Raw genomic sequence first — 57,671 nt, 5'->3', positions numbered from 1 at the left:
ATCTTACATTTTTTAGTGATCACCCCAAGCATAGGCACGCCAGCACTCATGCCGGTAATCGCTTCATCGGTCAGCGGCTTATTCACGGTAACTACGTATTCTTTTTCGTGCTTGTTACCAGCACGCAAAATTTTATTGACCAAATCACCGTTACTGGTCAAGAAAATCAAACCTTGCGAATCCTTATCTAAGCGGCCGATAGGGAAAATACGCTCACTGTGATTCACAAAATCAACGATATTATTCTTTTCACTGCCTTCAGTGGTACTCACAATGCCGACCGGCTTATTGAGCGCAATAAATACAAAGTCATCAGCATCACGCGGCTCAATTAACTGACCATTGACTTTGACCACATCGCCAAACTCGACCTGATCGCCCACAGTCGCGCGCTTGCCATTAATAAACACATTGCCCTGCTCGATATATCTATCTGCATCACGGCGTGAACAAATGCCACTTTCACTTATGTATTTATTTAATCGGGTGGATTGATTGCTTAACATACTCAGGATTCTAACTAACTAAAGAAGATGCGACAGATTAACTGTTTTTGGTGAAAATCGGAACTGCTGACACGGCAAATCTCAGCAGTTTTAGCCTTATGCTTTATAAGTGGCCTCACTCTATGGCTAAGTGACTTATCTCATCGCGTAAATCTATGACCTTACACACTTTCATTGGCGGCGCAGTCAAAGCCACTGCGCCCCATGACCAACCTACCCCAAAACCTGAGAGTAATAACTTAGTCGCACCCGAGGTAAGCTGCTGACTTAGGCTTAAGCATAAGGCCAATGGGATGGAGGCGGAGCTGGTGTTACCCACCTCCCCCATGGAGATAATTAACTGCTGTGGCTGTAAGCCTAACTTATCCCCTAAGCGCTTTAGCATCATTTCATTAGCTTGGTGCATCACGCAGTAATCTACATCCTTAATCTGCCAGTCCTTTGCCGCCAAGCATGCATGGATAGAGGCTGGCACTTCGCGCAAGGTAAATACAAAAACCTGCATGCCATCCATAAATAATTCAGGCGCGTTGCCTGGGCTGCGCGCGCCGCCATGGGGCTGAATTAAATACGGCGCGCCCGCGCCATCACTGCCAAGAGCAAACACCATGCCATCACAATCGTCAGACTTTTCTATGGCAATGGCGCTAACGGCATCGCCAAATAAGGTGGCCACGGCGCGATTAGTCTCGCTATATTGATGACTAGTAGTATCGCCAACCACCAGCAAGGCCATGCCTTTAGTTAATCCGCTCAGTAACTGCGACACTTGCCACAAGCCATGGACAAAGCCAGAGCAGCCCAAATTTACATCAAAGGCGATAGTCGCTTTAGATAAGCCTAATTTGTGCTGCAACTGAATGGCATTGCCTGGCAGCGGGAAATCAGGGGTTTGAGTGACAAACACTAATAAGGCAATGTCATCCACATGCCATTGCAACTCATCCACTAATGATTGGCATGCTTTAAGGCCAAGATCTAATGCCGTTTGCTGAGGCGCGGCAACGCGGCGCGCATGTATGCCAGTGGACGCGACTATGCGTGCCATTTCTTGCGCTGCACTCTCAGAGGATGAGTCAATATTTATGCACGAAAGTGGGGGTAAGACTGAGACAATCCCTGAGATAGCTATGTTATTAATTCTAGTAGTGGCCATTTCTATCCCTGAATTTTTCACTATATAGCAAAAGGTTAGTGCACTTTTGCCGAAAGCATGAGACTTTCAAGCTATATTATTCACTGTTATAGTTAAAACCAACTTTATTCGATTATTCAGTAGGGTTATTTATGGAAGCTGTCATTCGTTCAGTCAAAATTGCAGGGATGCAAGCCGCGGTTCCTCCTCATAGACACTCATTTGTGGAGACGCCAGGGCTATTTACCCAAGAAGAAGCGGATAAGATTTATGCCAGTACCGGCATACATAGTCGGCGCATTCTCCCCAAACATTTATGCGCATCAGATATGTGCATAGCCGCAGCCCAAACCTTACTGAAACGCTTAGACTGGGATCCAAGCTCAGTTGACGTATTAATTTATGTCTCCCAAGATGCTGACTACGCCCTGCCCGCCACCGCTTGCTTAATGCAGCACAGATTAGGCTTACCCCAAAGCGCAGCGTGTTTAGACGTGAGTTTAGGCTGCTCTGGCTTTGTCTATGCCACTTGGATAGCCAGCCAATTATTAAATAGCTCCAGCGGACAGCGCGCCTTAGTGTTATGTGGTGATACTTCTAGTCGTCATTTATTGCCCGATGATAGAGGCACCTTGCCACTGTTTGGTGATGCTGGTGTCGCCACCGCCTTGCAATATGATGAAAACTGGCCAAATTCCTATGCCGTATTTGGCACAGATGGCACAGGTGGACAGCATATCGCAGTGAAAGCAGGCGGACGCCGAGTACCCAATATGCCAGAGCTTGAGCCGCGCTCGAAAGAAGAAGAGCAGCAACTCTATCAAGACTCAAGATTATCTTTAAATGGCGCGGCCGTGTTCTCTTTCACCCTCAAGGTAGTGCCTAAATTAATTAAAGACACTTTAGCCTTAGCCAAGATTGAAGCCGATAGCTTAGATATGGTGGTCATGCATCAAGCGAATCAATTTATTCTTGAGCACTTACGTAAAAAAGCTCAAGTGCCAGCAGACAAATACCTGATAGATATGAAGGATTTTGGTAACACTTCAAGTGCATCTGTGCCGCTGGCTATCTGTCATAAATTAACTGACTTTTTCAGCCATGACACTCATAAAGTCATGCTCGGCGGTTTTGGGGTCGGTTGGTCATGGGGCGCTATCATCACAGATATCGGCCCCATAATTGCGCCTGAAATCATTGAAATTCAGGATGATTTTGAACCGTTAGCCCTAATACAGCAGTAAATAATAAATGTTAAATATTAGAACAGCAGTAAGTAGCAGTTCCGCTGCCAATATGGATGTGCAGTAAACATTAATGCAGCGGTGAACAGGAGTTCCACCATCATCATGGATTTGAGTAATAAATGCTATCTAGTGACAGGGGCTGCTATAGATTCAGATATTGGGCTCGCCATCTGTCAAAAGCTCGATGCTTGCGGCGCCCGCTTAATTTTAGTGGGGCGGCGTGAGCAAGCCTTGATTGATACCGCCGCAACGCTTAATGGTCAACATGTTATTGCCCCGTTTGATTTAACTAAGCTTGATGATATTGCGCCTTGGGCCAAAAACTTAGTCTCTGAATATGGCGCCATCGATGGTCTAGTTCATAGCGCAAGCTTTCAAGGTTACAGCCCGCTAAGAGGAATTTGCGCGACACAAATCCATCAATACTTTGATGTCAATTTCTCAGCGGCTGTCCTACTTACCGCCGCTTTTTCTAAAGCTAAACATTTTAATGCGGATGCCAGCTTTGTATTTATCGGCTCAGCGGCAGGTCAGCGCGGCTTAAAGGCGCGCACCTTATATGCAGCCTCAAAAGCGGCGTTAGCCTCTATGGTGCAATCCGCCGCATTGGAGCTTGCCAGTAAACATATAAGAGTCAACTGCGTAGCGCCCGCCATCGTCAGTGGCGCCAAGGCTGAACTGCAATTTGCAACCTTAGGCGAGCAGCGAAGTCAGCTCCTTAAAAACGCGCATCCCTTAGGACTCAGCACACCGTTAGATGTGGCCAATAGCGTGTACTTTTTACTCAGTGATTTAAGTCGCAATACCACAGGTATTACTTTGGCGGTGGATGGGGGCTTTCTTGCTGGCTAAAGCGCACATTGCATTTTACGCCAATAATTCTCATCTTATTGGCGCAGGCCATATAATGCGTTTATATGCCCTTGCTGAAGTGGCAGCCATTGATTTTGATGTCACCTTCCTTTATAAAACTTGCTCAGAAGCCCTACTTAACAAACTCAAGCAAGCCAATTTCACCACAGTGCAAATTGATGCCCCCATCAATCATCAGCAACTCGAGCGCTTAGGTTTTAGTGCTCTCTTTATCGATGATTACGCTTTAACCTTGGCTGAATGGCAGCAATTGCGCTTATTAGACACTTACTTAGTTAAACTTGATGATGCCCTTGATAACGCGCCGATCCTGGCCGATTTAATCATTAACCCCGCGCCTAACTGCAGCGCCGCCTATTATCAAGCGTTAGCGCCCAAGGCACAGCTTTGCCTTGGGCCAACATTCACTTATCTCAGGCAAGAGTTTGCACAAACTCACTATCAGATGATTGCGCAGCGCCCGAATATATTGATTAGCTTAGGCGGCACCGACACTAAATCTCTGGCACTGCCTTTAGTGACTGCCTTAATGGCGGCCTTACCTGACGTGCAGATGCAGCTTTTATTAGGCAAGACCCATCAAGACCAAGCGGCGCTCACGACACTGGCCAAACATAAGCCTAATCTAAGCCTAATATGCGACCCGCCATCAGTCGCTGCCATCATGATGCAATCTGGTTTAGCGATTTCAGCCGCAGGTGGCACCTTAGGTGAATTAGCCAGCCAAGGTGTGCCCACCTTGGCGTTAGTCACTGTGGATAATCAAGTGGCCGCCATGACCTCCCCGCTTAATAACACTTGGTATCGCGCCCTTGATGTCCGTACTTTTGTGTCTAGTGCCTTTGATGCCAATGGCTTTAATACGAGTGGCTTCCATTCCCCAGCCACTCAAGTCACACCCCCTGGTTCAATCAGCCAATCGGCCATTAATCACGATTTATTGAATGTTATCAACGCCGAAGCACTTAGTCTTTGGCATAAAAAATGCTTGAGACAAACTATGAGTGATATTGCACGTCAATTGATTGACAGCCAAGGTTGTCAGCGGGTCATCAATCAATTATGTGTTGACTTACAGCAGAGACGGAACCTACATGATAGCAATCCAAGGCCTTCATCCAACACACTACTATGACGACGCATACTATCGTCTTGAATTGACTCAAGTGTTTGAGAATAACTGGATATTTGTCGGTTTTAGCGATGAGTTAGCCAAGCATAATGACTTTATCACCGTAAAAATCGGCAATACCCCAGTGGTAGTGCAAAACTTTAACGGCCAAATCAGCGCATTACTCAATGTTTGCAGCCACCGCCGCGCGAGCTTGCAAACTGGTCGCGGCAACCGCCCATTAGTTTGCCCCTATCATTGCTGGAGCTATAAAAGTGATGGTGCGTTAGCTGGCGTGCCGCAAAACCGCACTGATTTTGGCTTAGATGACGCCGCCAAAAAACAGTTAGCCTTAAGGCAGTTTGATGTCGAGTATTGTGGCGCCATGGTGTTTGTACGCGTGGCGAAAACGGGCCCGAGCTTGTCAGAATATTTAGGCCCCTATCACTACATTCTTAGCCGCATTTCAGCGGATTTTAGTGATCCTGTCCATACCGGTAATTATCACTGGCGCACCAACTGGAAGATTGCCTGCGAAACGGTATTAGAGGTGTATCACGTTGCAGGCACTCATCCCGATACCTTTGCCAAATTTGCTAAAGCAGAATGTGACATTGAATATTTTAATGGCCACACCACAGGCAATACACCGCTGCAAGACAAACCTAAAAAATGGTGGGCTGGCGCACGCAAACATTTAAAACTGGCGCAAAGTGAAGAATTTACTGAATACAACCACTTCTTTATTTACCCCAATTTAGCCATAGGACTCACCAACGGCTCATTAATGTCAGTGCAAACTTACGATCCTCTATCCCCTGTCGAGTCACAGCTCAATTTTGAGCTGCGCATGATGAAACGACTCGATGGCAGTGAGACCAGTCAAGCCGTAAAAGTGGCGATAAATGCCAACTTTACCAGCTTCAATCACACCATTTTAGAAGAAGACAGATTGGTGGCTGAATCATGTCAAGCCAATATGCCAAGCATCACCACCCCTGGGGTATTGGGTCAATGTGAAGACAGAATTCGCCACTTTCACAATGCGTGGCGCCTTAATATGACAGCCTGCGCTAACGGTAGGATTAACTATGTTTAGCCAAACCATCACTATTAATGGCCGCGCTATCGGCCGCCAATGCCCTCCTTATGTGATTGCTGAGCTTTCTGGTAATCATAAAGGCAGCTTATCCCAAGCATTGGCCATGATAGATGCCGCCGCCGCAACGGGGGTGGATGCCATCAAGATTCAAACCTATAGCGCTGATACTATAACCCTTAATCACGATAGCGCGGATTTTCAGTTAACTGGCGGGCTTTGGGCGGGACGCACCCTGTATGATTTATATCAAGAGGCGCACACCCCTTGGGAGTGGCACGAGGCCTTATTTCAGCGCGCCAAAATGCATAATATCACCCTGTTTTCATCGCCATTTGATGCCAGCGCCATCGCCTTGCTTGAATCCCTTGATTGCCCAGCCTATAAAATTGCCTCTTTTGAAATCAATGATATTGGCTTAATTACTGCGGCGGCCAAAACGGGTAAGCCCATCATAATGTCAACCGGCCTTGCGACCTTGGCAGAAATTGAGGAAGCCGTGAATGCCGTGACAGACGCTGGCGGCACCCAATTAGCCTTATTGCATTGCATTAGCGGTTACCCAACCCCAATTGCAGATTGTAATTTACGCACCATTGCTGATTTATGCCAACGTTTTGACTTTCCAATAGGTTTAAGCGATCACACCATTGAAAGCACAGTGGCTATTACTGCGATCGCCCTTGGCGCTTGCCTCATTGAAAAGCATTTCACCTTAGATAAGAGTGATGGTTCAGTGGATGCCGCCTTTTCATTAGAGCCGACAGCTTTCATTGAATTAACCCGTGACACCAATAAAGCCTTTAAGGCCTTGGGCCAAGCAGGCTATGACATTAAGCCGAGTGAAATCGGCGGCCGCGATTTTAGGCGCTCGCTGTACATCAGCCAAACGATTAGCAAAGGCCAAGTGTTTACCCCAGATAATGTACGTTCAGTAAGACCCGCTCACGGCCTGCACACCCGCTATTTGCCGCAAGTTCTTGGCCAAATTGCCAGCCAAGATATCGCCTTTGGTGAGCCGCTGCGTGAAGAGCATTTATCCATACCACTCATAAGGAAGGCATAAATGCGAGTTATCTGCATCACACAAGCGCGCATGGGTTCAAGTCGTTTGCCGGGCAAGGTGCTTATGCCCATTGAACATATGCTCGCTGAACATAGGCTCGCTGAATCAAAGCAAGCGCCAGCCCTAACACAGGCGCTACCCATGCTTGAATACCATATTCGCAGGGTCAAAGAGGCGCGCACGGTTGATTGCCATATTATTGCCACCAGCACGGCAGACATTGACAAGGCGATTGTGAACTATTGCCAAGCGCAGCAGCAGGCCTATTTTTGCGGTGATGAGCACAATGTATTAAGTCGTTTTTATGAGGCGGCATTACAAGCCAACGCCCAGCCAAGTGACATTATTATTCGCTTGACCGCGGACTGCCCGCTGATTTGCCCAGGTTTAATTGATGAAGCGGTTATCAAGCATCAGCAAGGCTCGCCTCATCAATATACCCATGTCAGCCTCAATTATTTTCCCCGTGGCTTTGATGTCGAAGTGTTTAGCATGGCGAGTTTAACCCGCGCTTATAAAGAGGCTACAAGCTGCGCCGAGCGCGAGCATGTGACCTTATTTTTATACTCTGAGCCCAATGCGCTTATCGCCAGCATTGAAACCGGTAACCGCCAATGGCAAGAATTTAGGCTATGCGTGGATGAACTTGCCGATTTTCATTTGGTAGAGCAAGTGATTAAGGCGTTAGGGCCAAATTGGCTCAGCGCCACCCCAGCTGAAATTTGCCAAGTGCTGATAGATAAGCCTGAGCTTGCCAAACTCAATGCCCAAGTGGTGCAGCGCACGGCGCATTAGCTCTACATTAGGTTAAACAATAACGCGCCTTGGTCGATAGAGTCTTATCGGCAGCTAGGTAAATACGAACAACTTAGACGCTAAACCCTGACCCACACTAACGAAAAGGTGAATCCTATGAACAAACAAGAATTCTTAAACAATCTAGAAGAAATCCTCGAACTTAATCCAGGCGAGCTTAAAGGCAATGAAGTGTTAATGGATATCGAACAATGGGATTCCTTGGCCTTTTTAAGCGTGATTGCCATGGCCGATGAGCATTTTGACATCATTATTCAAGGCGATAAATTAGAAAGCATTACCACAGTGGCAGATTTACTGGCGCTAGTGGATGAACATTTGGCCGCCTAATGGAGCGCAGGTAGCAATACTATGAGCATTCAGCCGATGGACTTTAGCGGTAAGCGCGTGCTGGTTACTGGCGCATCCTCTGGCATAGGCCGGGCGTGCGCCGTGTTATTAGCCGAGCTTGGCGCTAAGGTCATACTCAATGGCCGCAACATCCAAGCTTTGCAACATACTGCCGAAAGCTTAGTGGGCGGCGGCCATGTGTGCGCCCCCTTTGATATGGCAGATACCGATAAATTATGTGACTGGGTTAAGACCTTAACCGCTGAACATGGTTATCTCGATGGCTTTGTGCATTGTGCAGGTGTGCAAGTCACCAAGCCCATACGCCTGTTTGATCAAGCATTTTTTGATGACACTATGCACGTCAATTTAGCCAGTGCCATGGCCATCACTCAAGGCTTTAGGCTCAAACGCGATCGCACTAAACAAGGCGCCATCGTCTTTGTTGCCTCCATTGCTGGCCTCATAGGTCAAACCGGCAATACAGTGTATGGCGCGAGTAAAGCGGGATTAATGTCATTAACTCGCGGCCTATCGATGGAATTACTGCGAGACAATATTCGCGTTAATTGCGTTGCCCCCGCACTGGTGGCCACCGACATGGCCGAGCGCACTAAGGCCAGTATGACCGAGGCGCAGTTTCAACATATGGTCAATCAGCACCCGATGGGATTAGGTCAACCCGAAGACGTGGCCAATGCCGTGGCGTTTTTACTGAGTGACGCCGCCAAATGGATCAATGCCGTGACGTTACCAGTTGAAGGTGGCTATTTAGCCAACTAAGAGGCCAAACATGCCCTTACATTTTAAACGAGTGGATATTGACGATGCCGAGCTACTGCTTAAATGGCGCACGTCACCTGAGATCAGTAAGCACATGTTTACCGACCTTGAGCAGCCATCGTTAGCTAAGCAGCAAGCTTGGATTGCATCGCTAGCCGGGCGCAAGGATTATCGCGGTTATATGATCCAAGATGATGATATTCCTATTGGTTTCTTATGCTTTAGCGATATTGATGTTACTCATCAGCATTGTAGTACTGGCTCTTACATTTATGAGCGCGAGCCTAGGCTCAAGTTCGGCGCGACTATGCACACTTATATCTGTAACTATGTTTTTCATCAGCTAAAACTGAATAAGATTGTTAACTATGTGCTTGATGCTAATGACAAAGTGGTAAAGCTCCAAACTTTACATAAAACGCGACTGGTTGGGCATCTTCAGCAGCACATAGTTAAAAATGGTCAGTTTTTGGATGTCCATGTGTTTGAGCAACTAAAACAAGATTGGCTGACGCAAAAACAGCACTTTAATCTAGATAAAATAGCCGCCGCTTTTAATGATTGGGATAATGCATGAGTAACTTTGAAGCCATCATCTTGAATGAAACTAAGCAGATAATTGAAAGCAAAGGCGAAACCTGCCCGGAACTGCAACTGCACTTGTCATTTTTAGCCGATTTACCTATGGATTCACTGGATCTTGCCACCTTAATTGTGAGTGTCGAACTTGCCACCGGCGTTGACCCATTTAGAGACGGTTTTAAGTCGTTTCATAGCCTATCTGACTTAATTGCGCTCTATCAAGGCGCTGCTGCCTAATGTTCGCTATGACGACCAGCATACAAAGAAGCATGGCAAGCCTGCTTAGTAGCGACAGTCAATTTGCCTTGATTGAAAATGGCCAGCGTTTTTATGCTCATGATTTCAATCCTGATAATTTGCAACTGCATAGCGTTAGTGCTGATGATCTTGATGCTGACGAGCACTGTCTATGCCATGTGGATATAACTACGGCCTATATAGCGCTGGCACCTAGTGGCACTGGCGTTGGCTCATTAGCAAAACCAAGATGTTCAACACCAGCAAGCTCAACTGCAAGCACAACACCAATAGTGGCGCTGATGATCCAAGCGATGCACTACGCTGAATCTAACAATATTCCGCTGATTTTAAATCGAACTCAGCAAGCACTCGATATTCATTCTGTGCCTAAGCATTTTGCTATTGGTCTGCTAACGTCCGGCACCACAGGCCAGCCCAAGTTAGTGTTTCACGCCTTAGCAAAATTGCTACCTAGCGAGCGCCATCATCCCCAAAATGACAGTCAAAACCACAACGCGGCTAGCTTAATACACTCGAAGTTCATACAAGCGAAGTTAATACAAGCTAAGCCAATAGCGCCAAAGCCAGCAACTACTTGGCTACTGTGTTATCACCCTATGAGTTACGCGGGCTTACAAGTAATTTTGCAAGCCATAGTGAGTGAAGACACCTTAGTTGCCGCCCTTGATGCTAGCCTGCAAGCGAAAGCGATGCTCGCGCATGTACATAAAATCAATGCGATTAGCGCCACCCCATCTATGCTGCGCGCCCTACTATTAAGCTGGCAATCAAGCCTACCGCCGTTAACTATCATTACCTTAGGCGGTGAAATTGCCGATCAGCGCACCTTAGATGCTATCAATAACGTCTATCCCAACGCACAAATTCGCCATATTTACGCCACGACTGAAGCCGGAGTGGTTTTTACCGTAAAGGATAGGCGCGCAGGTTTTCCGCGCGCTTGGCTGGAAAACGCGGCTAATATCAGTACGGCTTGTAATAACAGTGATGCCAGTACTGCTTGTGATAACAGCAATGGCGCCACTCGTCGCCATATCACTCATGGCTGGCAATTAATCGCAGGCTCAACCTTAAGATTAACTAAGGGTCAAGTTGAGATAGATACAGGTGACTGTATCGACATCACCCAAGACAGAGTTTTGTTTACTGGCCGCATAGATAATCTTGTGAATGTCGGCGGCGTCAAAGTCAATCTTGAAGCGCTCGAGCGCCAAATCATGCAGCTGCCTGAGATTAGCGATGCCAGAGTCTACGCCAAAGCTAACCCCATCACAGGCGCATTAGTGTGTGTGGAATTATGCGCATTTAACCAAACCCTTGCCGCTAAGGCGCTTAACGAGCTCTGCTTACAACTTGAACCTGCCGCAAGACCGAGAATCATCACCTTTAGCGATAACATCAGCTTATCAAGCGCAGGTAAAAAACAGAGGTTTTTGCAATGAAACATATTATTGTCACCGGTGGCAGTCGCGGCCTTGGGCTTGGCATAATCACCCATTTGCTCTATCAAGGTTATAAAGTCTCTTGTTGCAGCCGCACCAAAACCGCAGCCATAACCAGTGTAGAGCTAGTACACCCAGATTTTAAATGGTTTGAATGTGACGTTGGCAATGCCGAGCAAACCACAGCTTTTGTGAATAATGCTTGTCAGTGGGCGGGCGATGCGCCCTTGTGGGCCTTAATTAATAATGCCGGAATCGCCAAAGAAGGCGTACTGGCTACTTTCCCCAATATCGACACCGACGCCTTACTGCAAGTTAACTTAAATGGCGCTATCTATTTTGCCAGAGAAGCGCTGCGGGTATTTTTGCGGCAAAACAGTGGCGGCAGGATAATTAATATCAGCTCGATTATCGGTAGCCGAGGTTACACCGGCCTTGCGGCTTATTCAGCCTCAAAAGCTGGCCTTGATGGCCTAACGCGGGCGCTGGCACGAGAAAATGGGCGGCGCAAGATCACGGTTAATTCCATTGCCCCTGGCTATTTAGATACTGAAATGTCATCCCTCTTATCGGATAGCAAGCGCGAGCAAATAGTGCGGCGCACGCCGCTGCAACGCCTTGGCACAGTGCAAGATATTACGCCTGCCATTAGCTTTTTATTGTCTGATGGCGCGGCCTTTATTACCGGCCAAACCTTGACCATAGATGGCGGCATTACTAATTAAGGGAATATATGGCCACAGCTTCATGTCAACTGTGTAGTAAAGAGCGCTGGCAGACATTTTCCCACATAGCCTTTGGGTTATGGGATACCACTGAGCTTGAGCTCAAGCGCCAACACTCGCTATACCCTTTATCTCAATGCCAGCATTGTGGTCATGTGCAAGTGAGCGTTCAATATACTAACGACTTGTTTGCCAAGCTCTATTTTCATTCCGCCCAAGAAGCTGTGATGTGGGATGAATCCCTGATAGCAAGCCATGCCCCCTATCAAGAGATGATTAGCTTTGCCTTATCAGGCTTAAATGACATAAATAACCCACTAGGTTTAACTCACCAATCGCCTAAAACCGTGGTTGATTTTGGCTGCGGTGAAGGCAAATTGTTAGCGGCGACGCAAGCTGCACTGCCAGATAGTGAGTTAGTGGGCATAGATTTTAACGATAGATTTTCGCAAACCAATATTCGCTACCTTGCCTTTGATTTAAATAACCTTGAGCAGCTAACTTCAGATGCTTGGCCACAAGGCATAGATTTAGCCATGGCATCGCACGTGTTAGAGCATGTGATTAATCCCGTGGAGTTTTTGCGCGGTATCAAGCAGCAACTTAGCCCCAAAGGCGCAATTTTTATAGAAGTGCCGGATTTTTCAGCGCCGCATCCGCTGCCATCCATAGGCATGAGCAATTTAGTTAACTTGCAGCATATTCATTACTTTAGTTTGGAATCTCTGCAATTTGCCGCCAAGCAAGCAGGCTTGCGCCTCATTAAACAGGCAAGAGTGATCACAGGTTATATTCCAAGGCTGCAAGTATTACTGCAAGCAGCCAACGACCTCGCCTTGAATCATGACTCTACTCAACCTGAAAGCCATACAGTTAGCACAGTGAATGCTGTTCGTCATTATCAGCACCAATGCCAGCAATTGCGGGCACAATTGGCTGCCAAAGTGCGCGCGGCCATAACCCGTCATGGCAAGGCTGGATTATGGGGCATAGGTGCGGATTTTTATCTATTAATCAGTGAACACACGGATTTGCTTGAACTCATTGCTAGCGGCCAACTTGCCTTGTTTGATTACTCATTAGCAGGTAAGCACTATCAAGGGCAAACCATAGCTTGTAGCAGTGAGTTAGCTAACGCCATTAACCCAACATTTCTGTGCCCGCAACTTGCTGAAACCCGAATAAAAATGCGAGCCATCAGCCAAGAGTGGCAACAAGTGGTCGACCCATTTTTCAAAGGAATGTAATCAATGAATAGTTTGCTGACGACCACGCCGTGCCAATTATGTGGCCACCACGACTGGCAAATAATCGACACTTTACTCTCCGGAGTGTGGGACAAAAGTGGCACCGAACTCACGCGCCAAGCCATGGAGTTTCCAATTGGCGAATGCCAGCATTGCTGCCATGTACAAATAGTCATTGCTTATAGCGATGACATTTTTAATATGCTCTATTTTTCCAGCACGCTAGAGCCTGATATGTGGTGTGATACGTCCCAAGGCGCTAAATCCCCCTATGAAGATATGGCGGAATTCTTTACGCCATATCTTAGCCAGTGCGCCCATATTGTCGATTTTGGTGCGGGGGCTGGCGCTACCTTACTTTATTTAGAAAAGCACTTTGCAGATAAGCAGCTGCAACTAGCCAGTATTGATTTCCACCATCATATTAAGTCAAGCAGCATTGCCCATATCAGTGCCGACTTAAATCAGCTAGATGAAATTAAACCCCATTTTGACCACCTGCCAATAACACTTGCCATTAGTACCCATGTGTTAGAACACATAATCAATCCAGTGGCTTATTTACGGCACATTAGTGACTGCTTAGCTCCCGAGGGCCATATATTTATTGAAGTGCCAGATTGTAGCCCGGATGCTGATATTGCTGCGCTCGCTTATACCAATTTAGTGCACGCCCAGCATATTCATTACTACACCAAAGATTCGCTGCAAATAATGGCTGCTAGCGCAGGTTTAATGATAATTAAACAGCAACAAGTCACCACAGGTAATATTCCACGAATAATGCTGCTGCTTAAAAAATGTGACCATGGGCAGACAAACCAAATTAACCGCGTGAATCACAATGCCAGACTTGCCGTAGAACAGCGCTTTATGGGATATCAAGCATGCCAACAAGCGCTCATTAACCAAGTTAAAGACCAGTTAGCGCAACAGCAGATAATAGGTATATGGGGCATAGGGGGAGATTTTTACTTATGGCTTAAGCGCTATCCAGAAATGATTGAGGCGATTAAGCAGCAACAGATTTGTCTATTTGATTATGAATTAGCAGGCCACACCTTGCTTGATCAAGTCATTTCATCCAGCGCTGAATTAAAGCATTTCCAACACCCGGTATACATAGCGCCCATTTACGCACCCACCCGAGAGAAAATGCACAATCTGGCGACGCAGTGGCAACTCAGTAATATTCATCTGATTTAGGCAAACGCCTAGAGCTCATACCACAACCCTATGTATTAAGACGTTAAGACATAGGGCTATGGTGATTTGTTTAAGGGCATTGATTATGCCCTTAAGCTAACTCCACCTGATGAGTTAGCATAAAAGCTTCACATTGGGCTAAATCATAGGCTGAGTCGATTTCAAACCAAAAATCAGCAATGGCCATCACATGAATGTTAATGCCTTGGATCAGTAATAAACTTAATAATGCCGTCATATCGAGTTTATTAATCTCAGTTGTAGTCAGCTTGGCAAGGCTAGCGTTAATTAATGCAAAACCTGCCACAGTTAGCTTAAATAAGCCCATAAACTGCCCTTGGACTTGCTCAATCGCACTCGCCTTTTGGCCAATATCCTGCAACAAGCCATCTGGGTTGAGCGAGAAACTTTCTGCATCATCAAGAGGATTATCAAAGCGTAATTGCCATTGCTGCAACCAATTAGGATCGTAGGCCACTACTATATCCCCGTCCGCTTGCGCTAACTGACGGATAACCCGCGAAGGATAAATGATATCTGAATAACTCACTATGCTGGTATCGGCTTGTAAAAATTCACGGCAGCCTAATAAGGACGTCACCATATTCGATGTTTGCCAGTGCGGGTTATGAAATAACTGCGGAATATAGCGCGCTATCATGTCACTCTTATAACCAGAGGCGGCGGCAATCTCATGCAAGCCCGCAGCTTTCATGGCCTGCAGTTGGCGCTCAAGCATACTGACGCCTAATACATGGGTTAATCCTTTAGGTTGTGATAATGTGAGTTCCCCCAGGCGCGAGCCCCGTCCTGCCGCGAGTATTAATCCTTGCATACTGCACCTTGTGTCAAAAATTGATTGAATAATTGCAGATCTTGCTTGCGTTGCGGCATTAATCTTTCTGGGTGCCACATAATTGCCAACCAAGATAATTGCTTACCTTTTACCGCTTTTACCATGCCATTATCATCTGTACCTATCACCTCAAATTCAGCAGGGATATTGATGCACTCAAATTGATGGTAACTATTTACCTTGATAACTTGTTGGCAGAATAATATTTGTTGCTGAGCAGAGACTTGGCCTAGACATGGACGTAATTGCGCGCCTTTATAAAGCACAATAGCCTGCATCCCTCGGCACACACCGATAAGTGGATAGCCATGTTGCTCACTCCAATCCATCACTAAACGTTCAAGCTCACTGCGCGTATCGCTAGCATCTAGACTATATTCCCCGCCGCCAGTCAATATGGCCCCGCGGGCAATATCACTGCTTAGCATGGCGGTGGCAACATCTAAGTTATTCGGCAAATAAATAGGTAAAATGCCTGCTTGAATAAAAAATTCTGCCCATCTGTTATCTAAGGTGTCATGCATTTCGCCATACGCCTGAAGATTTGCCTGCATGACCACAAATACTGGCATCATTGAATCATTCTCACGCTGTTTGCAGCGCAATCTAGCTCGAGGAAATTAGCTTGTTTCCACAGGTTAAATTTATATTCGCCAGCACCAATGACAGCCGGAATATTTAACTCAGCGGCACGAATCGCCATATGGGAATTACATCCCCCAAACGCAGTGACAAATCCTTTCAGTTGATGAGTAAATATCCAATCGTAACCAGGGTCTGCGCTGGCAATTAATACTATTTTACCATTCAAATCCACGCCATCTTGGCAGGTCACTTGAGGAGCAGTGACTTTTTGGCGGGTAATAAAACTCGGCTCACATTTAGACGCCATAAATTCATAGGCATTATGGGGAGAATCTATTAACGGTGGCAATTTCACCAATTCGGCATTGGCATAAAGTTGCTTACCAAGTTCAATGCTGTTTTTAATCACCTCATATTGCGAGTGACTGCCAGTCATCAATTGATTAATAATATTGGCATTGGCAAATGCCATATCGTCGCGATTAAACCCATGAGATTGCCCGAGCAATGCTAAGCCCTCAATAGCATCGCTTAAACTGCGGGTGAAGACGAATTTGGCATATTCTCGGCCTTCAATTGCACACTTAATAAAGTGCAATAAGGAGTCGGCACTATGATTAATCCCATGGTCAATTAATATGGTATTGATTTTTTCATAAGTGCGCGCATCAAGTATTAAGCCGTGTTCTGTGGTGGCATTCGGCTGAGATTGTTGACTCGAGACAAAATACTTATCAAACGCCATATCATAACGCGGCGAGGTAATATCATAAGTGCCAGGCCGTAAATGGCCATATTCTTGTAAAAAATGAGGTTTAGATAAACGCGACAAATCTGACTGCATAGTGCCGCTGACGGTAGTGAGCGATGCTAGAAACTTATCATATTCATCATTAGTCAGAATCGCTTCATCCCGCAAAGATTGTAGTAATTGCACCGCAATAAAGGCCGCACGCGCTAAGCCTGCAAAAGGTAAGGTGCCATAACGCTTACAATTTTCCAGCAGCCAATAAATTCTAGACACGGGATCGGTAAAGCCTTCAATGGTGGTTTTATGTAAAGATTTTAGCTTTTCAATGCGATGTAAATCTTGGATCCACAAACCGGTGCGAGGATCGATAATGCGATTAGTTAAACTGAGTAAGTGCGATGATAATTCCCCACATTCTGCCTCTGAAAACCCAGCAGCAATCAGGGTTTGCATTTTTGCTTGAATCGATGGCGTATAACAAGAAAGCACTATATCGAATTCAACACTGTCATGGGCCTTAGGGTTATCTTTTAAACATTGTAAATAGTAATCAACCAATTTATGCCCAAGCTTGGGACTTAAATCTTTCGGTAAAAATGAATTAAAACTCACCCTAACATCTATATAAGGCAAGCCTAAAAAATCTATCATCAGTGGGAAACTGCGTAAATTTTTATAGCCGTAATTATTGCGCTGATAAGCCCAAGTGCTGTCGGTAACTAAATCTTTATATAAACTTAAGGCTAAAGGTTTAGGGTACAAACCTATAATTTCAGCAGGATTCCAATCAGGCATAACCCCAAATACCGTGGTGCTGCCAAATAAAAATGGATGCGGTTTCATTAACATGGTTAATTTATTCGCAATACTATCCACCCGTGCCAGTGAATTATCGGTATCCACAGTGACAGGCATGCACAGTGGCCTGATTTGAAATAACCACACTTGGCCAGTATCATTAATTCCATATTCAATATCTAACCTGTCATGATCAAATACTGTTATTAGTTCTTCAACCAAAGGCATCAGGGTTTTTAACAGTGGGATACTTGGGGGCACAGCATATTTTATAAAATAAGTATCCACCTCAGCCTTAGCGCCAGAGGTGACATTATCGGTTTTACCTGAGGCATCATCGGCAATGACGACATAAGATGCACCAGTGGTTGGCTCCCTTGTAAAAATGACGCCACTATGCACTATGCCTGTAGCCATAGGCTGAATCAAGACTTCTTCACTTGCCGCAAAACCTTGGGGGTAACTGGCAAAAACATCGACTATAGCTTGCTGCAACTGCTCGGGATTATCTATGTTTAATACGCTACTAAACATACCAGCCATTGAACCATGGTAACCATCTTCTTGACTGTAACTACTGCGAACCACTAACTTCTCAGCACCTAATATGCTAAATAACTGCTTAAAATACTCAGTGGAACTGGCAGCAAATTGCTGATAGGAAATGATGATTAATGGCAATACTTCACCCTGGATCAAATGACCCTGCAACTGCGCTAACGTGCGTCCTTTACTCAAAAATGTCCATGATTTCACAATGCGATTCCTTGCAGAAAGATGAAATTAATAACTTAAAAAACGCTGCACAATGGCATCCACCACAGATGCTAACTCAGCGATATCAATATTATCGACCACGAGATCGGGCGAGCGCGGAAACTCAGCATCTATGCCGCGGCCAACAATATGCTGGCTATCATTTTGGCTGTGATCATAGAGATTCTTTTGATTGCGTTGCTGCAAAATATCATCACCTGGGTTTACAAAAATTTCGACATAACCAGGTAAGTGTGCACGATTCCAGTTTTGTACTGCATGAAATAACGAGACAGTTGATACCACGACAATTAAGCCCTGCTTTGCCAGTAATTCAGCCATTCTTGCGTATTTCATCGCAAGTTCGAGGCGAGCAACACGCTTAAAGTCATAGTTATTAAATACGGCGCGTAAATCATCACCATCTAAATGAACAATATTGCTCTGCTCAAGCTTAAGACGCTTAATTAACGCCTTAGCTAAGGTCGTTTTACCTGCGCCAGGCAATCCAGTCACCCAAAATACCCTTTGCTTATCCATGTCTAATGAACCTCGATATGATCGCGTAAATACCACCAATCAGGGTGGCGCTTATCTTGCAGAATATAATCAAAGTGCTGATATAAATAATCTTCAGAATGGCCTAAATTAAATATGCTGCTTTTACAGAAATCTGTATGTGCAAGCGACTTATCAGTGCTAAGTAGCAACTCAGTGATAGTTTGATATAAATCTTTCTCATTATTTACTAAGTGAGCAAATTTAGGTTTATCAAGAATAAACTGACATTGGTTATAGTCTTGAATCAAAGAGTGATGATCGCTAGAAAATAAAATAACAGGCCTTGCCGTCAACAGTGCGAATGAAAAAGCCACAGATGAAGTATCTGAGATAATTAAGGCTGAGCGTGCAAAGCTTTCAAGATAACTTTGCTGACTCACATCAATTTCACATCGTGGGTGCTGCTCGCACCAAGCCAATAGCTCGGCAAAAGCCTGAGCTCGCGGATGACTCAAAGAATATTTAACTAATGCTAAATCTTCAGGATGGGGTCTAAATATTAATTTTTTATGAGAAAATCGCGCCAAGATTTCAGGTATGAACTGCAAAGCCGAAATAATGGAATAACAAGCATCGGTTTCATTACCAGCTGGCAATGATGATAAGGTGGGTGCATATAAGATGCTATCTGCTGGCAATTGAGTTGCACAGACGTCATGGTATTGACGCATATTATTATCGTGCCTTGGGTAGCCCCCTGGAATTAACACAATATTATTTTCAAACTTATTCTGTATACAAATGTCTTGATGCATTTTCATGCTAGCGCTGGAAGGCAAAAATACATAATGAGTTTGCGCTTGCTGTAAATGCTCGTAGGTTTGCTGATTAAACAGCAAAAAGTCATAAATCATATGACAAAAACTTAGTTTTTTAGTCTGCCTGGGGCTGCAAGGAAAGACATGGGCGGTAATGACGAGATCGAGTGAAGTCTCAGCATTCATGGCACTCTGGCCCATTAAAAACGTTGGCATCTTGCCCTGCAGATCAAGCTCTGAGTCACTTAACGTCACAGTATTATGATGCCCCGCTAACCAAGTTGGAATATGACCCAAGTGACCTAAGTACCCTCCCCCTCGTCCTAAACAGCAAATGCCTATTAGATGTTTTTTTTGGGCGCTTGAGCTTTCAAAAAATTGGCTACGTTCTACATAAAAATAGGATTCAAGTTCCTTGATGCTTGATAACGGCTGAGCGAGTAGCGCAAGTAATTTATGGCGATTATGGGTAAACATATGCCCCAGCATAATACTATCTGAGTCATATTTAAGAGGCAGGCATTGCTCATTTTTTACCCCTTGCTGCGCTAGCCTTGATATAGCTGCCAGTGCATATTCATCTATCGAAATCGCAATAAAAAATATCCCTAGAGGGCTTGGGATTGAGTGAGCTTTATAGACATTGCGTTCAAGTAAAGGCGATGGCGCAAACTCGTCAATAAATTCAAATTCGAGCTGATTGTCAATCAAGACATTAGCAAGCTTAATCGCAAATGAGCCGCCACCAACAATATATATAGGCGTATTTAGACCATAATTAACCTCATTGGCGAGGCTAGTAATATTTGTCAGTAGACTCATTTGCCTATCACCTATTATTTAAGTTGGGCCATCCAAATATTGGTTGAATAGGGAATAGAGATAGATTCTTTCTTTAGCCCAAGTAAGAATTTTGAAATGGCATCAATAACCACTGGGAATTTTGCCGCGGCTTGACGCTCTAAGGTTGCATGGGAACGCCAAGCTTCAATGCATTTTTCTACGGATTGTTGATGCACGACTTTGGCATCTAAGTGCACAACGGCGCCGAACAGTTTACTGGCTTCAATTATTTGGCTTTGATCTTCGCGGCGCGTGCCATAGCCGTATGAAGGAATAATGCCTGTAATAATTGATTCTATTTCAGCCTGAATAGGCTCCTTTAAATCCCTATGATTCCACATACAGGCAAACCAACCACCAGGCGTCAATAAACGAGCGGTTTCAGCTAATGCCTTAGGTCTGTCACACACGTTAAAAGAGCTACCAAAAGTCACCAAGGAAAACTGGGCAGATGCTTGGCCGGTATTTTCGCCAGTGCCTTCATGCCATTGAATATTACTTAATGATTCAGTGCGCTTGATACCGTTCGCGCGCATGGCATCATTAGGTTCGACGGCTGTCACTTGTAACTGCTTGGCTCCCAACATAAGTGTCAAATGTGCGACACCTGCCCCCACATCACAAACGCTATCATTGGTTTGTACTTGGCTAACGGCTAGCATGGCATCAATCGCGGCTGGTGAATAATCAGGGCGCTCTAAATATGCATTAGCCAAACTCGAATAATCCCATTCAGTTTTCATGATTTCTATCCTTTGTTGTGACAGTTATATTTTATTTAGCAATTATCAAGCCAATACCACCAATCAGGATGTTTCTTCCCTGATAACAGGTAATCAAGATTATCGAGGAGATATTGCATAGAAGTTCCGCGGTGATAAACCACTTGATCACAGAACTTGACCCGCTCAATATCATCAGTTACCTCAAAGCACTGAGTTAACGCGTGAATTAAATCACTGACTGAATCAACGCAGTAACCGATTTTTTCTCTGTCATTTATGTAAGCAACATCTGGCATTAAGCGTTTTACTTGCGCTTGATCCGCTGAATAAAACACCACAGGTTGCTTAGTCGTTAATGCAAAAGAATAAGCAATCGCTGATGTATCTGTAATTAATACAGCAGCTTTAGCAAAGGTTTCTATATAATTAGATTGATTAGCATCGAGATGGCATCTAGGTTCGGTTTCGCATAATGCCAGCAGTTGTCTAAAAGCATTTGTCCGCTGAGTCTGAACGCCTTGTTTGATTATCGAGAGATCATCGGGATGTGGCCTGAAAATAATATGCTTATCGGGAAATTCCGCTAAAATTGCTGGGATAAAATCGAGGGCATCAAAAATTGAATAAGTATATTTAGTTTCAGCGGATGTCATTAGCGCCGATAACGTTGGGGCGTATATAATCGCTTGTGAAGTGTTAGCCGTTAATTGTTCAGTCGTTGTCGCCTTTAATTGTTCTAACTGATCAATGCTATTATCTAATCTAGGGTATCCGCCGGGAATCAATACCAGATTATTAGTTAAGCCATAATCACGACATATTTTTTGATGCAACTCCATACTAGGTTTAGAAGGTATAAATAAATAATGGGTCTGGGGCTGCGCCATGACACGGGCGACTAAATCTTTATACACTAAAAAATCATATGCCATATGCATCATGGTGAGTTTAGGAATATGAGCTGGCGAACACTCAAAAAAGTGTGGATTAATCACCAGATCTGGCCAAGTACTCCCTAGCATACTGGGTTCACTCATAAAGTGATAAGCGTCAAGTGCACTCCCGTGAGGCGCTTGGTCACTAAACTCTCTAACCTTGTAATCCTTGGCGAGTATTTGCGGCAAATTTAAGACATGGGATCTAAAACCGCCGCCTTTGCCGTTATAATAGAAACCTATTTTTTTCAGCTGATTGCTATCTTCAGCTAACTCTTGATAACTTGCTGCGAAATAACATTGTTCAATATCTTGGAAATTACCCGATTGGGTTAAGATTAAATCAAGACATTTAGCGCGATTGTCACTCAACATGTACTCTAATACATTCGCGGCAGTCTCATAATATAAAGCAAGAATGTTAGCTCTAGGTACCCCTACCGCGCACAACCTATCGATGGCACGCTGCGCATATTCAGGCAAAGAAATGGCGATAATAAATTGGGCATTGACATTGGGTATGTCACAGGCCTTATAGACGGGTTTCCCCATCAAAGGACTGCTAGCCATTTCATCAATAAACTCAAAGTCTATATCAGCATCCAGCATTACTTTTGCAAGTTTTACTGCAAAAGTACCACCACCCACTATGTAGATAAAATTAAGCACGATAACATCCCTATTCATTGCAAATTCACTAAGCGCTGGAATTATCCAGCCAGCGATTTATTTACTTTTGCAGCTCTTTATCTTGGATAATTCTTGTTGACTTAACATATGGCTAAGGGAGTCGACAATAAATGTTTGCTCAAGCTCTGTTAACCCAGGAAATAAAGGCAAGGTTAAAATATGCTGATAAAATTGCTCTGCCTGAGGAAATTGACCAGCCCTAAAACCTAAATTCAGATAATAAGGTTGCAGATGCACAGGGAAATAATGCACATGCACTTGAATGCCAAGGGCGCGCATGTCATCAAACACCCGGCGGCGAATGGAACTATCGTCAAGACGCACAATTTGCAGATGATAACTGCTAATGCTGCCATCAAGTGGCAATACGGGCGATAACGGCAGTGGCGCTAACAGGCTTTGATATTGCAGCGCGAGTTGATTACGTTTAGCCACAAATTCTGCTAAGCGAGATAACTGACTGACACCTAAAGCGGCTTGCAATTCTGTCATGCGGTAATTAAGCCCAAGACTATGCTGCTCATAATACCAATCACCTTCATCAGCCCTTAGCATGTCGCTGGCCTCTTTAGTGATGCCATGACTGCGCGCCATCATCATCCTTTTAGCTAAACGCTCATCCATAGTGGTGGCCACGCCGCCTTCAGCTGAGGTAATTATTTTCACCGGATGAAAACTAAAAATACAAATATCACTGTATTGGCAACGCCCTACCATAGCCTCTTGATAGCAGCCGCCTATGCCGTGGGACGCATCTTCAATAATGCTAATACCAAAAGGCTGAACTAATTGCGCAATGGCTTGCATGTCGCAACTGTGACCGGCTAAGTGCACAGGAATAATGACTTTTGGCAGGCAGCCATTGGCTTCTGCCCATTTAAGTTTGTTAGCGAGTGCCACCGGGCACATATTGCCGCTATTAATATCGATATCGACAAAATCTATCGTGGCGCCGCAATATAAGGCGCAGTTAGCCGACGCCACAAAAGTAATAGGGCTGGTCCACACTATATCGCCCGCGTTAACACCTAAGGCTAAACAGGCAATATGCAATGCCGAGGTGGCGCTATTTACCGCCACCGCATAATTAGCGCCAGTAACTTGACATAACCCCGCTTCAAATTTGGGGACTTGCGGCCCTTGAGTTAAGTGGGATGAAGTTAATACCGCAAGCACAGCATCAATATCAGCCTGATTAATGTCTTGCTGGCCATAGGGGATCATTGGCCGCCATCCAGTGCCAATATTTCAGCAGTCGTTAAAAAATAGCTGTTATTACCAGAATGATATTCAAACCCCATAGGCACATCGCGCCCTCGCTCACCTAACTTATTTAGGCGGTAATTAATTTCTTTACCAAAGAACTTAATGCTTGGGGTAATGACATAATGATCGTCAAATTCTATGGTGTGGTGAGAATCATCCCCTGGGCACATAATTTCATGCATTTTCTCCCCTGGACGAATACCGACGATTCGCTGCTCTAAACCCGCGCCATAAGCGGCGGCTAGATCAGTAATCCGTACCGATGGAATTTTAGGTACAAATATTTCGCCGCCTTGCATTCTGGCAAAGTTTTTTAATACAAAATCCACCCCATCTTGCAAGGTTATCCAAAATCGGGTCATATCTTCATGGGTAATAGGTAAATAATTAGCGCCACTGGCAATATGCTGTTTAAAAAATGGTACCACACTGCCACGACTACCCACCACATTGCCATAACGCACGGCGGCAAACCTAGGGCGAGTATCACCTACGGTATTATTGGCTGCCACAAATAATTTATCTGAGGCTAATTTGGTCGCGCCGTAAAGATTAATAGGATTGGCCGCTTTATCCGTCGATAAGGCAATTACCTTTTCAACACCATTGGTAATCGCCGCCTGAATCACATTTTCCGCGCCGTTAATATTGGTTTTAATGCATTCCATCGGATTATATTCAGCCGCCGGCACTTGCTTTAATGCCGCCGCATGGATCACATAATCAACCCCTTTAAAGGCTTGAGTTAATCTATCGCGATCGCGCACATCGCCAATAAAATAGCGCATACAAGGCGCATTAAACTTTTGCTGCATTTCAAATTGCTTAAGTTCATCGCGCGAAAAAATAATTAACCGTTTTGGCGAATATTTTTCCAGAAGCATTTTGGTATACATGTGCCCGAATGAGCCTGTGCCACCAGTAATCAAAATTGATTTATTGTTAAACATAAAATTCAGCCTCTGGAATCGATATCAACCACACTAGGTTTGATTAACTATAGTTTGGCTATAGTGATGTGCTGATAAAACTAAAGCATAGAACATGCCAAAATTAAAACCCACTCGCAGTCAATTATTAGCAACGAGGGGATGATGAGGGAGTAATCTTCCAAGACCGAAAATGACGTTAACCGAGATAATTGGCGATCAGCATTAAAAAGTAACCGGCGATATTAAATCGAGCGTTAGATTTAAATAAAAAGGCACGCAAGTTGCTATGCCTATAACGTCATTTTTTTGACTCACACTAATAACTTTTGGAGCACAACATGACCTTGGCCAATCCTTTATTACAGCACTTCAGTATTAATGCCTTCGATGAAGTCTATTTAACGGCCGTCCAACGTCAACAATTTGAGCACCAAAGCGCTGCCAGTCAATATGCCAATAAATATACGCGGCTAATGAGCAACGATACCCTCTTTGTTATTTTGGGCACTGATTCTGGCTTGCTGGCGAACTACTTATTAACCCAAGGCCTAGCAAGTGGCAGTCGCTATATTTTTGTCGAGCATACTGACATTTTAGCCGTGCTCACCATAGATATTGAGCCGGAGTTGACCGATAAACTGCTGATCATCACTCCAGCGCAATTAGCCGATCATTTGAGTCAACACCAATACAGCATCTACATCGCCAAAAATCAGTTCGAGTTCATACAATCCTTAGGTTGCAGGGAATCGTATTTCAGTGACTATCTCGATTTAAAAAGTGATTGCCAACAAATTATCGAGCACACATTTTTTCAGCATGCGCAGCATCATAATCAAAGTAACTTTGTGGTGAAGCAATTCATAAATATGGCTGACAATGGCTACCCAGTGGCAAGATTGCGCCAACTGTTTCTAGGTAAAACCGCCATAGTGATTGGCGGCGGTCCATCACTTGATGAGTCAATAGCTTGGATTGCTGCCAATCAAGATACATTGATTGTGATTGTGGTGTCGCGCGCCGTAGAGCAAATACATCAAGCGGGAATTCATATCGACATAGTGGTGACGGTTGACCCGCAAGACATCAGCTTTTTAGTCAGTAAAGCCATGTTTAATTTGCCTAGCACTAGCATACTCATTCATAGCGATCATGCGGTAGAGTCCCTAGTAGGTCAGTGGCGTTATAGTCATTTTTATACCGGTTACCAATTGCCGTGGCAAACTGAAGATAACTTAGCCACCATAGGCCCCACAGTTACCAATACAGCGATTGGGCTTGCCGTTGAGCTTGGTTGCACTCAAGTATTACTGACCGGCGTCGATTTATGCCACTCAGCCCTTGGGGTTAGCCATGCCTCAGGTAGTTTCCATGGCTCATTAGGGCCAAAGCTTGATTTTATTGGTGAATGGGTCAGAACCTACTCAGGGCAATTAGCTGAAACCACGATTCAGTTATTCAAAGCGATTAGCTCGTTAGAAGAGCAAGTTGCTACCATAAACAAGGCTAGCGTCATTAATTTAGCGTCCAGCGCCGCAAAGGTGGCAGGTATTTGTCATGTAACGCCAGAAAACATAGTGCTTAGCCCGATTGAAGATAAAGCCAAGCAATTAGCGCAAGTTGCCACTACGCCAAACATGTTAGATAAAGCCTCATTAATCGCCATAACACAGCAACTTAGCGCCGCGACTATTGATCTTAACGCCATCCAGAAACATGCCCAACAAGCATTGGCTATTTGTAATCACTTTCAAGGCTCAAGCCATGCCAAGCTCGACAAGATTGAACATAAACTTAATAAGCGCTATCGCACCTTAATGCAATTTATTAAGTTTTATGGCTATCGCTATTTCAATGCTTTTTTAACAACTAGCGAATCAAGCCAATGGCAAATGGCAGATATTGCAGCGCGTCATCGCCTTTATTATCAGGCCATAGTGACCACAAGCGCAGATTTACTTGAGTTAATAACACTTTCCCAAGCAAAACTATTCACTCGGATTTCTGAGCACAACCCTAATGCTGACTTAGCCAGTCTTTGTCAGGCATGGTTAAGTCAAAAGCAACCAGCTCGCTACCTCATTTGGCTGGCTAAGCACCCTGCCCGCGCCCTGCAATTAACTGATGGAGAGCAGCAGTTAATCGCTGATATGAACATGCACACCCAAGCAGCCTTTAGCCAAGATGTCGGGCGAAATGCGTCTGGTGCGCCGATTGCGCTTACTCTTAATCGCACTCCTGAGAAAATCCAGCACCTCTATAAAACCGGCAATGCGGAAGGTTTGTATTTAGTCTATCAAGCGCTTGATTGGTATTTAGAAAAAGATGTGCGCGCCAAAAACCTGCAGGCTCGCGCACTGGCCTATTATTATGAACTGACGCAAGAATACGCTAAGGCCTTTGCGACATTAAGCGCCTTAGGTGACTCGCGCAGTGAAGTGGAAATCAAGCAACTCGTCATGATGGCCTTAAAAAGTCAGCAACTGCATGAAGCCGAAAAATACTTGTATCAGCTCCTTAGCTTTAGCGATTTATATTTACCATTTTTAGCTAATGTGCAAAAGCTCGCGGGAAATAATCAGCTAGCGCTTAACAGCTATCTCGATTATTTGGATAAATACCCTGAGGATATAGTCACCTATATCAAGCTTGGCAACATGCTGGCGGAATTGGGCGAAATTCAAGGCGCGATTGATGTCTTTACTCACATATTAATTTTAATGCCAGAGCATCCTGTCGCCTTAAATGCCCTTTATGAGCTGCAAAACTACCAAGCTCAATTGGCTAGCGTGCAATAAGCCAAGGAAGCAATAAGCCAAAGCTCTGTGAGCAACAGAACTGTGAGCAGAGTGTAATCAAGCAGAGCGCTAAGCCTAAGCGCAATGAACTCAAGCTCAGACTTGGACACTCGCCTTAGCCTGCGTATAATAGCGAGTAATTTTTTGGCATCTTTGGCATCAAAGCCAAGGGCGCCGCAACTTTTGGAGCTTGGCTTGACTCATACTTATATCCCTTTGGATGAATACCCGCGCAAATGGATTTTTAATCACCATCAGCTACCTGTGGATGAACAGGATAAAGCTTGGATCAAACCTATGAGTCAAAAAAGTGCCATGCAGGTATGGCAGCAGTTGATTAGCACCAAAAGTGTTAGTCCTGAGTTTTTTCATAAAGAAGATTGGCCGATGAAGCCAAAAACCTTCAAGGCGACCGATGAATGGCAATCTGTGTGGGATAGTGATGATAATAGCTTGCCGTCCATGCTGGCCGAATTTATTGAATGGCCAGACGATACCTTAGTGTACTTCTGTTATGAAAAGTACCAAGTGATTGAAACTAGATGGGATGTATTCGCCCGTCACTGGAAAAACTTCCTATTTTTTGATGACAGTCCACTCTTGGTCTCGCCATCATCAAAACAAGCCGTCATGTTTGAACAAAACGGTAATTATAAGATGGGCAGCCGCAGCTAGCTCATCAACTCCCAACAAGACTCAATAATAACAGAGGCGTTTATGAAGTCCCTCCTACCCTTTACGTTAGCCGCCAGTTTACTGGCATCTCCTATGGTTAACGCTATGGAAATTGCTGGTATCAAGCTTGCTGACCAAGTGCAAGTACAGCAAAGCGAATTGCAACTCAATGGCGCCGGTGTGCGCAGTAAGTTTTTCATGGATTTGTACGTTGGCAGCTTGTATTTAAGCGCGCCGGCTCATGACTTTGCATCTGTGCTAACCCAGCCCAATGTAATGATTAATCTTGATATTACTTCAGGCTTAATCAGCTCAGACAAAATGAAAGATGCCATCACCGAAGGCTTTGACTTAGCCACAGCCAACAACACTGCGCCGCTGCAAGCGCGCATTGATGAGTTTATGGGGTTATTCAGTGAAGCTATCACTCCTGGCGACCAATTCAGTTTCTTAGTGCAACCAGGTGTTGGCGTTAGCTGCTCTAAAAATGGCACTTTGCTTGCCACTATTAAGGGCGATGATTTCAGCCACGCATTACTGGCCATTTGGTTAGGCCAAGCGCCCGCACAAAAGAGCCTAAAACAAGCTATGTTAGGAGAATAAAGTTAACTAGGCTTGGGTGAGCTCAGGTTGGGGCTCTGATGTTGAGTGAACTTAGATTCTAAACACTTAGATTCGAAACACTCCGATTCAGGGCACGCAGTTTCTCGGACAAATATGAAGCCCTAAATGAAGGCCAAACATATTAACGCCAACTTGGAACTGCCCATAATTAACCTAATTTGACTGTCACAATAGGAGCCTAATGGCTCCTATTGTTTATTATGGGGGGTAGATGAGCCAATTGCGCCCACTGAATCAGCGCATCAAAAACCATTAGGTTATCTAAACACTAAGGTTTACATCAAATACTTACACTATTGCACCATTAAAACTTCACTTCAAAGGCCAAGGCGCCGCCCGCTTGATTACTAATGTCGAGTTTGACAGCCGGAGTATTAACTTCCATTTCACCGCCAAAGTAATAGCCAAGATAAGCGTTAATATTCACTTTCGGGCTTAACTGCCAACCAGCGCGCACAAAGCCAACCCACTCATCAATTTGTAGTGTCTGCTTATTGGCATCGAGCAATAAAATACGTTGTGTTCGCCGCGAGCTCCCTACGCCAAATTGCCAATCGCTGCTGGCTTGATAACTCACTTCAAGGCCCGCTGGACCACTAAAGCCGGTTTCAAATGGGTTCGCCAATTGCCAATTTTCGGCCAATTGCCAGCGCATCGCGATATAAGGAATGGTTTGCACTTCATCAATATCATTTAAATAGGCCACACCTAGGCCCAAAATATTACCATCCTCAAAGCGATACATGGCCGAAGTCACGACGCCATAACTCATGGCCTCTGACGTACTGGCAGTATTGGCCGCGGCAAATTGCACTTTAGGGGCCAGCAAAAAAATCCAATGCTCATCCATGCGGTAACTAAGCGATAAACCTAAGTTGTAGCGATTAATGCTATTAAAACTATTAACGCTATTGGCAATGAGCGGCGCGTCGCGCATTAGTGATTGCCAGCGGTATCCTAAGCTGTCGTAGCCAATATTGGCGCCCATTGACCACTGCGGCGATAAAGGCATTTTCGCACTTAAGCCAAACTGATAAGCACTGCGTTTAAGTTGATCTTGGCCGACATCGGCTTCTTGAGTGGTAATGCTACTGACTGAAAAAGTAAAAGGGCTATATTTTGGCCCATTGGCCCATGCTGCGGGAGCCAGCAGGCTTGCGGCTGTCATACCGAGTAACAAGAATCGCGCTGGCATTATTCTTGTTTGATGAGGTCGCGCAAAAATCATTGTTCCCGTCCTATGTTGGGGCATAAATCCCTCAGTCTTAATTCAAAGCTGTTACTCAACAACTATTACTCAGAATACATGTTCAAGATTAACAGTAAGTGACTCTGAGCATTTACATGGCACTACTTTGGCCCGTGCTCATATGCTCGCAAAAACATAGTAGCGGTTTCATGAATATATTGCTGCCTTTGCTCGGCACTATCGCTAATAGTTAATCCCAATTCCATCTGCATTTTTTGTTCGCCAAATAGCATTAAACACAAGCGCACCGCGGCATGATGACAATTACCAAAGTGATAGCGGCCATGCAATTCAACTTGCTGTAAATAGTGACTTAGTAAGCCGACGATATGCTTAGGCCCAGCCTCATAAAACAGCGCTGAAATTTCAGGATGACTGTCAGATTGCGCCACGCAAGCTTTAAAGACGGCAACGGCTTCTGGGCTAATAATCATGGCAGCAAAGGCGTGGCAAAAATCATAAAGGGATGATTCAACTTGCTTAGGATCTTTAAGCAAATCACCGGTTAGCTGATGGATAGCGCACTTAGCACCAATGGCGGCCACAAACAATTCATCTTTACTGCCAAAGTGGGCATAGACAGTTTGCTTTGAAACATCAGCCTGTTTAGCCACTTGGTTCATGCTGGTTTGGCTAAAACCATTAACACAAAACAGCGTCATAGCAGCATCTAAGATTTGCTGCCGCTTAGTATCGCTGCGATTGAGATGATGTGTGTGAGCCTGATTGCTAAGTTCCATGAACAACCTATACGAATACACAATTAACACTGTTTTTTAACAAAATAGACTAGACAGTCCAGTCTTGTCAAACTAGACTTGCAAGTCTAATTAACTAATTTGCAACATCTATGGTGCCGCCATCATGTCAAACATTCAGCCAAGAGTGAAAGCGCTATCCATAAGCATCAAATCTTCACTGGCCCTATTGGCAAGCTTGAGCTTAAGTGCCTGTTTGCTTGGCTGCCAACCTGAGGTAATAGCCGACACTATTAAACCTGCGGTACCTGTTACTAGCGAAGTGCTTACCCAAGTGTCAGGCTACGAGCAGCAACAGCAATATACAGGCACAGTGCGCGCCGCCAACACCACTGACATAGGCTTTGAGCAACAGGGGAAAATTGAACTACTCAGTGTGGATAGCGGTGATAGCGTGAAACGTCATCAAGTGCTCGCGCGCCTTGATACCCGCGTATTGCAAGCCATGGAGCGCGAATTACAAGCGGCGCTCGCGCAAAACCAAATTGATATCGACTTAGCCAAGCGCACCGTCTCGCGCTCCAATCAATTAAAAAACTCACAATACATTGCTGAGCAGCAATTTGATGAATTGCAAAGCCGCGTTGATAAGTTACTCGCCAATCAACGCCAGCAAACCGCCAACTTACAGCGCATTCAATTGCAGCTGGAAAAGTCAGTATTAACCGCGCCTTTTGATGGTGTGGTGGCGCAAAAATTTGCCAATCTTGGCGAAGTCGTCAATCAAGGCAACGCCATTTTCACCTTAATTGGTCAAAAACAGCCGACCGCTTATATCGGCGTGCCAAGCCAAGTATCATCTAAATTAACTGTCGGCCAAATCTTGCCACTCACAGTGGGCGAACAGCATTTTGCTGGCGTGCTGGCGGGCATTAGCGGCGAGCTTAATCCCATTAGCCGCACGGTTGAACTAAGAATTACCTTGCCCCAAGATGCCACTGTCTATAATGGCGAGCTTGCCTATCTCATCTCTGTTTCTTGGACAGCAACCCCAGGGTTTTGGGTGCCCATTGGCGCGCTCACCGATGGTATTCGTGGGCGCTGGAATATTTTAGCCTTAGTGCAACCAAAGCCTGCACCGACAGAAACTGAGTTAGAGCAAACACAGCCACAACCACAATTACAGCCAAATGTCGCAACGGCGCCCACCAACTATTGGCTGATTGAACGACGTGATGTCCATATTTTATATAGTCATAACGACAAGGCTTATATCACAGGGGCAATAACGGCTGGCGAGCAAATTGTGACGGCAGGGCAACATAAGTTAGTCAGCGGTCAAGCCGTCACGCCTTCGCGCGTCAAGGGGTAAGCCATGGTTAATACGCTGATTAATAATGGCAGGCTTACTAGTCTTATCATAGCCATATTGATAGTGGCAGGTCTTGGCGCCTTAGTTAGCTTACCGCGCATGGAAGACCCACATATCACTAACCGCTTTGCCTCAGTGATCACTCACTATCCTGGTGCTTCTGCCGAGCGCGTTGAAGTGCTAGTCACTGAAATTATTGAAACTCAGTTACGGCGAGTGAAGGAAATTAAACTCATCCAATCGACCTCGCGCCCAGGCATTTCTGTCATTCAACTTGAACTTAAAGATACAGTCACAGATACCGATCCCGTGTGGTCAAGGGCGCGAGACTTATTAGCCGATACCGCCGCTAGACTGCCGACCGACGCAGGACATGCCATTCTTAACGATCAGTTTGGTTACGCCAACACTGTGATTTTTGGCTTAAGCTGGCAAGGCGACACGGCCAGTGACGACAGTATTGCCATAGTCACCCGCTACGCTAAAGAGCTAGAACACAGACTACGCTTAGTTTCGGGTACGGATTTTGTAAGCCTTTATGGCGACCCGAAAGAAGAGATTTTAGTCGAGCTTAATGGCAGTCAACTTAACCGCTTAGGTTTAACCCCTGGGGCTGTTGCCACTATTTTGCAGCGCGCAGACTCTAAAATTGCCGCCGGTGAAATTAATAACCTGCATTTTCGCGCCTTGATTGAAGTGTCTGGCGAACTTGACTCAGTCACCCGCATCTCGCAAGTGCCGTTAAAAATCACCGACGATGGCCAAGTGATTCGACTTAACGATGTTGCTAACATTAATCGCGCCCTGAAAACCCCGCTCAATGATCTAGCCTTGCTAGAAGGTGAAAGCGGCGTAATGATAGGCGCGCGTATGCTAAATAATACTCGGGTTGATCATTGGTTAGATGCAGTGCGCGCCACTGTGACTGATTTTGAACAAGCACTGCCTGCCAATATCAAGGTCAATTGGTTATTTGAGCAAGGCAGCTATACCAACATACGTTTGGGCGATTTAGTCATTAGCTTGATTCAAGGTTTCTTTTTGATTTTACTGGTATTACTGCTCACCCTAGGTTTAAGAAATGCCTTAATTGTGGCCGTGTCTTTGCCATTAACTGTACTGTTTACACTAGTCTGTATGCAGCTAGTCTCCCTGCCCATACATCAAATGTCGGTGACAGGATTGGTGGTAGCCCTTGGCATTATGGTCGACAATGCCATAGTGATAGTTGATGCGATTGCGCAGCGCCGGCGCGAAGGCCAAAGCGCGATTGATGCTGTTCGCAATACCTTAAAGCACTTATGGGTACCATTAGCAGGCTCCACTATTACCACTATGCTGGCTTTTGCACCGATAGTCTTAATGCCTGGGGCCGCAGGCGAGTTTGTCGGCGGCATAGCCATTACTGTTATTGTGTCACTGCTTGGCTCTTATATTATCTCCCACACCTTAATCGCTGGACTTGCCGGCCGCTTTGGCAGTAAAGAGCAGCAAACCGCTTGGTATCAACAAGGCCTAGAGATGCCAAGGGTAAGACAAGCTTTCCATAAAAGTTTAGCCATAGCATTGCAGCGGCCGATAGCCTCAGCGCTCATTATTGGGTTATTGCCACTCTCAGGCATTTTCGCCGCGGGCAAAATGACGGAGCAATTTTTCCCGCCATCCGATCGCGACATGTTTCAAATTGAGATCTATTTTCCATCCCATCATAGCGTCGCCGCCAGTGCTAACGAAATTATGACTATGGATAAGGAGCTTCGCAGCAACCCAGATATTATGCGGATAGATTGGATGGTCGGCGGTAATACCCCCTCTTTTTATTACAACTTGACCCAAAGGCAAAACGGCGCGGCGAATTACGCCCAGGCCATGGTGAAAGTTGAGAGCGGAGAAGTGGCCAATCGCTTAATCCCTATGCTGCAACAGCAGTTAGATGCTAACTACCCCAATGCCATGGTATTAGTGCGAACTCTGGAGCAAGGCCCTCCCTTTAATGCCCCCATAGAAGTCAGGATTTATGGACCCAATTTAGATACCCTCAATACCCTTGGCGAGGACATTCGCCAAATTTTGGCCAAGCATCCACAAGTATTGCAAAGCCGCGGCACCCTAAGCGCTGGCACGCCTAAATTGTGGTTAGATATCAATGAAGATGCGAGTTTACTCAGTGGGCTCGACTTAACGGCCATAGCCAATCAAATTCAAATGGCAACCACAGGCGTGATTGGTGGCAGTGTGTTAGAAACCACGGAATCTTTGCCGGTAAGAGTGCGGCTTGATCAACTTACCCGCAGTGATGAGCGCGCCTTAATGGATGTCAATTTAACCTCGGTAAATGGCACCAATATTCCACTGAGCGCCTTAGCCACTATGGAGATAGAATTAAGTCGCGGCGCCATTACCAGACGTGATGGTCATCGCCTTAACACCATAGAAGCTTATATTGTCAGCGGCGTGCTACCTGCCAAGGTGCTGCAAGATATTATCCCTGCTATTAATCAATTATCTATCCCAAGCGAATATAGGTTCGAAATAGGCGGTGAAAGCGCCAAACGCAATGAAGCGGTAGGCAATTTAATGTCGAGTCTAGTGTTAGTACTCACTGCCTTATTAGCGACCTTAATACTCTCTTTTAACTCATACCGTATGGCGTTGATTATCCTGTTAAGTGCGGCGCAATCGGCAGGTTTAGGGCTGCTATGCGTCTATGTGTTTGGTTACCCTTTTGGCTTTACTGTCATTGTAGCGCTATTAGGGCTCATGGGGCTTGCCATTAACGCGGCGATTATCATATTGGCAGAGCTGCAAGAAATCGCGCCACATGAGCTAACTCGCAGCAAGATTATTGAGGCCGTGAGTAGCTGTGGTCGCCATATAGCGTCCACCACTATATCAACAGTGGGTGGCTTTTTGCCGTTAATCTTTGCAGGTGGTGGCTTCTGGCCGCCCTTTGCCATCGCCATTGCTGGCGGCACTTTACTGACCTCCTTAATTTCACTGATTTGGGTGCCTGTGATTTACTCGCTATGGGTTAAACCTAAAACACAAACTCAGCCAGCATTGGCCTAATTAAAAGGGACTCACCTAATTGAACGCAACTAGCCTAATAACGCCAATGGGAATGGCTTAAAAGACGCAGGGATAACGCTAGCAAGTAAATCATTCACCATAAAAAAGGGCCCGTTTGGGCCCTTGTTAGTTAACCCACTTTAGAGTGCAAGATGCCATAAAGCTCATCTTTTAACGCCACACGTTCGGATTTTAATTTCAGAAAGTACGCATCTGAGGTCGGTATATTAGCAAGTTCTAGGCTGCGGATTTTATGATCTAACGTATTGTATTGCCTTGTTAGCTCAGCAAATCCTGCAAGGCTCTGTTTCAGATCATCGATTAATGCTTGGTACTGCGGGAATTCAAGATTTAGCGCATGGCTCTCACCTAACATAACTCACTCCTCTACTAACCTACTGTGGTTTGACTAATACTCACTATGCCATTGCCTCGGCACGCCTGAATTAGCCTAGCAGTTACCCCGCTAAAGGCAATAATCATAACATCCAGATAATAAAAAACCCGCACTAGGCGGGTTTTTAGCAGTCACTCTGACTTAGCTATTGTCGTCGCTATTGCGATCCATATTCTCTGTATTCTCAAGCCATAATGCGTTGATAATACCGAAAGAACATGCCAACAAAATGCCGAGTATCCAAGTAAAATACCACATAGTTTCGCTATCCTTTTATCAATACAAAGACGTTGAGTTATCTTCGATGTGCTTGCGGCTTAAGCGGCCATACATCTTGATGTAAGTCCACACAGTGTAACCCAGTACAATCGGTACGAAGATAATCGCAGCAAATGTCATCACAGTTAAGGTCATTTGCGATGCGGTAGAATCCCACATGGTCAAGCTTATGTTCGGATCCAGTGATGATGGCATCAAGAATGGGAACATAGCCGCGCCACAAGTTAAGATAACCGCAGCAATCGCCACTGAACTGAACAAGAAGGCAAAACCACTACGGTTCAGGCGGCTAACAATTAATACCAATAATGGCATCAGCATACCTAACGCAGGGAACAGCATAGTGATTGGGTACTTGTCATAGTTAGCTAACCAAGCGCCAGCAGCAATAACGACTGTCTTCTTGGTAGGATCTGATGCTGCGACAGTATCAATCACAGACGTGATGACATAACCGTCAATACCATTAGCTAACCAGAAACCGGCCGCGCCAAACAGCACGAACAAGGCAATAGCAGCTAACTGAGCCGCTTTCGCAGCACGAGCACGCAATTCGCCTTCGGTCTTCATTTGTAACCAAGTGGCGCCTTGCATCATAAACATGCTAACGCTAACTAAGCCGGCTAATATTCCAAATGGATTCAGCAGACCAAAGATGTTGCCATGGTAATAAGCACGTAAGAATTGGTCGAACTCAAAAGGTACGCCCTGTAACAAGTTACCAAAGGCCACACCTATGATCAGCGGCGGTACAAAACCACCCACAAACAAGGCCCAATCCCATGACTTACGCCATCTTGGATCTTCAATCTTTGAACGATAGTCAAAACCAACTGGACGCAAGTATAAAGCAAACAACACTATCATCATTGCCAGATAAAAACCTGAGAACGATACCGCGTATACTGTTGGCCAAGCAGCGAATAATGCACCCGCGCCTGTGATTAACCAAACTTGGTTACCATCCCAATGCGGCGCAATGGTGTTAATCATAATACGGCGCTCAGTGTCGTCTTTACCTATGATAGGTAATAACGCACCCACACCCATATCAAATCCGTCTGTGACGGCGAAGCCGATGAGCAGCACGCCCACCAAAGCCCACCACACAAATCTCAATAGTTCATAATCAAACATCGTGATTTCCTTATAGATCCGTTACGATTTCGTAGGAGCTAATTGTTCAAAGTGATAACGACCAGTTTTCATGCTGCTTGGGCCAAGACGAGCAAACTTCAACATTAAGAACACTTCAATCACCAGTAATACGGTATAGAAGATGGTAATGGTGATGATACTGATCCAGATATCACTAAGGTTCAGGCTTGAGGCCGACATAAAGGTTGGTAACACCTCAGAGATGGTCCAAGGTTGACGACCGTATTCAGCCACAAACCAACCACACTCAATCGCAATCCAAGGTAATGGCAAGCTGAATAATGCAGCCTTAAGTACCCACTTGTTCTCTTCGATACGGTGACGCGTGCTCTGCCAGAAGGCGGCGATGAAGACGAACAACATGATAAAGCCTAAGCCCACCATGACACGGAAAGACCAGAAAATCGGAGCAACTTTCGGGATTGACGACTTAGCAGCAGCAATAATCTGCTCTTCAGTCGCATCGATAATCTTGGCAGTGTACGGCTTAAGTAACATGGCATAGCCAAGGTCATTTTTACCGGCTTCAAACGCAGCACGCACTTCAGGAGTTTCGTTGCCACTACGTAATTGCTCTAACGCTGCATATGCAGGAATACCGTTACGAATACGCACTTCGTGATCTTTGATAAGATCGCGAATACCAGTCACCTGGGTATCTAAAGAACGAGTCGCAATAATCCCCATCACATAAGGGATTTTAATGGCGTAATCGGTTTCCATGGTTTCTTGATTAGGAATACCAACCACAGTAAAGGCAGCAGGAGCAGGCTCTGTGTGCCATTCAGCTTCCATAGCAGCAAGCTTAACGCGCTGAACTTCGCCAGTTTCGTAACCAGATTCATCACCCAGTACAATCACAGACAGAATTGACGCTAAACCAAAGCTTGCAGCAATTGCAAATGAACGACGCGCAAAAGGTAAGTCACGCTTTTTCAGAATGTAGTAAGCACTGATGGACAGAACAAACATAGCGCCAGCAACATAACCAGACGCCACGGTATGAACAAATTTAACCTGGGCTACCGGGTTAAACAGCACATCAGCGAAACTGGTCATTTCCATACGCATGGTTTCGTAGTTGAACGTTGAACCCACTGGGTTTTGCATCCAACCGTTAGCTACCAAGATCCACAAGGCTGACAAGTTACTGCCAAGGGCCACTAACCAAGTCACGGCTAAATGTTGACGCTTGCTGAAACGATCCCAACCGAAGAAGAACATACCCACGAAGGTCGATTCTAAGAAGAACGCCATCAAGCCTTCAATCGCGAGTGGAGCGCCGAAAATATCACCCACGTAATGCGAATAGTAAGACCAGTTAGTACCAAACTGGAATTCCATCGCTAAACCTGTAGTAACACCTAAAGCAAAGTTAATACCGAATAACTTACCCCAAAATTTAGTCATGTCCTTATAAATCTGTTTATCTGTCATCACATACAGTGATTCCATGATAGCCAGCAAAAAGGCTAAGCCTAAAGTCAAAGGTACAAACAGGAAGTGATACATAGCTGTTAGCGCGAACTGTAAGCGCGATAGCTCTACAACCTCTTCAACAATCATTTGCGTCTCCTTACTTGGCGAATGTTACTTATATGTAATCAATGCCGTACGTAAGTATTAAAGTCAGAATTTAGTCAGAGTTCACAAATTAATCCCATCTGGAAAACAACCTGACAGATTCAAGTTGCCTCGCACATGGTACCAATTAGCGACCACAAACCACCCAAAATGTCCTTTGCGAATGCTTAAGCTTTTTTCCCTCGATAACGAGAAGTTTACTCACTTAAAGCAGATATAGATCACGATTTCAAACACTTATGAGACATCCATACCTTCAGAAGTGCCAGCGCAAAAGTTTTTTATCTATTATTTCAATCACTTAACTTAAGCAACCAAAACAAAATTATACCGATTTTATACCACTGAAGTTTGATGCATATCAATCAAAACCCAGTGTTATCAACTGTTTTTGCGAAGCGACACACACTTCCCTTAGCACCAAAATTGACAAACTTAGCAATATGAGATAGGCAAGCTTAAAAAGGGGGTGGGGAATATCGATTTCAACGATTACACCCTAAATACAGTGTGAACCATCCATAAATACAAAAATACATATGTTTGCAACAATTGCGATAAAGGTAAATTAGGGGATGTCTCTATACCAATTAACACTACCCCTTTAAATACATAAGCTTACACTTAAAAAACATTCGCTAAATAAACTTAAGTTAATAATTGGATTAGTTTTACTAATGCTAAAGTGGATTTTTTCTCGTTTGAACACTCAGTGAGCAAAGATTACTATATGCCCTGTGTTAAGGAGACGCTCAAGCACTACCTAAGTATAAGTGCTAATGGCTTATTCCGCGCACAATGACCCTAAACTGTGTGGAGAAAATGTCATGACTAAATTATTTGAGCGTTTCATCAATAGCTATAAGCGTGTTTTCGTAGAACTTTATACCGCTAGAGAGCTTTAATCTGGGTTGTTAAACCATTCAAGATTTTGTGTTGTTAGCGCAGCAGTAGCCCTAAGGTGAAGTGTTCACCTTAGGGCTTTTTCATTAATTTGCTACAAGATTGTTACTAAAGCTCATGCGACTAACTCATTAAAACCGCATTAAACCACGCACTTTTGAGTCGCCACAGTACAATAAACCTACCAAACGGTGCTAAATAGCCCCAAAAAATCTAGTTCAAACCCAACCCCTTGCAGTGCTACATTCAAACACCTATCGCCACAACCGCCTTTATAACTGCCTGCTGCAATTAATGATTCATCAAGCAGTACCAATTTTTTGGCAGCAAACTCAGGTTGGTTAGCCTAATAACCCAGTGTGACAGTCGCGACCCTTAGACATTAATACTCAATTATAGGTAAAAACCATCAAGCTTTCGCAACCTATAGTCCTAAGTGAAAAAGACGGCAATGTAGTGCGATAACTATTGAAATAAAGTTATGCGATTAAAAAAACATATAAACTCAGCAAATATCACTGTAAACATAGCTAACAAGCTGAAATATAAAACTATCACTACATACTTTCGTCTCGATTGCTGGCAAAAAACCAATAAAAAAGTGAGCCGCTAAGCTCACTTTTTGTTCACGCCATTCATTGCTAAATAAATCGATGACTTTAGTCTAAGTTTTTAGCCAATGTTTACCCGCGCATTTCTAAACATGCGCATCCAAGGGCTATCTTCACCCCATTGCTGCGGATGCCATGAGTTGGCCACGGTTCTAAACACACGCTCAGGATGCGGCATCAAAATGGTCACGCGGCCATCTTGGGTCGTCATACCGGTAATGCCATTGACTGAACCATTTGGATTAAGTGGATAACGCTCAGTCACTTGACCTGTGCCATCCACATAACGCAGCGCGACTGTATTACTGGCTTCAGCAGCAAGTAACGCAGCATTTGATGCAAACTCCACTTGGCCTTCACCGTGAGATACGGCAATTGGCATCCGCGAATGAGTCATACCATTGAAGAACAACGATGGACTAGGCTGCACCTCAACTAAGGCAACACGCGCTTCAAAACGCTCTGAGCGGTTACGCACAAATCTTGGCCAATGCTTGGCACCAGGAATGATATCTTTAATGTTAGATAACATCTGACAACCATTACAGATACCTAAGGCAAAGCTATCGTTACGCGCAAAGAACTGACTAAATTGCTCACGGGCACGATCATTGAATAAAATCGATTTAGCCCAGCCTTCGCCTGCCCCTAATACGTCGCCGTAAGAGAAACCGCCGCAAGCCACCAGCCCTTGATAATCACTCAGTGCAATACGGCCACTAAGCACGTCTGACATATGTATGTCATGGCTCTCAAAGCCTGCGCGATCAAAGGCCGCTGCCATTTCAAGCTGCGAGTTCACGCCTTGCTCGCGCAAAATCGCCATCTTAGGCGCTACGCCCTTGATGATATAAGGCGCCGCTACGTCTTGCTTAGGATCAAAGCGTAAATCCACAGTTAAACCAGGATTGCTCGAATCTTGACGCAATTCATGCTCTTGCTTGGCGCACTCAGGATTATCACGCAATTGCTGCATTCTAAAACTGGTTTCAGACCAAGCGCCGCGCAGCGCATAAATCGATTGCTCAAACACGCACTCATTGGCGGTGTTAATCACTAACTTGGCATCTGAGTTAAGTACAGCAACTACTGACACATCAAGACCTTGCGCTTGATACTGCGCCATAATAGCGTCGGCATCAGTGCGTTTGACTTGAATACAAGCGCCTAATTCTTCATTAAATAAAGCAGGGAGAAGCTCGCCGCCTAATACGCCCGCGTCAATTGTCACGCCGGTGTTACCAGCAAACGCCATCTCACATAAGGTAGTGAAAATACCGCCGTCACTACGATCGTGATAAGCCAGCAATCGCCCTTGCTTAAGTAAGGCTTGGGTAACATCAAAGCTTGAGCGCAGTAAACTTGCGCAATCAAGATCTGGCGCTGTATCACCCAGCTCACCATAAACTTGCGCTAAACACGAGCCGCCTAAACGCTGCTGCCCTTTAGCTAAATCAACCAATAAGATGACAGTATCCCCTGCATCGGCTGTAAGCTCAGGCGTTAAGGTTAAGCGGATATCATCAACCACACCAAAGGCGGTGATCACTAACGACATAGGTGAGGTCACGGCTTTTTTCTCACCGTTTTCTTGCCATGCAGTGCGCATTGACATTGAGTCTTTACCTACAGGAATGGTTAATTCCAGCTGTGGACATAGCTCTTCTCCTATGGCTTTAACCGCTTCATACAAGCCCGCATCTTCACCTGGGTGACCTGCCGCTGACATCCAGTTCGCCGACAATTTAATGCGTTTAAGCGCGCCGATATCCGCAGCACTAATGTTCATAATGGCCTCTGCCACCGCCATACGCGCTGAGGCGCCAAAATCTAACAGTGCAAGCGGCGTGCGCTCCCCCATAGACATAGCTTCACCATGGTAGCTATCAAAGCTTGCCGCAGTGACGGCGCAATCGGCGACCGGCACTTGCCATGGACCGACCATTTGGTCGCGATTGACTAAACCTGTCACACTTCTATCACCAATAGTGATTAAGAAGGTCTTATCGGCCACCGTCGGTAAGCTCAACACCCGAGTAACAGCGTCAGTTAATTCGATGCTTGTGGTATCTAAGGCTGGAGATACAGCTTTGGCCGTCTCGGCCTGACGGCTCATTTTAGGCGCTTTGCCTAATAAGACTTCAAGTGGCAAATCAATGGGCTGATTATCAAAGTGCTTATCATTAAGCACTAAGTCTTGCTTAAGCGTAGCTTCACCTACTACAGCAAATGGCGCACGTTCACGCTCGCAAATGGCAGTAAAGGTTGCTAAATGTTCAGGTGCCACCGACATGACATAACGTTCTTGCGATTCATTACACCAAATTTCTAATGGGCTCATACCAAGCTCATCATTTAGCACTTTACGTAGTTCAAACTGAGCGCCGCGGCCACCATCATTCACCAGCTCTGGTAAGGCATTAGATAAACCGCCGGCGCCAACATCGTGGATAAATTGAATTGGATTAGCTGCGCCTAACTGCCAGCATCTGTCGATAACTTCCTGACAGCGGCGCTCCATTTCTGGGTTTTCGCGCTGCACTGAAGCAAAATCTAAATCTTCGTGGGACTGACCAGAGGCCATAGACGAGGCTGCGCCGCCGCCAAGACCAATATTCATGGCTGGGCCCCCTAACACAATCAGCTTAGCGCCAACCGTGATCTCGCCTTTTTGTACATGCTCTTCACGAATATTACCTAAACCGCCCGCGAGCATTATAGGTTTATGATAACCGCGCACTTCAACACCATTATGGCTGCTGACTTCCTGCTCATAAGTGCGGAAATAGCCAAGCAGTGCTGGACGCCCAAATTCATTATTAAAGGCCGCGCCGCCTAATGGACCATCAAGCATGATTTCAAGGGGAGTAACGATTCTATCTGGCTTGCCATAAGCTTGTTCCCACGGCTGCGCAAAGCCTGGAATATTAAGGTTAGACACGCTAAAGCCAGTTAACCCCGCTTTTGGCTTAGAGCCGCGCCCTGTTGCGCCTTCATCGCGAATTTCACCGCCTGAACCTGTAGCCGCGCCAGGATATGGACTAATGGCTGTCGGGTGGTTATGAGTCTCAACCTTCATCAACACATGAATCGGCTCAACATGATAACGATACACGCCGTCACTATCAGGGAAGAAACGTCCAGCCACAGAACCTGTCATCACCGCGGCGTTATCTTTATAAGCCGATAACACATGCTCAGGGTGAGTTTCAAAGGTGTTTTTAATCATTTTAAATAATGATTTTGGCTGCGCGACACCATCAATCGTCCAATCAGCGTTGAAGATTTTATGGCGGCAATGCTCTGAGTTTGCTTGGGCAAACATCATTAATTCAATATCGTGCGGATTGCGACCTAAACGTAGGAAGTTTTCGACTAAATAATCAATTTCATCTTCGGCTAACGCAAGTCCCATCTGCTGATTGGCATGCACTAACGCATCGCGGCCATCGGCATGAATATCAACACTTTGATAAGGGGCTGGGCTCGCTTGCATAAACAAGCTTTGTGCTTGGCTAAACTTGGCTAACACCACTTCCATCATGCGGTCGTGTAATAAGCTCTTGATTGCCTGCAATTGCAGCGCAGTCACATCGTCCATTACCACATAATAAGCAATACCGCGCTCTAAACGCACAACTTGAGACAAGCCGCAATTATGAGCAATATCAGTTGCTTTTGAAGACCAAGGAGATATGGTGCCTGGACGAGGAGTGACGAATAACAGTTGCCCTTCTGGGGCATGGGGGGCGATGGCTGGGCCGTAAGTTAGGAGTTGAGCGAGTCGCTGTTGGGTTTCATTATCGAGTGGCGAACTGACGTCGGCCAAGTGAATGTATTCTGCATAAATCTGACGTACTGGAAGCTGTGCTTGTTGGCAGGCTTCCATCAGCTTCTGCACCCGAAACTCTGATAAAGCTGGGGCTCCGCGGATGATCTCCATCACTTCTATTCACCTTTATTAATATTTGATTGTAGGGTCAAAGGAGGCGCTATTATAAGGAAATAGGCCGCATAAATCATTAGCCTAGAGCGGACAAACGCCCCTAACTTGTGTTATAAACCCTGCCCTTGGCAGAAAACTATTTCCTGCAATTAAAACATTCCGAAAAACTATAGTCCAAAGCCCAGAAATGGCTGAATTGTCGAGAAATAACATCCAAATTTGCTTTTTATTTTTGCTGGCGCATTATTAACCATGATGAAAAACCTGCTTACATGGACCCTGCCATTATTGGTGTTAGTATGCCTTAGTGCCTGCCAACCGATAGTGGAAATTGAACCCCTAGAGTCACCATCTGAAGAGCTCAAGAGCCTAAAGGTGGGGACTGTCTATGGCCGTCAAATTTATATGAACAATGGCCAAGAAATCACAGGGTTTGATTATGAAATGGCAACTATGTTTGCCGACTACCTACAAATCCCGCTCGATATGCAGCCTTACAGTAATCTCGAAGCCCTTTACACAGCACTCAATAATAAAGAAATCGATATTATTGCGGCCAGCATGACAGATACTCAGTTACGTCGGCTTAATTACCGCATAAGCCCGCCCTTGTACCAAGTGGATCAAGTACTGGTATATCGTCAAGGTGAAAAGAATATCGATAGCATAGCGAATATTAACGGCAAATTGACTGTGCTTTCAGATTCCGCCTATGTTGAAACCTTATTGGAGATGCAAAAAGAAAATCCTAAACTCAGTTGGCAAACCACCAATGAGCAAGACATTGATGAATTGCTGCAGATGATTGCGGATAAGACCATTGATTACACCATAGCGGACAGTAGCGCCCTGCAAATTAATCGCCGTTTTTTACCTGAACTGCGCGCAGGCCCAACACTGCAAACCGGTCAAAACATAGTCTGGTTACTCCGCCCTAAAGGCAGTGACGCTTTAATGGCAAAACTGTTAGGCTTTTGGGATCAAGAGCAAAGCAACGGCACCTTAGCCCGCTTGCAAGAACGTTATTTTGGCCATGTAGAGCGCTTTGATTATGTCGATACGCGCGCTTTTATCCGCGCCGTTGAAAACAGGCTGCCAGTCTATCGTCCATTATTTGAAAAATACGCCGATGCCTTAGATTGGCGCAAATTAGCCGCTACCGCGTATCAAGAATCTCACTGGGATCCTAGAGCGCGTTCCCCAACAGGCGTACGCGGCATGATGATGCTCACACTCCCCACCGCCAAGCAAATGGGTATCGAAAACCGTCTCGATGCAGAGCAAAGCATTCAAGGCGGCGCTAAGTACTTATTGGATATTCTAAATCGACTGCCGAGCACCATACCTGAAGATCAACGCATGTGGTTTGCACTCGCGTCATACAATATCGGCATGGGACATGTAGAAGATGCGCGTAAGCTTACCGAGTCTATGGGCAAAAACCCCAATGCTTGGACAGATGTCAAACAAGTGCTGCCCTTGCTACAAAAGCGCCAATATTATAGTAAAACCCGCTACGGTTATGCTCGGGGTAATGAAGCGGCGCATTATGTTGATAATATTCGCCGTTATTATGACACCTTGATTTGGCTTGATAATCAGCAAAACCAAAAGCTCGAACAGCAAGCGCAAGCTGACTTCAATGACTTAGAAGCGCCCTTACCTTTATTGCCAAGTGCAGAGGAAGAAATTATTCTGCCAGTGAATTAATGTCGTCAGCTACCCATGCGCTAGCGCTAGCTGTAACTCTCTTGATATTGCTATCAGGGCTAACACTTGCTAGTGTTAGCCCGTTGAGCTTAGACATTAAGGTAAAATATGAAACGTAGATCAATAAATAATGCTTCAGCTCGTCGCCGTACCCTGCGAAAATCGAGACAGCAACGCATTTTACATCGTCATAATCAGTTTTTTAATTTCATTCAGACTCAGGATTAATACTTTTCAATTTCAATAATTGTTCGGCTTTTTTCTCACGTCGACGCCGCTGAAAAAACGCACTCACTTGGGCGCTACACTCAGCGGCAAGTACACCTGATGCCACTTCCAACTGATGATTAAACGGGCTATGTTGCACTAAGTTAACTTGGCTGCCAGCCGCGCCGGTTTTAAGATCGTGAGCCCCAAAGACTAAACGAGCTATCCTGGCATGCACCATAGCGCCAGCGCACATAGAACAAGGCTCTAACGTCACATACAAGGTAGTATCAGGTAAGCGGTAGTTATCTAGCACCTGCCCCGCCGCGCGCAAACATTGAATTTCCGCATGAGCCGAGGCATCGTTTAAGGTAATGCTGAGGTTGTAACCGCTAGCAATGAGCTGATCGTCTCTTACCAAAACCGCACCCACAGGCACTTCTCCACGCAGTTCTGCCCGCTTAGCTATCTCGATTGCCAAACGCATCCATTTTTTATCTTGTTGATCTTGAAGAGTGATATTCATGATTCTTGGTATCTATTCGCCATAACTTCAGTATATCGCGTTTTCAATACTTGCCTAAAGCTTTGCTTAGCCTAAGAAGGTGAGTACTCATTAACAAGCATCTACACTTAAAAACAGGCCACTTGGGGCTAATGTCTGTTTAGGAAACTTGTTATGTGGGCATCGTGGCCAATAGCGTTAGTGTTAATCACTATTATCGATGTGGCGCTACTGGCTGCGACCACGGAATTGGCGCCATGGCAAAATGTCGATGGCGGAAGTCATAGCCTAACTATTCTGTGCTTACTGATAAGTTTAACTGTGTGGTTTGGCTTATTGCTGCAAGCCAAAAAGTTAAGTGTTTATCCGCACATTTATTCCAGTTTTACCTTAGGCGCATCTGGCCTTTATATAGCTAATCTCTTGTATTTACTTGATAATGTCTTTGTTATTAGCCTAGCATATCTTAATTTTTTTCCACTCGTATTCGCTATGCTTGGCGGCATTACCTTAAGTCAGGGCTGTTACCGTTTAATTCAATCTATGCAAGTGCAGGGGCAGCTCATTGGCAAAATGAGTCAGCAAGATTTACATAGTAAAGTCAGTCAACACGCCAAGCTCTATCAAACCCGTAAATCATTAACATCTGCACCATCGTCAACCTCAATCAGCAAAGTCGCCATCCTGCTGATTGCCATAGATAAATTCGATAGCATTGAAAAAGAGCTCGGCATCAATGCGGCGCAATTTGTGCAATTAAGCTTATCGCAAATAGTGACTGAAAATATTAGGCAGCAAGACTGGCTATCGCCGCTGGAACCTGGCTGGTTATTGGTGTATTTACCCAATATGGCGCTAACGGACGTTAACCTTAAGGCGCAACATTTGCGCTTATTAGTCACAGATGAATTCATTCATTTTAGCGGCCAACCGCTGCGTATTACGTTGAGCATTGCTTATGGCGAGATAGCAGAGCAAGCACTAGCAGATGTGGTGACGGCAGCTAAATCGCAAATCCTGAGCGATTGCGCGCAAGGCAATAAAGTCGTACCAATAAGCTTGTGAACATAAAATCGTGGCCATAAAAAAGGAAGCCTAAGGCTTCCTTTTTAGTTTTAGCGTTGATAGCGATTAAGCATTCTCAGGCTTGGGATTATTCCCATTCAATAGTTGCAGGCGGCTTACCAGAAATATCGTAAACCACGCGCGAAATACCATTCACTTCATTAATGATGCGATTTGATACTCGGCCTAAGAAGTCATAAGGAAGATGTGCCCAATGCGCTGTCATAAAGTCAATGGTTTCAACGGCGCGCAGTGACACTACCCAATCATACTTACGACCATCGCCCATCACGCCCACTGAGCGTACTGGCAGGAACACAGTAAAGGCTTGACTCACCTTGTTGTACAAATCAGCGTTGTGCAATTCTTCAATGAAAATAGCATCGGCGCGGCGCAGTAAATCACAGTATTCTTTTTTCACTTCGCCAAGAACGCGCACACCTAAGCCTGGGCCTGGGAATGGGTGACGGAACAGCATGTCGTATGGCAGGCCCAGTTCCAGACCGATTTTGCGTACTTCATCTTTAAACAATTCGCGCAGAGGTTCTACTAAGCCCATTTCCATATCAGCAGGTAAACCACCCACGTTATGGTGCGACTTAATCACATGGGCTTTACCTGTGGCGCTGCCAGCAGATTCAATCACATCTGGATAAATAGTGCCTTGCGCTAACCATTTAGCATTGGCGCATTTTGAGGCTTCTTCATCAAAGATTTCAACAAATACGCGGCCAATGATCTTACGCTTAGCTTCTGGATCGTTTTCGCCCGCTAATGCATCAAGAAAACGCATTTCTGCGTCAACATGCACTATGTTGAGGCCAAAATGATCGCCAAACATATCCATTACTTGCTTTGCTTCATTGAGGCGTAATAAGCCGTTATCAACAAATACACAGGTAAGCTTTGAACCGATAGCGCGGTGCAGCAGCATAGCCGTCACAGATGAATCTACGCCGCCTGATAAACCTAAAATAACTTCATCATCGCCGATTTGCTCTTTTAAGCGCGCAACGGCATCTTCAATGATAGAGGCAGGTTTCCACACGGCTTCACAACCACAAATTGATAGTGTGAATTGCTCAAGCATTCTCAATCCTTGACGGGTATGAGTGACTTCTGGGTGGAATTGCACGCCATAAAAACGCTTTTCTTCGTTAGCCATGGCCGCAAATGGACAGGTCTGAGTCTTAGCAACTTGCACGAATCCTGCTGGGATTTCAGCCACTTTATCGCCATGACTCATCCACACGTCTAACAGAGAATTACCTGAATCACTGATGCCATCTTCAATATTAGCAAACAGTTTACAGTCACTTAGCATTTCTACCTGAGCATAACCGAATTCACCTTCACCTACGCCTTGTATAACCTTGCCGCCTAACTGCTCTGACATGGTTTGCATGCCATAGCAAATACCTAAAACAGGTACGCCAGCATTGAACACATATTCAGGCGCTCGTGGTGAATTGGCTTCAGTCACACTTTCAGGACCACCGGCTAAGATAATGCCGCTTGGCGCAAATTCACGAATTTGCGCTTCAGTCACATCCCAAGCCCACAATTCACAATACACGCCAATTTCACGTACACGACGGGCAATCAGCTGAGTGTACTGAGAACCGAAATCTAAGATCAAAATCTTGTGCTGATGAATATCAGTCATGGTCTACCTTCAATAATTGGTTTCGCTCTTTAGCAGAGCCAAATACGAGTTAACTACAGGATTAAATACTGTGCTTAATTTGCTTACGTAAATTGTGCTTGAAAAAAGGGCGACCATCAGTCGCCCAGAGCACATTAGCCCAAACTGCGATAGTTTGGCGCTTCTTTGGTAATGGTCACATCATGCACGTGGGATTCACCCATGCCGGCAGAGGTTACTTTCACAAATTCAGCTTTAGTATTTAATTCAATGATGGTCGCGCAGCCGGTCAGACCCATACATGAACGTAAGCCGCCCATGTGCTGGTGAATGATTTCTTTGAGTTTACCTTTGTAAGGTACGCGGCCTTCAATGCCTTCTGGCACTAATTTGTCAGCAGCATTGTCACTTTGGAAGTAACGATCAGATGAGCCTTGAGTTTGGCTCATGGCGCCCAGTGAACCCATACCGCGATATGACTTGTAAGCACGGCCTTGATATAACTCTGTTTCGCCTGGCGCTTCATCAGTACCTGCAAACATAGAGCCTGCCATGATGCAAGAAGCACCAGCTGCAATCGCCTTAGCTAAGTCACCGCTAAAACGTACGCCGCCATCGGCAATCACAGGAATGTTAGTGTCACGCAGCGCGTAAGCAGCATCAGATACGGCAGTAATTTGCGGTACGCCCACACCAGTTACAATACGAGTGGTACAAATTGAGCCAGGACCAATACCGACTTTAACCGCGTTAACGCCTGCTTCAACTAAGGCTAATGCGCCTTCAGCAGTAGCAACGTTGCCGCCAACAATTTGTAAGTCTGGGTATTTAGCGCGAGTTTCACGAATGCGTTGCAGAACGCCTTCAGAGTGGCCGTGAGAAGAGTCAATCAGTAATACGTCAACACCAGCAAGTACCAGCGCATCAACACGCTCTTCGTTACCAGGGCCAGCACCAACGGCAGCACCTACTCGTAAGCGACCAAACTCATCTTTACACGCGTTTGGCTTACGTTCAGCTTTTTCGAAGTCTTTAACTGTGATTAAGCCTTTTAAGCAATAATCAGCATCAACGACTAAGATTTTTTCGATACGGTGGCTGTGCATCAGTTGCTGCACTTGATCAAGCTTGGTGCCTTCTGCCACTGTCACTAAACGTGACTTAGGCGTCATGACCTGCTCGACAGTTTTGCTCCAATCAGTCACAAAACGAACGTCACGACCTGTGATAATACCGACTAATTCATGGCTTTCGGTGACAACTGGGTAACCGGCGAAACCATTTTTCTCGGTCAAGGCTTTCAGTTCAGCTAAGGTAGTTGTAGGAGTTACCGTCACTGGCTGAGCAACAACACCCGCCTCATAAATCTTAACTTTACGCACTTCTTCTGCTTGCTGGGCAATACTCATGTTTTTATGAATAAAACCTAAACCGCCTTCTTGCGCCATCGCAATGGCTAAACGTGATTCAGTCACGGTATCCATGGCAGCAGACACTAAAGGAATATTTAAACTAATTTTGTCGGTCAGACGAGTAGTCAAGCAGGCAGTGTTTGGGAGAACCGTTGAATGGGCAGGAACGAGTAAAACATCATCGAACGTGAGGGCTTCTTTTTTAAGTCTTAGCATGGCAACATCTCCCCAAGAGATTTTGGAATTAAGAGGTGAAATATTGCGGCGAGAGTATACCTTGCACTTAGCCCTGCGTAAATGCAAAATTGTCAAATAATCGCTTTTCACTGCGGAATCCCATGGAAACCATTAAAAAAGATATTTATACCGTTTCACAATTAAATGCTGATGTACGTGAATTGCTGGAAGGAAATTTGAGCCGAATTTTGCTGACTGCCGAAATTTCAAACTTTAGCGCACCCGCCTCAGGTCATTGGTATTTAACGCTAAAAGATAGCCGCTCACAAATTCGCTGCGCCATGTTTAAGGGAAAAAACAACAGCGTTAACTTTGCCCCTAAAAATGGCCAACAAGTGCTAGTTCGCGGTAATATTAGTGTTTATGAGCCGCGCGGAGATTACCAATTATTAATCGATAGCATGCAAATGGCGGGAGATGGATTATTAGCCGCTCAGTACGAGCAGCTGAAACAAAAACTCTCAAGCGCCGGCTTATTTGCTCACGAGACTAAACGTCCTTTGCCAAGCAACATTCAGCGCATTGGCGTGATAACCTCCCCCACTGGCGCAGCCATTCGCGATGTGTTGCATGTGTTGCAGCGGCGAGATCCGGCCATCGAAGTAGTAATTTATCCCGCCCAAGTGCAAGGCGATGCGGCCCCTAAGCAGTTAATCCGCGCGATTGAAATTGCCAATCATAGGCAAGAAGTGGATGTGCTGCTACTGACCCGCGGCGGCGGTTCACTGGAAGATTTATGGTGTTTTAACGATGAATCATTGGCACACGCCATTTATCAGTCCAACTTAGTGGTAGTGAGCGCCGTTGGCCATGAAGTGGACACTAGCATTAGTGATTTTGTGGCCGATGCTCGCGCCGCAACGCCCTCTGCTGCCGCAGAGTTACTGTCTAACGACAAGCAGCACAAGCAGCAGCAACTCTTGCAGCTAACACACCATTTACAGCGCGCCTGGCAACATAGGTATGCTCTTTTGGGCCAGCGCATGGAAATTGCTGAGCAAAAATTGTATCGCCAAGATCCTAAACGTCGATTACAGCAGCTTAGCCAGCAGTTTGACGAGATGTATTTTAGATTGCACACCGCTATCACCCACAAGCTTAATCGCCAGCAGATGCGCTTACAGCAGCAACAGAGCGCTATGTTAAGCCAGTCTCCTCAGCACAAGTTACAACTGCAAGCTAAACAGCTGCAGTATTTACATAAACAACTTGAGCAGCGCATGGCAGAAAAAATGACGGAATCGACATTGCGCCTCGCTAAAGGCGCCGAGTTGTTGTCAACCGTGAGCCCGCTGGCCACCTTAAAACGCGGTTACAGCATTACTACCGATGAGCAAGGCTCTGTGGTAGATAGCAGTGCTATGGTCACTGTTGGGCAATCGATTCACTCAAGGCTCAATCATGGCCAGCTAGTGGCTACCGTCACTAAGATAATTAACTAATCCCCCACAACTAACCGCCCACAAAAAAGGCTCACATTGTGAGCCTTTATGTTTAGTTAGATTCAGCGTTAGTGCTGCAACGCCTTAATTTCTCGCAAATAGCGATAAATGGTATGCACTGAAATATCTAAGCGCGAAGCGGCCACTTGGGCGCTATCTTTCAATTCAAAAATCCCAAGCTCATGCAGATGAAATACAATTTCGCGGCTCTTTTTCGATGGCGGTATGGCTGGATTATTTTTCACTTCCAAATTAACACCATCGATAGTGCTATGCAGCGCTTCATCAATATTGCGGGCAAACACTTCTTGAGTTGGCGCTAAATCATGACTGCAATCAGGCAGCATGGCCCGCAATACTTCTTGCATAGGCGCGTCCATATCTGAGTTGATACAGAGCAAACCTATGGCGCGATTATGCTTATTTCTAATGACGGTAGTGATTGAACGCAATGTCTTACCGTTGACTGTTTGGCTCATATAAGAATTAGAAATATCTTGGCCAGTTTTGAGCTTTAACAAGGCTAAGTTAGTGATCGGCGCCCCGACCTCACGGCCAGTCACATGGCCGTTGGCAATTTTGATCACCGATGGATCGCTTGCATCGAGACTATGCAGCACCACTTCGGTATGTTTGCCATACATGGCTGCAATTCCATCAACCACGTTTTCTAATGCGGCTAAGATATCAAAGTCACTCTGACTTAAGTCGTGCAATTTCACCGGTGTTTTACCTCACTCTTTAGGCTGACATTATGTCTATGATGGTAGTGTCTGTGGCTGTCATGCCAGCAGTCACCATCAGGCCAACATTCTTAATCGTTTGTTCAACGTTGTCGGCAATAATACCCTGCCCTTGAACCACTTGGCTATTAAGCGCCATTAAAAATGAGCGCACAGCCGCGCATGATGAAGTACTAACCTTCATAGCGCACGAAGCTTTTGCGCCATCACACACCATGCCTGAGCTGTCACTGATGACGTTTTGAATCGCGAAACACGATTGCTCAAAGCTACCACCGGCTAAATACACCATGGCCATAGCAGCCGCGGCACTGGTGACTGAATTACCACAGAATGCCGATAATGGCGGATAGTGAGACTTAATATAAATGGCACCTAAATGACTCATGATTAAGGCGCGCGCTAAGGTTTCATCATCCGCTTGATAATGCTTGGCGGTAATCACCACAGGGATAGTTGCGGCAATGCCTTGGTTACCACTACCAAAGTTACTCATGGCAGGCAAAGTCGCGCCGCCCATGCGGGCATCGGACGCGGCCGCGGTTTTCATGACAATGCGGTTGATTAAATCATTGCTCATTAAACCGTCGTCCATCGCCTTTTGCATGGTACGTCCAACTTCTAAGCCGTAGGCGTTGTTCATGCCTTCATCAGACAAAATCCCGTTAAGCACCGAGGCTTGCAGTATGAATTCAATATATTCAAACGGCACTTGCGTCGCGAACTCATAAATACTGTCAATGCTAATATCCACGCCATCACAAATCGCAGCCGTCGCCGGAGCGCTGCCTTGCTCTAAAGTGAAGCGGACTTTATCATTAAATTCTTTCAATACCACCATGGTATGACCGCCGCTCACCACCACCTTGGCAGTGTTGCCTTGGCCATAAGCCTTGACAGAGCAATAGATAAACTCATCGGTAACCGTACGATTAACGCTCACCTTACCGTTATCAATCAGAGTTTGCGCAGCCGCAACATGATGCGGTTCAATGTTAGCTAGCACTTCAAGACCGGCATCACTATTACCGCCGATGGCGCCAGAGGCAGCAGCAATTGCCAAACCAATTTTGCCGGTACCAGGCACAAATACTCCCATGGAGTTTTTGTATAAATTATCTGAGACTAAAATTTCAAGTGATGTTGGCTCGCATCCTAATTCAGCGCGGGCCAAGGCAGCCGCATAAGCTGCGGCAATAGGTTCAGTACAACCTAGCGCGGGTTTAACGACTTGATTGATGATGCGAATATATTGCTGCCATTGCGCTTTCATAGTGTGTTGCCTTTATTAATCAATGAGAACTGCCCGAACGACTCAGTCGCTGAATCGTCAGGCGAATGCTAAATGCTTATGCTAAAACGTGAGCAATTGCTTCAACTTCCACTTTAACGCCCAGTGGTAAGTCTTTAACGGCAAAGCAGCTACGCGCAGGGCAGTCTTGCTGGAAATACTGCTGATATACCGCATTAAAAGCCGCAAAGTCAGTAATGTCAGCTAAGTAACACGTTGTTTTTAAAACCGTTGCCATTGTGCCGCCACCAGCTTCAATCACGCTTTTCAGGTTCTCTAACGATTGCACTGACTGCTCTGTGATACCCCCCTCTACTACGCCGCCTTTAACAGCACACACAGGTAATTGACCTGAGGTAAAGATCATTTGGTTATAGCTAGTGCCATGAGAATAAGGACCAATGGCAGCAGGAGCAGAAGCTGCAGTAATAATTTTTTTCATAAGTGATATCCTTGCAAATATTTTTTAATGAACCCATCGGTTCAGTTGCAATATTATTTGCACACTCACAATAAAATGCAACTAAAGTTTCAATTATTTATGAGCAAGTTGCATTAAAGTGCGGAGAATAGCAGTTTACGGACTAATGTGAGCCTCGTCAGGTTTGCATAAAAATTTGAGTAATTTAGGTTGTGTAAATAATTACTCTCAAATATATTTGCAAAAAACGATGCAACACTAAAATAATACCTCGTAAGAGATATATAAGGTAACCATATGAAACCACAGACTACGACAGCACGGCCGCAAGAGATTAGTCGTCAAGATACAGCCGCTTGGAAAGAAGCGACTCGTTTTGATAGCACGGATTGGGGCTGGATCATTATGAGCATTGGTATGGCGATTGGCGCCGGCATTGTGTTCTTACCTGTACAAGTTGGCTTAATGGGATTGTGGGTATTCCTACTTTCTGCGGTCATCGGCTACCCAGCCATGTATATGTTCCAACGATTATTCATTAACACCTTAGCTGAGTCTAAAGAGTGTCAGGATTACCCAAGTGTCATTTCTGGCTACTTAGGCAAAAACTGGGGCATGTTACTGGGTGCACTTTACTTCGTGATGTTAGTGATTTGGGTGTTTGTCTATTCAACCGCCATCACTAATGACAGTGCTTCATTCCTGCAAAGCTTTGGTGTCACCAAAGAGTTGCTGTCTAACAACCCATTCTACGGTCTAGCCTTAATCTGTATTTTGGTGGCGTTAGCCTCTCGCGGCGAAAACCTGCTGTTTAAGATCTCAACCTTAATGGTACTGACCAAATTAGGCGTAGTGGCTTTATTAGGTCTGATGATGGTTGATAAGTGGGACATGAATAACATAGGTACCATTCCAGCCGCTGGCGATTGGATGAAAGATGCCATCATCATGCTGCCATTTACCCTAACCTCTATCTTATTCATTCAAAGCTTAAGCCCTATGGTGATTTCATATCGCTCACGGGAAAAATCAATTGAAGTGGCTCGCTTTAAAGCTATGCGTGCTATGAACATCGCCTTTGGTATCTTATTCGTAGTGGTATTCTTCTACGCAGTATCATTTACCTTAGCCATGGGTCATGACCAAGCGGTTAAAGCCTCTGAAGAAAACATTTCAGCCTTAGCTATGGTTGCCCAAGGTGTACCAGGCCAAACTCTGAAACTGTTAAGCTTAACCTTAAACATCTTCGCAGTAATGACCGCCTACTTTGGTGTGTACTTAGGTTTCCGTGAAGCATGTCAAGGCTTAGCCATGAACGTACTGCGCCGCGTAATGCCAGAAGATAAGATTGATAGCAAGAAAGTGGGCTACGGCATCATGATCTTCACTATCTTACTGTCTTGGAGCGCGATTGTTCTTAATGCCCCAGTGCTGAGTTTCACCTCGATTTGCAGCCCAATCTTCGGTATGGTCGGCTGTTTAATCCCAGCTTACTTAGTGTACCAAGTGCCAGCGCTGCACAAGTACAAAGGTGTAGGCTTATACGTGATTATCGCTACAGGTATCTTGTTATGTATCTCGCCTTTCCTGGCCTTTGCATAATATCCCCTGTTTATTAAGCGCCCATTGGGCGCTTTTTTTATGCCTGTAATACCCACATGCTTTAAGCATTACCCCATAACTGAGTCGTGCTCAACACTTAGCATCAGCACAAATCATTAAGCACAAACTGTAAGTCGTTAGTCGTTAGTATCGACGCAAGCAATAAGCATTAACCTGACTCGCCCTAGTTCTCCAGTTTTCATAAAGCACGGTAGCAAGCCAGACTCGCGAGTCAAAGCCGTTGATTCAGATATTTCTCACGGGCAAAATATCATCAGGGAATACTCACATGAATTAGGTAAGTCACGCACAGACCTTTCGCCCACGCATAGCTCATCTACTAGGGCACTATAGCGGGCTCAGGCTTACGCCATAGGCATAACCATAAATAGATAAGTAAATAAATAGATAAGTACTCGCTGTAAAGCGCGGAAAAAATGCCGCCCCGAAAATCACCCATAAAAAAGGTGGCTCTATTGCTAGACCCACCTTAATGCACAAGTAAAACTGATTAAGTCTACGACTTAGCTTTTCTTGTTTTTGATCATCGACAAAGTACGCTTACGACGACGCTCTTGGCTCATGGTTAACTTATCAATCTTGCCTTCAAATGGGTTCGCACCTTCGTGGAAACGCAATTGGATTGGGGTACCCACCACTTTCAATGAACGACGATAGTAGTTCATCATATAGCGCTTATAAGAATCAGGTAACTTGTTGACCTGATTACCATGAATAACCACGATTGGTGGATTATAACCACCGGCGTGAGCATATTTCAGCTTAACGCGACGACTGTTAACCATAGGTGGTTGGTGATCATCTTGCGCCATTTGCATGATACGGGTCAGCATAGCTGTACCGACACGCTTAGTCGCACTGTCATAGGCTTCGTTGATGGATTCAAATAAATGACCAACGCCGGTGCCATGTAACGCCGAAATAAAGTGAATACGCGCAAAATCGATAAAGCCTAAGCGTCTATCCAATTCAGTTTTAACGCGCTCTTTGATATTTTGATCAATACCATCCCACTTGTTGATGGCAATCACTAAGGCGCGACCAGCGTTCAGGACGAAACCTAATAAGCCTAAGTCTTGCTCAGCAATACCTTCACGCGCATCAATCACTAATAATACTACG

The 57,671-nt window shown here is 45.3% G+C and carries 48 protein-coding genes (2 of these 48 running past the window's edge); 23 read left to right on the top strand and 25 right to left on the bottom strand.

Going from position 1 to position 57,671, the window contains the following annotated elements; genetic code table 11:
- Both rluF and AC1HDP_RS01025 read right to left on the bottom strand, forming a co-directional pair.
- Positions 1 to 506 carry the 5' portion of a 23S rRNA pseudouridine(2604) synthase RluF gene (rluF, locus tag AC1HDP_RS01030; RefSeq protein WP_479637319.1) on the bottom strand. It extends 406 nt beyond the left edge of the window, so 506 of the gene's 912 nt are visible here — the first part of the coding sequence; it begins with the start codon at positions 504 to 506; its stop codon lies beyond the left edge, outside the window.
- 115 nt (positions 507 to 621) lie between these two features.
- Positions 622 to 1,662 carry a ketoacyl-ACP synthase III gene (locus tag AC1HDP_RS01025; RefSeq protein WP_479637318.1) on the bottom strand — a complete coding sequence of 347 codons (1,041 nt, stop codon included), beginning with the start codon at positions 1,660 to 1,662 and terminating at the stop codon, positions 622 to 624.
- Between the two features lie 131 nt (positions 1,663 to 1,793).
- On the opposite strand from AC1HDP_RS01025, the gene AC1HDP_RS01020 reads away from it, so the two are divergent.
- The 14 genes from AC1HDP_RS01020 to AC1HDP_RS00955 all read left to right on the top strand — a co-directional run bounded on the left by AC1HDP_RS01020 (position 1,794) and on the right by AC1HDP_RS00955 (position 14,429).
- Positions 1,794 to 2,885 (top strand): 3-oxoacyl-ACP synthase III family protein, encoded by a 1,092-nt coding sequence (locus AC1HDP_RS01020; protein ID WP_479637317.1) that lies wholly within the window; start codon positions 1,794 to 1,796, stop codon positions 2,883 to 2,885.
- A gap of 105 nt (positions 2,886 to 2,990) precedes the next feature.
- Entirely contained in the window at positions 2,991 to 3,740 is a 750-nt protein-coding gene (locus tag AC1HDP_RS01015; protein ID WP_479637316.1) for an SDR family NAD(P)-dependent oxidoreductase, read from the top strand.
- Positions 3,718 to 4,896 carry a UDP-2,4-diacetamido-2,4,6-trideoxy-beta-L-altropyranose hydrolase gene (pseG, locus tag AC1HDP_RS01010; protein WP_479637315.1) on the top strand — a complete coding sequence of 393 codons (1,179 nt, stop codon included), beginning with the start codon at positions 3,718 to 3,720 and terminating at the stop codon, positions 4,894 to 4,896. Before AC1HDP_RS01015 ends, pseG begins: the two co-directional genes overlap by 23 nt.
- Positions 4,856 to 5,971 (top strand): aromatic ring-hydroxylating oxygenase subunit alpha, encoded by a 1,116-nt coding sequence (locus tag AC1HDP_RS01005; RefSeq protein ID WP_479637314.1) that lies wholly within the window; start codon positions 4,856 to 4,858, stop codon positions 5,969 to 5,971. The genes pseG and AC1HDP_RS01005 overlap by 41 nt, the downstream gene beginning before the upstream one ends.
- On the top strand, positions 5,964 to 7,037 hold the full coding sequence (pseI, locus tag AC1HDP_RS01000) for a pseudaminic acid synthase (protein WP_479637313.1): 1,074 nt from the start codon (positions 5,964 to 5,966) through the stop codon (positions 7,035 to 7,037). The genes AC1HDP_RS01005 and pseI overlap by 8 nt, the downstream gene beginning before the upstream one ends.
- Positions 7,038 to 7,832: a cytidylyltransferase domain-containing protein gene (locus tag AC1HDP_RS00995; RefSeq protein ID WP_479637312.1), complete on the top strand. Its 795-nt coding sequence runs from the start codon at positions 7,038 to 7,040 to the stop codon at positions 7,830 to 7,832.
- Between the two features lie 117 nt (positions 7,833 to 7,949).
- Positions 7,950 to 8,183: an acyl carrier protein gene (locus tag AC1HDP_RS00990; protein WP_140931975.1), complete on the top strand. Its 234-nt coding sequence runs from the start codon at positions 7,950 to 7,952 to the stop codon at positions 8,181 to 8,183.
- A 21-nt stretch (positions 8,184 to 8,204) separates the two neighbouring features.
- The gene (locus AC1HDP_RS00985) at positions 8,205 to 8,966 is read left to right on the top strand and encodes an SDR family NAD(P)-dependent oxidoreductase (protein ID WP_479637311.1); all 762 of its coding nucleotides are present in this window, start codon (positions 8,205 to 8,207) and stop codon (positions 8,964 to 8,966) included.
- A 10-nt stretch (positions 8,967 to 8,976) separates the two neighbouring features.
- Positions 8,977 to 9,543 (top strand): GNAT family N-acetyltransferase, encoded by a 567-nt coding sequence (locus AC1HDP_RS00980; RefSeq protein WP_479637310.1) that lies wholly within the window; start codon positions 8,977 to 8,979, stop codon positions 9,541 to 9,543.
- On the top strand, positions 9,540 to 9,785 hold the full coding sequence (locus tag AC1HDP_RS00975) for a hypothetical protein (RefSeq protein ID WP_479637309.1): 246 nt from the start codon (positions 9,540 to 9,542) through the stop codon (positions 9,783 to 9,785). The genes AC1HDP_RS00980 and AC1HDP_RS00975 overlap by 4 nt, the downstream gene beginning before the upstream one ends.
- An 8-nt stretch (positions 9,786 to 9,793) precedes the next feature.
- On the top strand, positions 9,794 to 11,251 hold the full coding sequence (locus AC1HDP_RS00970; RefSeq protein ID WP_479637308.1) for an AMP-binding protein: 1,458 nt from the start codon (positions 9,794 to 9,796) through the stop codon (positions 11,249 to 11,251).
- A complete protein-coding gene (locus AC1HDP_RS00965; RefSeq protein WP_479637307.1) occupies positions 11,248 to 11,976 on the top strand; it encodes an SDR family NAD(P)-dependent oxidoreductase in 729 nt (242 codons plus the stop codon). The genes AC1HDP_RS00970 and AC1HDP_RS00965 overlap by 4 nt, the downstream gene beginning before the upstream one ends.
- 8 nt (positions 11,977 to 11,984) lie before the next feature.
- A complete protein-coding gene (locus AC1HDP_RS00960) occupies positions 11,985 to 13,223 on the top strand; it encodes a class I SAM-dependent methyltransferase (protein WP_479637306.1) in 1,239 nt (412 codons plus the stop codon).
- A 3-nt stretch (positions 13,224 to 13,226) separates the two neighbouring features.
- Entirely contained in the window at positions 13,227 to 14,429 is a 1,203-nt protein-coding gene (locus AC1HDP_RS00955) for a class I SAM-dependent methyltransferase (protein WP_479637305.1), read from the top strand.
- Positions 14,430 to 14,520: 91 nt separating this feature from the next.
- Here AC1HDP_RS00955 and AC1HDP_RS00950 read toward each other — a convergent pair whose 3' ends face one another.
- Genes AC1HDP_RS00950 through pseB form a run of 9 tightly spaced genes read right to left on the bottom strand, consistent with a single transcriptional unit; the run spans position 14,521 to position 24,903 of the window.
- The gene (locus AC1HDP_RS00950; RefSeq protein ID WP_479637304.1) at positions 14,521 to 15,264 is read right to left on the bottom strand and encodes a phosphocholine cytidylyltransferase family protein; all 744 of its coding nucleotides are present in this window, start codon (positions 15,262 to 15,264) and stop codon (positions 14,521 to 14,523) included.
- Positions 15,252 to 15,860 (bottom strand): gamma-glutamyl-gamma-aminobutyrate hydrolase family protein, encoded by a 609-nt coding sequence (locus AC1HDP_RS00945; RefSeq protein WP_479637303.1) that lies wholly within the window; start codon positions 15,858 to 15,860, stop codon positions 15,252 to 15,254. Before AC1HDP_RS00945 ends, AC1HDP_RS00950 begins: the two co-directional genes overlap by 13 nt.
- A complete protein-coding gene (locus AC1HDP_RS00940) occupies positions 15,857 to 18,175 on the bottom strand; it encodes a PEP/pyruvate-binding domain-containing protein (RefSeq protein WP_479637302.1) in 2,319 nt (772 codons plus the stop codon). The genes AC1HDP_RS00945 and AC1HDP_RS00940 overlap by 4 nt, the downstream gene beginning before the upstream one ends.
- Before the next feature lie 27 nt (positions 18,176 to 18,202).
- On the bottom strand, positions 18,203 to 18,715 hold the full coding sequence (locus AC1HDP_RS00935; protein ID WP_479637301.1) for an adenylyl-sulfate kinase: 513 nt from the start codon (positions 18,713 to 18,715) through the stop codon (positions 18,203 to 18,205).
- A 2-nt stretch (positions 18,716 to 18,717) separates the two neighbouring features.
- Positions 18,718 to 20,316 carry a CDP-glycerol glycerophosphotransferase family protein gene (locus tag AC1HDP_RS00930; RefSeq protein ID WP_479637300.1) on the bottom strand — a complete coding sequence of 533 codons (1,599 nt, stop codon included), beginning with the start codon at positions 20,314 to 20,316 and terminating at the stop codon, positions 18,718 to 18,720.
- 14 nt (positions 20,317 to 20,330) lie between these two features.
- Positions 20,331 to 21,080, bottom strand: coding sequence for a class I SAM-dependent methyltransferase (locus AC1HDP_RS00925; protein ID WP_479637299.1), 750 nt, complete (start codon positions 21,078 to 21,080; stop codon positions 20,331 to 20,333).
- A 35-nt stretch (positions 21,081 to 21,115) separates the two neighbouring features.
- Positions 21,116 to 22,666 carry a CDP-glycerol glycerophosphotransferase family protein gene (locus AC1HDP_RS00920; RefSeq protein ID WP_479637298.1) on the bottom strand — a complete coding sequence of 517 codons (1,551 nt, stop codon included), beginning with the start codon at positions 22,664 to 22,666 and terminating at the stop codon, positions 21,116 to 21,118.
- A 57-nt stretch (positions 22,667 to 22,723) separates the two neighbouring features.
- Positions 22,724 to 23,911 (bottom strand): UDP-4-amino-4,6-dideoxy-N-acetyl-beta-L-altrosamine transaminase, encoded by a 1,188-nt coding sequence (pseC, locus tag AC1HDP_RS00915; protein WP_479637297.1) that lies wholly within the window; start codon positions 23,909 to 23,911, stop codon positions 22,724 to 22,726.
- Entirely contained in the window at positions 23,908 to 24,903 is a 996-nt protein-coding gene (pseB, locus tag AC1HDP_RS00910) for a UDP-N-acetylglucosamine 4,6-dehydratase (inverting) (protein ID WP_479637296.1), read from the bottom strand. The genes pseC and pseB overlap by 4 nt, the downstream gene beginning before the upstream one ends.
- Positions 24,904 to 25,223: 320 nt before the next feature.
- Here pseB and AC1HDP_RS00905 point away from each other — a divergent pair, with 320 nt between their 5' ends.
- The 3 genes from AC1HDP_RS00905 (at position 25,224) to AC1HDP_RS00895 (ending at position 28,961) form a co-directional block, all read left to right on the top strand.
- The gene (locus tag AC1HDP_RS00905; RefSeq protein WP_479637295.1) at positions 25,224 to 27,683 is read left to right on the top strand and encodes a motility associated factor glycosyltransferase family protein; all 2,460 of its coding nucleotides are present in this window, start codon (positions 25,224 to 25,226) and stop codon (positions 27,681 to 27,683) included.
- A 195-nt stretch (positions 27,684 to 27,878) separates the two neighbouring features.
- Positions 27,879 to 28,358, top strand: coding sequence for a DUF2947 domain-containing protein (locus AC1HDP_RS00900; RefSeq protein WP_479637294.1), 480 nt, complete (start codon positions 27,879 to 27,881; stop codon positions 28,356 to 28,358).
- A gap of 42 nt (positions 28,359 to 28,400) precedes the next feature.
- Complete coding sequence (locus AC1HDP_RS00895) at positions 28,401 to 28,961, top strand: chalcone isomerase family protein (RefSeq protein ID WP_479637293.1); 561 nt, start codon at positions 28,401 to 28,403, stop codon at positions 28,959 to 28,961.
- A gap of 325 nt (positions 28,962 to 29,286) precedes the next feature.
- On the opposite strand, the gene AC1HDP_RS00890 is transcribed toward AC1HDP_RS00895, so the two are convergent.
- Positions 29,287 to 30,210, bottom strand: a complete 924-nt coding sequence (locus AC1HDP_RS00890; RefSeq protein ID WP_479637292.1) for an autotransporter outer membrane beta-barrel domain-containing protein — start codon at positions 30,208 to 30,210, stop codon at positions 29,287 to 29,289.
- Between the two features lie 122 nt (positions 30,211 to 30,332).
- Complete coding sequence (locus tag AC1HDP_RS00885; RefSeq protein ID WP_479637291.1) at positions 30,333 to 30,971, bottom strand: TetR/AcrR family transcriptional regulator; 639 nt, start codon at positions 30,969 to 30,971, stop codon at positions 30,333 to 30,335.
- A 124-nt stretch (positions 30,972 to 31,095) separates the two neighbouring features.
- Between AC1HDP_RS00885 and AC1HDP_RS00880 the strand changes: the two genes are divergently transcribed.
- Together AC1HDP_RS00880 and AC1HDP_RS00875 are read left to right on the top strand one after the other, a co-directional pair.
- Positions 31,096 to 32,301, top strand: a complete 1,206-nt coding sequence (locus AC1HDP_RS00880; RefSeq protein WP_479637290.1) for an efflux RND transporter periplasmic adaptor subunit — start codon at positions 31,096 to 31,098, stop codon at positions 32,299 to 32,301.
- 3 nt (positions 32,302 to 32,304) lie between these two features.
- Positions 32,305 to 35,370 (top strand): efflux RND transporter permease subunit, encoded by a 3,066-nt coding sequence (locus AC1HDP_RS00875; protein WP_479637289.1) that lies wholly within the window; start codon positions 32,305 to 32,307, stop codon positions 35,368 to 35,370.
- A 130-nt stretch (positions 35,371 to 35,500) separates the two neighbouring features.
- Here the strand turns inward: AC1HDP_RS00875 and AC1HDP_RS00870 are convergent, their stop codons facing one another.
- The 5 genes from AC1HDP_RS00870 to purL all read right to left on the bottom strand — a co-directional run bounded on the left by AC1HDP_RS00870 (position 35,501) and on the right by purL (position 44,245).
- Positions 35,501 to 35,746, bottom strand: coding sequence for an HP1242/YdcH family protein (locus tag AC1HDP_RS00870; protein ID WP_479637288.1), 246 nt, complete (start codon positions 35,744 to 35,746; stop codon positions 35,501 to 35,503).
- A gap of 162 nt (positions 35,747 to 35,908) precedes the next feature.
- Entirely contained in the window at positions 35,909 to 36,025 is a 117-nt protein-coding gene (cydX, locus tag AC1HDP_RS00865) for a cytochrome bd-I oxidase subunit CydX (RefSeq protein WP_479637287.1), read from the bottom strand.
- An 18-nt stretch (positions 36,026 to 36,043) separates the two neighbouring features.
- Positions 36,044 to 37,183 carry a cytochrome d ubiquinol oxidase subunit II gene (gene cydB, locus AC1HDP_RS00860; RefSeq protein ID WP_479637286.1) on the bottom strand — a complete coding sequence of 380 codons (1,140 nt, stop codon included), beginning with the start codon at positions 37,181 to 37,183 and terminating at the stop codon, positions 36,044 to 36,046.
- 21 nt (positions 37,184 to 37,204) lie between these two features.
- Positions 37,205 to 38,770, bottom strand: coding sequence for a cytochrome ubiquinol oxidase subunit I (locus tag AC1HDP_RS00855; protein ID WP_479637285.1), 1,566 nt, complete (start codon positions 38,768 to 38,770; stop codon positions 37,205 to 37,207).
- 1,593 nt (positions 38,771 to 40,363) lie between these two features.
- The gene (gene purL / locus AC1HDP_RS00850; RefSeq protein WP_479639794.1) at positions 40,364 to 44,245 is read right to left on the bottom strand and encodes a phosphoribosylformylglycinamidine synthase; all 3,882 of its coding nucleotides are present in this window, start codon (positions 44,243 to 44,245) and stop codon (positions 40,364 to 40,366) included.
- Positions 44,246 to 44,512: 267 nt separating this feature from the next.
- Between purL and mltF the strand changes: the two genes are divergently transcribed.
- Positions 44,513 to 45,958, top strand: a complete 1,446-nt coding sequence (gene mltF, locus AC1HDP_RS00845; protein ID WP_479639793.1) for a membrane-bound lytic murein transglycosylase MltF — start codon at positions 44,513 to 44,515, stop codon at positions 45,956 to 45,958.
- A gap of 208 nt (positions 45,959 to 46,166) precedes the next feature.
- Here the strand turns inward: mltF and tadA are convergent, their stop codons facing one another.
- The gene (gene tadA / locus AC1HDP_RS00840) at positions 46,167 to 46,691 is read right to left on the bottom strand and encodes a tRNA adenosine(34) deaminase TadA (protein WP_479637284.1); all 525 of its coding nucleotides are present in this window, start codon (positions 46,689 to 46,691) and stop codon (positions 46,167 to 46,169) included.
- Positions 46,692 to 46,844: 153 nt separating this feature from the next.
- Between tadA and AC1HDP_RS00835 the strand changes: the two genes are divergently transcribed.
- Positions 46,845 to 47,735 carry a diguanylate cyclase domain-containing protein gene (locus tag AC1HDP_RS00835; protein WP_479637283.1) on the top strand — a complete coding sequence of 297 codons (891 nt, stop codon included), beginning with the start codon at positions 46,845 to 46,847 and terminating at the stop codon, positions 47,733 to 47,735.
- 88 nt (positions 47,736 to 47,823) lie between these two features.
- On the opposite strand, the gene guaA is transcribed toward AC1HDP_RS00835, so the two are convergent.
- Positions 47,824 to 49,401: a glutamine-hydrolyzing GMP synthase gene (guaA, locus tag AC1HDP_RS00830; RefSeq protein ID WP_479637282.1), complete on the bottom strand. Its 1,578-nt coding sequence runs from the start codon at positions 49,399 to 49,401 to the stop codon at positions 47,824 to 47,826.
- A 134-nt stretch (positions 49,402 to 49,535) separates the two neighbouring features.
- Entirely contained in the window at positions 49,536 to 51,008 is a 1,473-nt protein-coding gene (gene guaB, locus AC1HDP_RS00825; protein WP_140931917.1) for an IMP dehydrogenase, read from the bottom strand.
- Positions 51,009 to 51,130: 122 nt separating this feature from the next.
- Between guaB and xseA the strand changes: the two genes are divergently transcribed.
- Positions 51,131 to 52,471: an exodeoxyribonuclease VII large subunit gene (gene xseA, locus AC1HDP_RS00820; RefSeq protein ID WP_479637281.1), complete on the top strand. Its 1,341-nt coding sequence runs from the start codon at positions 51,131 to 51,133 to the stop codon at positions 52,469 to 52,471.
- 68 nt (positions 52,472 to 52,539) lie between these two features.
- On the opposite strand, the gene AC1HDP_RS00815 is transcribed toward xseA, so the two are convergent.
- The 3 genes from AC1HDP_RS00815 to AC1HDP_RS00805 form a co-directional block, all read right to left on the bottom strand.
- A complete protein-coding gene (locus AC1HDP_RS00815) occupies positions 52,540 to 53,193 on the bottom strand; it encodes a helix-turn-helix transcriptional regulator (protein ID WP_479637280.1) in 654 nt (217 codons plus the stop codon).
- A gap of 19 nt (positions 53,194 to 53,212) precedes the next feature.
- A complete protein-coding gene (locus AC1HDP_RS00810) occupies positions 53,213 to 54,487 on the bottom strand; it encodes an L-cysteine desulfidase family protein (protein WP_479637279.1) in 1,275 nt (424 codons plus the stop codon).
- A 76-nt stretch (positions 54,488 to 54,563) separates the two neighbouring features.
- A complete protein-coding gene (locus tag AC1HDP_RS00805; protein ID WP_479637278.1) occupies positions 54,564 to 54,947 on the bottom strand; it encodes a Rid family detoxifying hydrolase in 384 nt (127 codons plus the stop codon).
- 276 nt (positions 54,948 to 55,223) lie between these two features.
- Here AC1HDP_RS00805 and AC1HDP_RS00800 point away from each other — a divergent pair, with 276 nt between their 5' ends.
- A complete protein-coding gene (locus tag AC1HDP_RS00800; RefSeq protein ID WP_479637277.1) occupies positions 55,224 to 56,528 on the top strand; it encodes an SLC5/6 family protein in 1,305 nt (434 codons plus the stop codon).
- Positions 56,529 to 57,052: 524 nt separating this feature from the next.
- Here AC1HDP_RS00800 and der read toward each other — a convergent pair.
- Positions 57,053 to 57,671: the final stretch of a ribosome biogenesis GTPase Der gene (gene der / locus AC1HDP_RS00795; RefSeq protein ID WP_140931905.1), read on the bottom strand. Its footprint extends 848 nt past the window's final position; 619 of the gene's 1,467 nt are visible here — the last part of the coding sequence; its start codon lies beyond the right edge, outside the window; it ends in the stop codon at positions 57,053 to 57,055.

Source organism: Shewanella sp. ISS20 (genome assembly GCF_056522965.1).
The sequence above is the reverse complement of the archived record's forward strand: the minus strand, read 5'-3'. Positions and strand labels throughout refer to the sequence as shown.

Coding starts and splice junctions, on each gene's coding strand:
- AC1HDP_RS01025 (WP_479637318.1), bottom strand. CDS start 1,662: ATGGCCACTACTAGAATTAATAACATAGCTATCTCAGGGATTGTCTCA.
- AC1HDP_RS01020 (WP_479637317.1), top strand. CDS start 1,794: ATGGAAGCTGTCATTCGTTCAGTCAAAATTGCAGGGATGCAAGCCGCG.
- AC1HDP_RS01015 (WP_479637316.1), top strand. CDS start 2,991: ATGGATTTGAGTAATAAATGCTATCTAGTGACAGGGGCTGCTATAGAT.
- pseG (WP_479637315.1), top strand. CDS start 3,718: ATGGGGGCTTTCTTGCTGGCTAAAGCGCACATTGCATTTTACGCCAAT.
- AC1HDP_RS01005 (WP_479637314.1), top strand. CDS start 4,856: ATGATAGCAATCCAAGGCCTTCATCCAACACACTACTATGACGACGCA.
- pseI (WP_479637313.1), top strand. CDS start 5,964: ATGTTTAGCCAAACCATCACTATTAATGGCCGCGCTATCGGCCGCCAA.
- AC1HDP_RS00995 (WP_479637312.1), top strand. CDS start 7,038: ATGCGAGTTATCTGCATCACACAAGCGCGCATGGGTTCAAGTCGTTTG.
- AC1HDP_RS00990 (WP_140931975.1), top strand. CDS start 7,950: ATGAACAAACAAGAATTCTTAAACAATCTAGAAGAAATCCTCGAACTT.
- AC1HDP_RS00985 (WP_479637311.1), top strand. CDS start 8,205: ATGAGCATTCAGCCGATGGACTTTAGCGGTAAGCGCGTGCTGGTTACT.
- AC1HDP_RS00980 (WP_479637310.1), top strand. CDS start 8,977: ATGCCCTTACATTTTAAACGAGTGGATATTGACGATGCCGAGCTACTG.
- AC1HDP_RS00975 (WP_479637309.1), top strand. CDS start 9,540: ATGAGTAACTTTGAAGCCATCATCTTGAATGAAACTAAGCAGATAATT.
- AC1HDP_RS00970 (WP_479637308.1), top strand. CDS start 9,794: ATGACGACCAGCATACAAAGAAGCATGGCAAGCCTGCTTAGTAGCGAC.
- AC1HDP_RS00965 (WP_479637307.1), top strand. CDS start 11,248: ATGAAACATATTATTGTCACCGGTGGCAGTCGCGGCCTTGGGCTTGGC.
- AC1HDP_RS00960 (WP_479637306.1), top strand. CDS start 11,985: ATGGCCACAGCTTCATGTCAACTGTGTAGTAAAGAGCGCTGGCAGACA.
- AC1HDP_RS00955 (WP_479637305.1), top strand. CDS start 13,227: ATGAATAGTTTGCTGACGACCACGCCGTGCCAATTATGTGGCCACCAC.
- AC1HDP_RS00950 (WP_479637304.1), bottom strand. CDS start 15,264: ATGCAAGGATTAATACTCGCGGCAGGACGGGGCTCGCGCCTGGGGGAA.
- AC1HDP_RS00945 (WP_479637303.1), bottom strand. CDS start 15,860: ATGATGCCAGTATTTGTGGTCATGCAGGCAAATCTTCAGGCGTATGGC.
- AC1HDP_RS00935 (WP_479637301.1), bottom strand. CDS start 18,715: ATGGATAAGCAAAGGGTATTTTGGGTGACTGGATTGCCTGGCGCAGGT.
- AC1HDP_RS00930 (WP_479637300.1), bottom strand. CDS start 20,316: ATGAGTCTACTGACAAATATTACTAGCCTCGCCAATGAGGTTAATTAT.
- AC1HDP_RS00925 (WP_479637299.1), bottom strand. CDS start 21,080: ATGAAAACTGAATGGGATTATTCGAGTTTGGCTAATGCATATTTAGAG.
- pseC (WP_479637297.1), bottom strand. CDS start 23,911: ATGATCCCCTATGGCCAGCAAGACATTAATCAGGCTGATATTGATGCT.
- pseB (WP_479637296.1), bottom strand. CDS start 24,903: ATGTTTAACAATAAATCAATTTTGATTACTGGTGGCACAGGCTCATTC.
- AC1HDP_RS00905 (WP_479637295.1), top strand. CDS start 25,224: ATGACCTTGGCCAATCCTTTATTACAGCACTTCAGTATTAATGCCTTC.
- AC1HDP_RS00895 (WP_479637293.1), top strand. CDS start 28,401: ATGAAGTCCCTCCTACCCTTTACGTTAGCCGCCAGTTTACTGGCATCT.
- AC1HDP_RS00890 (WP_479637292.1), bottom strand. CDS start 30,210: ATGATTTTTGCGCGACCTCATCAAACAAGAATAATGCCAGCGCGATTC.
- AC1HDP_RS00885 (WP_479637291.1), bottom strand. CDS start 30,971: ATGGAACTTAGCAATCAGGCTCACACACATCATCTCAATCGCAGCGAT.
- AC1HDP_RS00880 (WP_479637290.1), top strand. CDS start 31,096: ATGTCAAACATTCAGCCAAGAGTGAAAGCGCTATCCATAAGCATCAAA.
- AC1HDP_RS00875 (WP_479637289.1), top strand. CDS start 32,305: ATGGTTAATACGCTGATTAATAATGGCAGGCTTACTAGTCTTATCATA.
- AC1HDP_RS00870 (WP_479637288.1), bottom strand. CDS start 35,746: ATGTTAGGTGAGAGCCATGCGCTAAATCTTGAATTCCCGCAGTACCAA.
- cydX (WP_479637287.1), bottom strand. CDS start 36,025: ATGTGGTATTTTACTTGGATACTCGGCATTTTGTTGGCATGTTCTTTC.
- cydB (WP_479637286.1), bottom strand. CDS start 37,183: ATGTTTGATTATGAACTATTGAGATTTGTGTGGTGGGCTTTGGTGGGC.
- AC1HDP_RS00855 (WP_479637285.1), bottom strand. CDS start 38,770: ATGATTGTTGAAGAGGTTGTAGAGCTATCGCGCTTACAGTTCGCGCTA.
- purL (WP_479639794.1), bottom strand. CDS start 44,245: ATGGAGATCATCCGCGGAGCCCCAGCTTTATCAGAGTTTCGGGTGCAG.
- tadA (WP_479637284.1), bottom strand. CDS start 46,691: ATGAATATCACTCTTCAAGATCAACAAGATAAAAAATGGATGCGTTTG.
- AC1HDP_RS00835 (WP_479637283.1), top strand. CDS start 46,845: ATGTGGGCATCGTGGCCAATAGCGTTAGTGTTAATCACTATTATCGAT.
- guaA (WP_479637282.1), bottom strand. CDS start 49,401: ATGACTGATATTCATCAGCACAAGATTTTGATCTTAGATTTCGGTTCT.
- guaB (WP_140931917.1), bottom strand. CDS start 51,008: ATGCTAAGACTTAAAAAAGAAGCCCTCACGTTCGATGATGTTTTACTC.
- xseA (WP_479637281.1), top strand. CDS start 51,131: ATGGAAACCATTAAAAAAGATATTTATACCGTTTCACAATTAAATGCT.
- AC1HDP_RS00810 (WP_479637279.1), bottom strand. CDS start 54,487: ATGAAAGCGCAATGGCAGCAATATATTCGCATCATCAATCAAGTCGTT.
- AC1HDP_RS00805 (WP_479637278.1), bottom strand. CDS start 54,947: ATGAAAAAAATTATTACTGCAGCTTCTGCTCCTGCTGCCATTGGTCCT.
- AC1HDP_RS00800 (WP_479637277.1), top strand. CDS start 55,224: ATGAAACCACAGACTACGACAGCACGGCCGCAAGAGATTAGTCGTCAA.